Consider the following 41,201-nt stretch of genomic DNA (forward strand, 5'->3'; position numbering starts at 1 on the left):
GGGGGGCGGCTTTGCGTCTCCGCCGCCCCCCCCCGCGCGGCGCGCGCGGGGCGGGGGGGCCGCATCCACACGCCCGCCGCGGGGGCGGTGGGGGGTCCGGCCGTTCCCGCGCTTGGCCTCGGCCCGCCGGTCTGGGTCCATGGCGACGTCGCCTCGGGCAATCTGCTCGTCGAAGATGGCAAACTCTACGCGGTCGTCGATTTCGGTAGTTCGGCTATCGGCGATCCTGCCTGTGATCTGGTGATCGCGTGGACGGAATTTTACGGCGAGAGCCGTCAGGCGTTCCGCGACGCCATTGCCCTTGACGAGCACAGCTGGGCGCGCGCACGGGGCTGGGCGTTGTGGAAGGCGCTGATCGTCGCTTCGGGACATGACGGCAACCAGCGCGAGGCGGAAAAATCGTGGCGGGTCATCGATGAGGTGCTGGCGGATCACACAAACAGTCAAAGCGGGAAGGCTAATTCAGTCTGAACGCGTCCCGCTCTAGTAACGAAAGCATTACTGCCCGCCCATCTCCTTCCTGAACGTATCGAAATCGACCTGCATGCCGTTGAAGATGGTGCTCCAATGGCGGGTCAGCGCTGAAACGGCGACCGCCTCCTGGATCTCCTCGTCGGTGGCGCCGGCGCGCTTGGCGTCCTGCGTGTCCGACCAGATGCAGTAGTTGCACGGGATTTGCGCCGCCACCGCCAGCGAGATCAGCGACTTGACCTTCGGCGGCAGCGCCGTCTTGTCGCTGAGCTGGATGGCCTTGACCTCGGCCCATGCACCGGGCAGACCGGCTTTCGGGAACTGCTTTACGAAACCGGGCACCCCGCCCATGGTCGACTGGATGTCCTTGACGGTCGCGTCATACTCATCGGCATAAGAAGGAGCTGCAGCCAGGGTCAGCACACAGGTGGCGGCGAGCAGGCAGGCGCGGCGGATGGAAGAATGCGTTGATGAAAGAGTACGATAGCAGACATGACATTCTCCTCTGGCGTTTGTTTGCCTTACGGTGTAAGGTAACGTCAAAAATGAACCTTACAGTGTAAGTTGTCAAGCGGCACCATGGACACATCGATCAAAAAAAAGCGACTGCGCGGCCGGCTGTCTCGCGAGATGATCGAGGATGCGGCTTTGAAGGTTATCGAGAGCGAGGGCCTCGCCGGGTTTTCGATGCGCAAGCTGGCGGCAGAACTCGGCTGCGAGGCGATGAGCATCTATCACCACTTTCCTTCGGTGGCGCATCTCTTCGAAGCCTTGGTGGATCGGCTGATCGGCTCCCTCGAAATGCCCGACGCGGACCTCCCTTGGCGACAAAGGTTACGCATTGCCGTGCAGGATTTCCGCCGCGTCGCGCGTGAGCACCCGGCCTTTGCCACGTTCCTTGTAACCTACCGGATGAATTCGCCGACCTGTCTCACTTGGCTGAACGGCATCCTTGGCGTGTTCGAGGCCGGCGGCTTCGGACCGGAACTGGGTGCGCGGCTGTTCCGCACCACCGGCTATTATCTGATGGGTGCCATCCTCGACGAGACTGCCGGCTATGCAAAGGGGCCTTCGGCCGTGACCATCGTCAGCGACGAGCAACTGGCGCAGGATTTTCCAAAAGTAGCTGCGGCCGGGCGTTATTTCGGCACCGCCGAATTCGACCGGACGTTTGATCTCGGCCTTGACATGCTCCTGGACGAAATGGAGAACGCCCGCGACTGCGCCAGCGCGCCGAACACCGGGTCTTGACGTTATGCGCTCCCTGTTCGCCCTGATACTGCTCATCGGTACCGGCATCGGCGTCGTCTATCCCTGGGCGATGACCAATTTCTCCGGCCGTGAGATCGGCACCTGGCGGGTTTACGACCAGGGCCGGTTCAAGCCGGTGACCGTGCCCCTGAGCGCACGCGACGGGCCGCTACGCGTGCTGGTCGACCTTACGGCGAGAGCCGAGCGCATCGTCTCGCAGCAGCGCACTGTGTTGACCCTCACTGCCGCCACCGGCGGCAGGACGGTGCTCGCCTCGACGCTGCAGTTCAATCACTCCGACAATCCACGCCAGGTCAGCCCGCAACTGCCGGACAGGATCTTTCGCGACGAGGCCGGCCTGATCCCGACCGTTACCCCTGGTTCCTACATCTTCACCGTCGGTCCGGGCGACGCCGAAGGCATTCCGATGCGGGCCGTCGATCTCGTCCTGCGCTCGGGTGCCGGCGAGGTCGACCGCCGGGCGCGCCCGGTCGGTTTTTCCCTGATGGCGGCCGGCCTGGTCGGGCTGGTGCTGGCATTCCGTTTCGGCGGCCGCCGGCCGGAAAATCCAAACTCGCAGCCGCCACCGCCGCGCTGGGGCAGGGGCTCCAATTGAACTATCGCCACGCCTACCACGCCGGGAACTTCGCCGACGTCGTCAAGCATGTCGTGCTCAGCCGGCTGATCGAATATCTGAAGCAGAAGGACAAGGCGTTTCGGGTCATCGACACCCATGCCGGCATCGCCCGCTACGATCTGTCCTCGACCGAAGCGCAAAAGACCGGCGAATGGCAAGGCGGCATCGGCCGGCTGGTCGACGCCGCACTCGATGCGCCGGCGGCAGTACTGCTGGCGCCGTATCTTGAAGCCGTCCATTCGCTCAATCCGGAGGGCGGCGTGAAAAAATACCCGGGTTCACCGCTGATCGCCCGGCACCTGATGCGCAAGCAGGACCGGCTGTCGGCAGTCGAACTGCACCCTAAGGATGCCGCCAGGCTGAAGGCGCTGTTCGACGGCGACTTCCAGACCCGGGTGATCGAGCTCGACGGCTGGCTGGCCCTCGGCGCGCATCTGCCGCCAAAGGAAAAGCGCGGCCTCGTGCTCATCGATCCGCCTTTCGAGGAAGAGGGCGAGTTCGACCGCCTCGTCGACGGACTGCAAAGGGCCCACCGACGCTGGCCCGGTGGCATTTACGCGCTGTGGTATCCGCTCAAGGACCGCAAGGCGGTCGCCGCCTTCCGCGCGGCGCTGAAGCAGACAGGCATTCCGAAGCTGCTCGACATCGGCTTTGAGATCAGGCCGGCCTCGGCCGAGCCAAGCCTCGACGGCTGCGGCATGGTGGTGGTCAATCCGCCCTTCACGCTGGAAGGCGAGTTACGGACGCTGCTGCCGGCGCTGCACCGGCTGCTTGCACTTGAGCAGCCGTCGCATTGGACGCTGGACTGGCTGGCGGGAGAGTAGTTTGAGGCGCGGCCCTGCCGTTCCGTCAGCGCAACCATCGTCACCACAACCACGGTCGCTACAACCGCTTGACCGCGCGTCAGCGAATCCGCACAGTGCACGCAGTCGACCTTGAGAGGCTGCCATGACTCGCTTCGCCCAATCCGCCCTTGCCGCACTGCTCGCCTTTTGCACGCCGCTGGCCGCGCCTCTTGGCGTCACCCAGGCAGTCCAGGCGGCCGACCTTGCAATCTATACCGACGAGGATAGCGGCGTCTGCGGCGAGGCCTGGGTGCTGAACAAGATCACCGACCGCTTCTCCTATCAGGTGCATCACGTGCCGCATCTGCCGGATGTGCAGATCGTCGACTTCCAGCGCATCCACCAGCATCGCTATCTGCCGGCCGACGACACCTGGCCGATCGGCCGCCGTTATTGCGGCGCCACCGTCAGCCTCTCCGACGGCGGCGCTCGCACCATCTGGTACCTGATCGAGGAAGGCCAGGGTTTTGCCTCGATCGGCGACAATGTCGAATTCTGCGTCTCGGGCTTCGACCGCTGGATGGTCTACAACGGCCGCTGCCGCGTCCTGCGCTGACCAGCGCCTTCCGATCCCGACGGATTGTTGCGTCACTTAGGTGGTCGAGAAAAGGAACACCTGACGGCCATCAGGATCACGGACGATCACACGTCTGCCCATAGCTGTCGCCTTGACGTCCGCAATGATTCCAAAGCCGTTGGCCTTGGCGGCAGAAGCAGCTTCATCTGCGTTGGCGACTTCGAAGCCGATCATCGTTCCCGCTCCTTCCGGCGTCGTTGCTTCTGCCGGATAGAGTTCGATCGCAAGCCCTTCACCTTGGAACGAGAAATGTATCGGACCGGAGCCATGCTGCTCTTGCCTGAAGACAATTCCGAAATTCGCGTAGAAAGCCGCGGCTGATCTGGGATCAGCCGAAAACCATGTGACAAATGTCAAGCTCGGCAAGGAGGACATTCATACCTCTCTGGTGTTGAGGGTCCAAGGTCGGACGAGGTTGCGAAAATCGTAGACTTCCATGCATGTCAACGCCAACCGACCACATCGATCACTTTGCGGGGAAACAGCACTACATGGATTCGCTTGTTTATACTGTTGCTCTCGGCGCGGTCGTTGCAGGCTTCGTCCAGGGGCTTTCCGGGTTCGCTTTCAGCCTGGTTGCCATGTCGATTTGGGTTTGGACCGTGGAGCCCCAGCTTGCTGCTGCCATGGCGGTCTTTGGGGCGCTCACCGGTCAGATCATCGCTGCCGTCACCGTCCGCCGGGGTTTTGATCTCAGGCTTCTGCTGCCCTTCCTGATCGGCGGGACCATAGGGATTCCGGTCGGTGTCGCCATCCTGCCCTTGCTGGATGTGCAGTTGTTCAAGCTGGTCTTCGGCGCGCTGCTGGTCGTTTGGTGTCCCTTGATGCTCTTTGCGCGTCGCCTCCCTCCCATCACGGTCGGGGGTCCTGTTGCAGACGGTGCAATAGGTCTGGTCGGCGGCATCATGGGTGGACTTGGCGGCTTCACCGGCCCGGTTCCAACGCTGTGGTGCGTGCTGCGCCAATGGGAAAAGGACAGGCAGCGTATTGTCATCCAGAATTTCAACCTTGTGACCCTCTCCATGACGATGGCCGCCTATCTTGCGGCCGGAAAGATCAAGCTCGAAATGCTGCCGATGTTTGCCGTCGTCGCGCCGGCGATGTTGATACCGACACTCCTTGGCGCGAGACTCTACATCGGCGTTAGCGAGGCGACTTTTCGAAAGATCGTCCTCACACTCTTGGCCGCATCAGGTGCGGCATTGTTGGCATCGTCCTTGCCGCACCTCATAAGCCGGGTTTGAACGACACACAGAAATCCCGACTTCCGCCGTGCCATGCGCTATCGACCGATGCGGCCTGCTCCCGATAGGTAGGCGCAGATCAGGTCGACGAGTTGCTTTTGCAGCTCCGGCGCGGCGAGCATGTTCCGGCGTGCCGCATTGTGGATCACACCTTCGATCGCTGACGACAGCACGCGCGCCACGGTCTGCATGTCGGCGCCTTTCCTTGGCTTGCGATAAGTGGCGACAGCAGTCGCATAGTGATTGAGGTATTGCGCCTGGAACGAAGCATGGGCGGCCCTGGAGCCGCGATCGCCCGGCGCCTCGTCGAGCAGCACCTGATGTAGTGTCGGGTGAATGCTGTGCGCGGCGATCATGCCGCGCACCAGCTCCTGCGCGAATTTCCTGAGCGGCTTTTGGTCTTCCGCCGAATCGCGAATGACCGACAGCACATGATCGAAGTGACGGCGCCGGACGGCAGCGAGCAGGGAAAGCTTGTCGGGAAAATACTGATAGAGCGTGCCGATGCTTACACCTGCTGTCTCGGCAACCTTGTTGGTGGTGAAGCCGGCCCACCCCAGCCCGCTCAGAACATGAGCCGCCGCCTCGATGATCGCCTCGACGGTTGCCCTCGAACGCGCCTGGCGCGGCTGTTTGCGCATGCGCGGATGCGGTTTTGCAATGCGAGTAGACACGTTCGCCCATTCTCCTGAAAATATAAACAACATACTCGCATTTCCGGAAAAGGACACCGACCATGAATGCGCTCGCTCTGCTTCGCAGCCTGTTTGCCTATCAGGCCTGGGCCAATGACGAACTGCTGGAAAAGCTGGCGAGTCTCGCCCCGCATGTTCACGGCAAGGAACGGCAGGCCGTGATACGGCTCGTCGATCACAGCCATGTGGTGTCGCGGATATTCTCGGCGCACCTGGTTGACGCAAGCCATGGCTACTCCGCCGACACCGCCGAGGACACGCCGGCATTCGACGAACTTCGCGCCGCGGTCGCAGCGACCGATCGCTGGTATCTCGATTATCTCGAAACCGTTTCCTCGCGGCAGCTGTCCGAGCCCGTCGCATTCGTGTTCACCGACGGGGATAAGGCATTGATGTCGCGACAGGAAATGCTGACCCACGTTGTACTGCACGGCGGCTATCATCGCGGTGAAGCGGGGCGCATCCTGGCGCAGATTTCCGTCATGCCGCCATGGGATACCTTCGCCGTCCATCTCCACAGGGCCGAGCCTTCGCGCCGGCTGCAGATGAGCCGTGAGCCGCTCGGCGCCTGAACGGCCAAGCGCTTTCGATCACGGTCGGCTCGACTGGATCTATCGAGCGATATCCTGTCATTCAGAAATGCGAGCTGTCTGCTTACTTTCATCGCGTCGTGCAAGTAGTGCAGCGGCGTGCTCGTCGCGTTGCTTCCTACTTACCTGTAGTTTATCGTTTCGGACAAGACGAGGCGGGCGGCCGCCTTCGCTCTTGACAATGTTCGCGCCGAGCGTCGGACGTTGAAGCGCAAAGCGGGTCGAAAAGGTCCTGAGCTTGACGAGAAGACCGGTCGAGATAGAGCGACCAGAATTTCTGTCGCAGAACTTCGCTGCGGGACACAAAGATTCGCAGCCGATTTTTGCGCGGGTAAAATGGTCGCGCGCTCGCCGTAACCGAAACTTAAGCTACAAAAATCATTCTAATGCTTCGCTGGCTAGCAAGCCGCGAGTCAGATATGCAATGCGCGCCGGGTCAATAACGGCCGTCGGCACAACGGAAGGGGCATGATATGGCTAAGCAGTCATCCAAAGCGCCGGCATCCAAGGCACCGGCAAAGTCACCGGCAAAGAAAGCACCGGCAAAAGCAGCCGCGGCAAAGGCCGCAACTGCTGTGAAGAAAGCAGCACCCGCGGTCAAAGCGAAGGCCGCTGCGCCTAAGGCAAAAGCAGCGCCGGCCAAAAAGCCGGCCGCCAAGGCCGCGGCAAAACCAGCCGTGAAGAAAGCAGCACCGGCCAAGGCAAAAGCAGCACCGGCCAAGGCCAAGGCTGCACCGGCAAAGAAGGCGGCACCGGCCAAGAAGCCGGCTGCAAAGGCCGCGGCGAAGCCCGCTGCGAAGAAGGCAGCACCGGCAAAGGCCGCCGCTGCGAAATCTTCTGCAGCAGTGAAGAAAGCAGCGCCCGCGGCCAAGCCGAAGGCAGCGCCCGCAAAGGCGAAGGCCAAGAAGTAGTCGCAGTCCTGCTGTCGCAGGGGACAGTACTCAAGACAGCCAGGGCGGGATGCCGGACAGGCGCCTCGCTTCTTGGTTGACAGTCGGGCAGGACCAGAAAGAGGCGGGAGGAAGACGTCTTTTCGCAGCTCCCAGGACTTCGCCATGCGGCGAAGTCCGGTGGGATATTCGTGGCTGCCAAAACCAACCTTCGGTGCAAGGCCGAGTTGGTAGTTGCTCGGATCTGGATTGTCCGACCTGCTCGCGTCTGCCGCCGCACCTCCGGCTCATCGCATCCGAACGCGAGACTATGGCTGCACGCTGGCGGCGCGGTTTTCCGCCTCTGGCCGTTGATGAATCCTGCATGATCGGTCAACAGTGCCACGCACGAGCCCCCGTCGGAATCGATTTTCGGTAAGGGTCATGCGCGAAGTCACAATGCTACCGCGTCCTTTTGCGCGTCCAATAGGACCTATGGAGCTGTAGCCGGCAAACAGGAATCGACAATGCCCAGACTGCTCTACGCGTCTACTTCCCCCTACAGTTCCAAGGTGCGCATGGCAGCACTTCATGCCGGCATTGCGATCGATCTCGTGCCGATAAAGACCGAGGAAAGGCCGGCCGAACTGATCGGCGCCAATCCGCTCGGCAAGATCCCGGTGCTGGTGCTCGATGACGGCCGCTCGGTCCACGACAGCCGCGCCATCACCCAGCATCTCAACCGGATGTCGAAGAACGCATTGTTTCCGCGCAATCCCGACAAGCGCCTTGAGGCGGAGGTGCTGGAGGCATTGGCCGACGGCATCTGCGACTGCGCGCTGTCGATGGTCTATGAGCGGCGCACACGGCCGGAAGAGATGGTCTACCAGCCTTGGCTCGAGCGCCAGTGGACGAAGATTTCGGACGCGCTCGATCTGCTCAACGCGAACCCGCCGAAGCTGCCGAAGAAAATCACCCTCGGCCAGATCGCATTGCGCGCCTGCCTCGGCTATCTCTCGCTGCGCTTCGCTGGAAAATGGGAAAAGGGCCGCGGCCGGCTGACGCGCTGGGCGGCACGCTTCGACGAGAAATTCCCGGAGCTGAAGCCCGCCATCCCGGCTTGAGGACAAGCGGTCTCAACCGATGCCAACAAAAAAAGCCGGGCGCGAGGCCCGGCTTTTTCGTGTCGTGGCTTGGACGACTTAGAACTTCATACCGACGCCGAAGGTGACGCGATTGTCGGTCGACTTGACCTTGCCGATACCGTCGAAGTCCTTCCTGCCGAAGTCCGTGTAACGATACTCGACACGGCCGAACACATTGTCGGTGATCTTGATGTCGGTACCCACGCCGGCTGTCCAGCCAAACTGCGTGTTGGTGTCGCTTACGCCGGCAGCTTCAATCTTCTGGTTCTTCAGCGCGCCACCGGCGGTGCCGTAGAGCAGGATGTCCGGGGTGACAGCGTAGCCGAGGCGGGCACGCAGCGAGCCCTCGAAGCCACCCTTGGCCTCGATACCGGCATCGTCGCCCTTGACGCCGTTGTAGCCGATATCGGCTTCGGCACCGTAGACGAAGTTCTCCTGCTGCCAGTTATAGCCGCCGAAGACGCCGCCGACAAAACCTTTGGTGTCGACGTCGACGCCAATGTCTTTGGCTTTGGCATGGCCAGCGAAGCCGTAGCCGACGCTCACACCGGCATAGGGACCGGCCCAGGATGCGACCGGAAGTTCTGCGATCGGCGCAGGTGCCGGCGGCTCTTCCTGAACCACGTCCGCGGCATAGGCGGTTCCGCCGAGGGCGAACAGCCCAAACGCCACCGCGAGCGGTCGCGCAAATTTAAGATTGGCTTGCATTGTTCTTTACTCCTTAAGCCACAGGACACAGGCTTGTTTTTTCATGAGCGCCCTCAACCCGTCCGGGGGGTGAAACGGATCCGGCGTTCAACGGTTCCAAATGTCGTGTCGAAATGCGGCTGAAGCGAACCTGAACTTGGGTCATTACCTGGCACGAATGAGGCAGAACCTTGACGTTGCATCTTCGCAACAGCGAATGTCAGCAGGTTCGCCGTGCTGCACTGCACACGGCTTGGTGTAAGGGCTCCAGCGCCCTATATTGCGGGCGGGCTGGCCCGAATTCCGGTCGAGCCAAAACGCCCACCGGCCACTTTGCCACAATCCTGCCCCAGGTGGAAATGGGATTTAACGCTTGGCGGGCCATAATTTGCCGGCGCGATCCCGGCAGGTCGGAATCGGCATCGGATTAAGGATTGACAGATGGGCAAGGTCGCCGCGACGGCACTGGTGACGGGCGGGGCGAAGCGGATCGGCAGGGCGATCGTCGAGGACCTTGCCGCGCATGGTTTTGCCGTCGCCATTCACTGCAATCGCTCGCTGGCCGAGGCGGAGGCACTGGCGGCCGAAATCAACAGTGGTCATTTTGGTCGACATGGCCGGGCCGCAGTGGTTGCTGCCGACCTGACCGAGATGGACGCCGTCGGCGACCTAGTCGGTCGCGCGGCGGCGGCGCTCGGGCCGGTGTCGCTGCTGGTCAACAACGCCTCGCTGTTCGAGCACGACAGCGTTGAGGATTTCGACTGGCCGGCCTGGGATCGCCATTTCGCCATGCATGTCAAGGCGCCGGCGCTGTTGGCACAGACTTTCGCCCGGGCCTTGCCGCAGAACAGTGAGGGGCTGATCGTCAACATGATCGATCAGCGCGTCTGGCGACCGACGCCGCGTTATTTCTCCTATGCGCTGTCGAAGTCGACCTTGTGGGCGGCGACCGAGATGATGGCGCAGGCGCTGGGTCCCCGCATCCGTGTCAACGCCATTGGTCCTGGCCCGACCTTGAAGAACACGCGCCAGCACGACAGCGATTTCGATGCCCAGATTGCCGGGCTGATCCTGAAACGCGGCCCGGAATTGCCGGAATTCGGTGCCACTATCCGTTATCTCTGGGCGGCACGCTCGGTCACCGGCCAGATGATCGCGCTTGACGGCGGCCAGCATCTTGCATGGCAGACGCCCGATGTGACAGGCATGACGGAATGAGCCCTATGGACCAGAAACAAAAAACGCGCGGTGGCGCCGACGACCTGCCGCCCGAAATCGACCTTGAGGACGAGGCGGCCGAGGAGGTCGTCGAGCCTGCAGCCAGCGGTCCGGACGTTACCTTCACCGCCATCGACTGGACCCCGCATGCCGGCGACGCCGACGGCATGGTCGGCGCCGAGGTGATCCAGACGCTGGTAAAGCGGCTGCCCAATGCGCCCGGCGTCTACCGCATGATGAATGCCGCCGGCGACGTGCTCTATGTCGGCAAGGCACGCAGCCTGAAGAAGCGGGTCACCAGCTATGCGCAAGGCCGGTTCCACACCAGCCGTATCGGCCGCATGGTGCGCGAGACATCGACCATGGAGTTCGTCGTCACCCGCACCGAGATCGAAGCGCTGCTGCTTGAAGCCAACCTCATCAAGCGCTTGCGGCCACGCTTCAACGTGCTGATGCGCGACGACAAGTCGTTCCCCTATATCCTGTTGACCGGCGACCATGTCTCGCCCGGTATTTACAAGCACCGCGGCGCGCGCTCGCGCAAGGGCGACTATTTCGGCCCCTTCGCCTCGGCCGGCGCAGTTGGCCGTACCATCAACTCGCTGCAGCGCGCCTTCCTGCTCAGGAGCTGCACCGACTCCTTCTACGAGAACCGCACCCGGCCTTGCCTTTTGTTCCAGATCAAGCGCTGCGCCGGCCCGTGCACCGGCGAAATCTCGCACGGCGACTATGCAAGGCTTGTCGCCGAGGCGAAGGATTTTCTCTCCGGCCGCAGCCAGAAGGTGAAGACGGAGATCTCCGCCGCCATGCAGCAGGCTTCGGAGAACCTCGATTTCGAACGCGCCGCCATCTATCGCGATCGGCTGGCGGCGCTGTCGCATGTGCAGAGCCATCAAGGCATCAATCCGCAGACCGTCGACGAGGCAGATGTCTTCGCCATCCATCAGGAGGGCGGCCAGGTCTGCATCCAGGTGTTCTTCTTCCGCACCGGCCAGAACTGGGGCAACCGCGCCTATTTTCCCAAGGCCGATCCGGCGCTCGAAGCCGGCGAGGTGCTGGGATCGTTCCTGGCGCAGTTCTACGACGACAAGCCGACGCCACGCACCATCCTGTTGTCGCATGGCGTCGAGGACCAGGAATTGCTGGCGGAGGCCCTCTCCACCCGCGCCGGCCGCAAGGTGTCGATCTCCGTGCCGCAGCGAGGCGAGAAGAAGGACCTGACCGACAACGCGCTGCAGAACGCGCGCGAGGCGCTCGGCCGGCGGCTCGCCGAAACCTCGACCCAGGCGCGGCTGCTCACTGGCTTTGCCGAGACCTTCGGCCTGGAAAAACCGCCGGTGCGCATCGAGGTCTATGACAACTCGCACATCATGGGCACCAACGCCGTCGGCGCCATGGTCGTCGCCGGGCCGGAAGGTTTTGTGAAGAACCAGTATCGAAAGTTCAACATCCGCTCGACCGAGATCACGCCGGGCGACGATTTCGGCATGATGCGCGAGGTGATGCAGCGGCGCTTCTCGCGGCTATTGAAGGAACATGGCGACGCCCCGCTTGCCAAGGGCGCGGACGAGGCGGGCCCTACCGGACCGGGCGACGATATCGAGGACGCCGGCGGCTTCCCGGCCTGGCCCGACGTCATCCTCATCGACGGCGGCCAAGGGCAGATGACGGCGGTGCGCAAGATCCTCGCCGATCTCGGCATCGAGGACCGCGTCGTGGCCATCGGCATCGCCAAGGGTCAGGACCGCGATGCAGGCCGCGAACGCTTCTTCGTCAAGGGCAAGGCCCCATTCTCGCTGCCCGTACGCGATCCGGTCCTCTATTTCGTCCAGCGGCTGCGCGACGAGGTCCATCGTTTCGCCATCGGTTCGCACCGCGCCCGCCGCAAGAAGGAGATGGTCAAGAGCCCGCTCGACGAGATCAGCGGCATCGGACCCGGCCGCAAGCGCGCGCTGCTGATGCATTTCGGCACGGCCAAGGCCGTCAGCCGTGCCGCCGTCGAGGACCTGGTCAAGGTCGACGGCATTTCCGAGCAGGTGGCGAAATTGGTCTACAATCATTTTCACGAGAGCTAAGACGTATTGCCGACATTTCGGCTGGCTAATCGATTCTGGCCTGTTGACCCCCCACATTCGCTTCTGATTTGACTAAGCAGGCAGAAAGAGTTCCCAAAACATGGCTCAGCGCGCGTTCAACTTGCCCAACATGCTCACTTACGCCCGCATCTTGGCGGTGCCGCTGGTGGTGCTGTGCTTCTTCCTGGAAGGCCATCTGAAATCGAGCGACTTCGCGCGCTGGTCGGCGCTCATCATTTTCCTGCTCGCCTCGATCACCGATTACTTCGACGGCTATCTGGCGCGCGCCTGGCAGCAGACCTCCAACATCGGCAAGATGCTCGACCCGATCGCCGACAAGCTGCTGGTCGCCACTTGCCTGCTGCTGCTTGCCGCCGACACCGACCGCCATGCCGGCATCGCCGGCTGGTCGCTATGGGCGGCGATCATCATCCTGTGCCGCGAGATCCTGGTCTCGGGCCTGCGCGAATATCTGGCGGCCTTGAAGGTCTCGGTGCCGGTGACGCAGCTCGCCAAATGGAAGACCACCATCCAGATGATCGCCATCGCCTTCCTGCTTGCAGGTCCCGCCGGCGACAAGATCTTCCCGCTGACCACCCAGACCGGGCTGGTGCTGCTGTGGATCGCGGCCCTGGTGACGCTCTACACCGGCTACGACTATTTCCGCGCCGGCCTCAAGCACATCATGGATGAATAAAATGTCGACGAAGCTCATCTATTTCGCCTGGGTGCGCGAGCGGATCGGCAGACCGGAGGAAGAGGTCGAACTGCCGGCCGGCATCGAAACGGTCGCCGACCTGTTGCGCTGGCTGAAATCGCGAGGCGAGGAGTACGAGAACGCGCTGCAATATCCTGACGTGATCCGCGTCGCCATCAACCAGGAACATGTCGAGCACCGCGAGAAGATTGCCGGCGCGCGCGAGATCGCGCTGTTCCCGCCGATGACCGGTGGCTGAACCATGTCCGCGGTGGTGCCGGTCGTGCGCATCCAGGCGGAGGATTTCGACGTCGCCGCCGAGATCGCCAGGCTGACCAGGGGTCGCAACGACATCGGCGCTGTGGTGACCTTCTCCGGCCTTTGCCGCGACGAGCAAGGCAGGCTCTCCGCGCTCGAGCTCGAACATTATCCCGGCATGGCGGAAGCCGAGATATCCCGCATCGCCGGGGAGGCAATCGAGCGCTGGCCGCTGCAGGGGCTCACCGTCATCCATCGCCACGGCAAGATCGCGCCCGGCGAAAACATCGTGCTGGTGGTGGCCGCTTCCGCCCACCGGCAGGCGGCGTTCGAGGCCGCGAATTTCCTGATGGACTATTTGAAATCACGCGCGCCGTTCTGGAAAAAGGAACACCATAGCGACGGTTCCGAGGGCGGCTGGGTCGACGCCAGGGAGGCCGACGACAAGGCGGCGAGCCGCTGGAAGCAGCCGCCGTCCAAATAAATCCCTGGACAGCCATGCCCATACCCCGCCGGCCATTCATTGACCGCAATCCTGCGAGATCTTTGGCCGGAAGGGGAGCAGGATCATGCTGGACAGGATTGCCGAGTTCTTCATCTTCGGGCTCGTGCCGCTGGCCGTCGGCATCCTGGCCGTTCCGGATCATTCCGCGGCTGCCGAAAAGACCCTCAAGGGCGAGGTGATGTATCGCGAGCGCATCGCGCTGCCGCCCAATGCCGTGCTTTCCGTGCAGCTTGCCGACGTGTCGCTGGCCGACGCGCCGGCCGCAATCATCGGCGAGCGCAAGGTGGTGCCGGCCGGCCAGGTGCCGATCAAGTTCGAGATCAGCTTCGACCCGCGGGTGATCCGGCCTGATATGACCTACGCGCTGCAGGCGCGCATCACTGTCGACGACCGGCTGCTGTTCGTCACAGATGCGCGCCACCAGGTCGACCCGCTCAGCGACGCGCCACAGACCATCATGCTGAAAATGGCGGCGCCGGCCGACGAGCCGGCGGCAGCCTCTGTGTTCGGCCAAAGTTGGCTGGTCGAATATATCGACGGCATCGGCGTGATTGCCGAGCCGCGGGCGACATTCCGCATCAGCGAAGCCGGCAAGGCCGGCGGCAGCGGCCCTTGCAACGTCTATTTCGCCACCGCCAGGATAAACGGCTCGACGATCGCTATCAGCGACATCGGCTCGACTTTCAAGGCCTGCGCGCCTCAGGTCATGACCGAGGAAAAGGCGCTGTTCGAGGCGCTGGCCAAAGCAGCATCCTACCATGTCGACGCCGGCAAGCTTGTCATCGCCGACAGAGACGGCCGCGACATCCTGCGCTTCAACGCCGCGAGCTAGCGCCTAGTCCGCGCCGATTGGCCCGCGCGGCAGCCGCATGCCGATCACGATGTGTTTCAGCGGGAATAGGCCGGGCAGGGGGCGCGTTAGTTCTTCATAAATGGCGGGTAAGGCAAAAGGGACGTTTGTCCCTTCGTTGAAGCCGCCAGAATGGCTGCGGCTCGTTCTGGCCTTAACTCAAAGGAGTCCAGACATGAAAACGCACACGCTTATCCTTGCCGCCACCGGTGCATCGCTCCTTGCCTTTACCGGCCTTGCCAAGGCGGACGACCATCTCGTCAATGCTCTTGACCACGGTCTCAAAGCGGACAGCCAACCGTTCCAGACCAACAAGGCCGGCCATAGCGGCGATCTCGCACCGGGGCAGGGCAGCCCGTTTTCAGGTGAAGAGACCAAGACCCCGTCCACCGACACGGAAGCGGCGAACGAACATGCGAACGTGAAGGAACGCGAGGCGAAATAGACTGGCAGAACCCGCCGCTAGGGGGCGGCGGGCGACATGTATCGGGCGACGATGCCGCATCTCATGCGATGTTTCTCAATTCGTCGCGAGTTTGAATACCGCGCCATAGTGATAGGGCGGCACATCAACCAGCTCGGCGAGCTTGAACCCGCTCGCTTCCACCGACGCGGTGGTCTGTTCGGGTGACAGCCTCAGCTCGGTCTTTGGCCCGCGCGGCTCGCCCAGGACCGTGGTCTGCTCGCGCGGATACTGGTGCCAGTTGACGATGGCAAAACGACCGGCAGGGCCAAGCGTCGCGCGCACGGCGCGGGCAAGCCGCGGCCGATCCGGAACGCCGTGGAAAGCGTTGGCGATAAAGACGAAGTCGACGGTTTGAGGCACCAGCCCGGCAAGTTCATAGGCGTCGCCCGCCAAAAACTCGCAATTGCTCGCGCCTCCTTCGGCCAGCCGCCGCCTGGCGACTTCGAGCAGATCGGCATCAATGTCGATAGCGATTACATGACGGGCGACCCTGGCGATTGGCAGCGTGAACCAGCCGTCGCCGCAGCAGAGATCGACCACGTCCGTGCCGGGCTTCATGCCGACTGCCGCCAGGACACTGGCAGGCTCGGGCCACAGCGCTTCCCACCAGCCGCTGGTTGGCATTTCGGTGCCTTGGAAGAAACCGGGAATGGTGCTGGTCATGGCCTGGTCGGCTCCATTGTCGGGACCGCGTTTGATCCGCCCCTCCGAGCTTAACGCACCCGTGACCCGTCGAGGAGCCTGAAGCTGAAAATGTCCGCTACTGCATGTCGCGCAAAAGCGTGCAGCGGTTTTGCGATAACGACATGCATCAAGACAAGAAACCTGAAGCGCGTCGCATGAGGCCGGTCGAACGCGACGCGCTTTAGCAAAAAAGGCCGGCATTGCGCCGGCCTCTTTGATGGGATTCGGAATGCCGGCTCAGCCGACGATCTCGGTGTCCGAGAACCAGTATTTGATCTCCTGCGCGGCGGTTTCCGGCGCATCGGAACCATGCACGGAATTCTCGCCGATCGACAGCGCGTGCAGCTTGCGGATGGTGCCTTCGGCTGCGCTTGCCGGATTGGTGGCGCCCATCACTTCGCGGTTCTTGGCAATGGCGTTCTCGCCTTCCAGTACCTGCACGACTGTCGGGCCCGACGACATGGACTCGACCAGCTCGCCGAAGAACGGACGCTCCTTGTGGACGGCATAGAAACCTTCCGCCTCGCGGCGGCTCATCCACACCCGGCGCGAAGCGACGACGCGCAGACCGGCATCTTCCAGTATCTTGGTGATAGCGCCGGTGAGATTGCGACGGGTCGCGTCCGGCTTGATCATGGAAAAGGTGCGTTCGAGCGCCATGGGATCGTCCTTGTGATGGAGAGTGGAATTGAGGGTGGCGGGCTCTATACAAGCCGCCCGCCGCCTTGCCAAGGGGAGGCCGGCGCGGCGCGCATTTCTGCGCTGGGGCGGCGGACTTTCAAGTCGAACCATGCCGCCGCTCCATCTTTTTGCTGAGCATCGGATTTTCCAGAAACCGGTACTCACTTTGGGTCCGATCGACTGGCCGCCCTATAGCGCGTCGTCGCCAGCCTGAGACTGCGTCGTCATAACTGCATCTCGATCGTCAGGTTGGCCGTGTCGCCAGCCCCGAGGCCTTCGCGAACCCGCACCGCGGTCTTGATCGGCAAGAGCAGGCTGCCGGATTTCTTGTCGGGAAACAGCGATGTCCGCCATCTGGTCTGGCCGACGACGGCTTCCACGCCAAGCGAGCCCCAGGGCCTTGCCATCCCCACCGTCGCCGTCTTGATCCGGGCTCCAAGCTCCGGCGGCAGCGTCACGAAATGCCAGCCGCCCTTGCCTGGATAGACCCAGATCTCGGCCTGCATGTCGCAGCGAAACATTCAATGCCCTTCCTCAGATCAAGGCCGTCGCGACTGGCCTTGCCACGGTCTCTTGTTGGCGATGCTGACGATCGGCGAAATCATCCAGAATATCCATTCTGCCCTGCAAGGGAGGAGCGCAAAGAGGATGGCAGCGCCGCCATTCCACTACCGCCTTGTCACGATAGACGGCCGCCGCGTTTCCCAGCCTTCCCGCTCCAGTTCCGGCACGCTGTGGTTCTCGCTGGGGTAGCCGATGCAGAAGTAACCGATCAGTGTCCACTCCGGCGGCACGTCCAGGATCGTCGCCATCTCGGCCGGATCGAGGATCGAGACCCAGCCCATGCCTATTCCTTCGGCGCGCGCCGCCAGCCACATCGTGTGGACCGCCATGACAGCCGAATAGTCTATGGTGGCTGGCATGGTCTGGCGGCCGAGCCCATGCCCTTGCTCGGTTGCGCGGTCGGCGAAAACCGCAAGCTGGCAGGGCGCCTCATTCAGGCCGGCAAGCTTCAGGCGCGAATACAGGGCGGCGCGTTCACCGCAAAAGGTTTGGAGTGCCTCCGCGTTGCAGCGCTCGAAGCAGGCCCTGACGGCGGCGCGGCATGCTTCGCTCTCGGCGACGACGAAGCGCCAGGGCTGGCTCAGCCCGACGGACGGTGCGGCGCTGGCAAGCTCGAGCAGCCGCTCCAGCGCTCCATCGGGGAGCGGCGTTGGCTTGAACCGCCTGACGTCCCGCCGCCACAGGAAAAGGTTGGCGAGCGCAGCGCGAAAATCGGCCGGGAAATCTGGGTTTGCGGTCATGGCGCGCTGCCTTTGTTGTGATTGCCCGGTTCGCCGGATGTTCGTCTTGTTTGCTTCGATCCAGGCGCTGATGAGGCGCTTCGAGCGACAATTCGTCTACCCGCATTGTCGCATTTCGCCGGCTGGCAACTTTCAGCTAAGGCCGGACGATGTCCCTGCCGGCAACGCCGTGGACCTCGATCGGCAAAACAAAACCCGCCTCGGCAGGCCGGGCGGGGCGTCGGTGCGAATCATCACCATATCGAGTTTAGTAGCATAGCTGCCGGCACAAAGCAAGAACAAAATGTGGCGCCTCCGATAAAAACTGCCGATTTCAACTCTCGAGCGGGGCGATCGCTGCCGCCGCGACGTTGCGGCCGAGGCCGCCATGCAGATCGAGGCATCGTTCGAACCATTGCGCCACGACGGTGTCGTCGAGCAGCCGGTAGGGCGTGGCGATGCGCGCCCATTGCAGCGCGCCGAAGACGATGTAGTCGGCAAACAGCGGCGACCGGCCTCCGATGAAGGGCTGATAGCCAAGCATCGAGCGCAGCGGCTCCAGCGAGGCGCGGAAGCTGGCGAGCCCGGCGTCGCGGGTGGCGTAAACCGCCTCCAGGGGCTTGCCGAAGCGCTGCTCGCGATTCTGCCGGAAATAGGCGGCGTTCGCCTCGTCCTGCATGGCGTGCAGGTCCAGTATCGCCGCGGTGGTGACGTAGGGATGGATGGTCAGCTGCGACCAGCGTTCGATGAAGCGCGCCGTCGCCTTGCCGCCGTCGCCGGAAAACAATGTCGGCCGCTCGGGATAGGCCTCCTCGAGATAGAGCGCGATGGCGAAGGAATCGGCGACTACCGTCTCACCGTCGCGGATCACCGGAACGAGCTTCGAGACGCCGCCTTCCACCTTCGGCACTTCGAGGAAACGGGTCGGCACGCTGGTGATGTCGAGCCCTTTGTGAGCCAGTTGCCATCGCCGCCTTCCAGCAATGTGGGCTGAATGGGCGGGCGGCGTCGCGTCCGACAAGGTCGTAGAGCAGAATGGTCATTGGCGGCAGCGTCCTTGCAGTCTAACTATGGCCGAAACAGACCCGCGCAGGGGGTCTCGCAGGTCGAGAGAAGAATGAAACAGCATTTCAGGATGTTTGCGGCCTACAATCAATGGGCCAACGGCCGCATCTACGATGCCGCCGCCGATCTTGACGAGGAAGAGTTCGACCGCAATGTCGGCGTCTTCTTCGGTTCGATGATGGGAACGCTCAACCACCTCCTGGCAGCCGACCGTATCTGGATGAAACGCTTCACCGGCGAGGGCGACGCGCCGGCAAGGCTCGACACGATCCTGCACCGCGCCTTGCCAGGCTTGCGGCTGGCGCGCGAGGCCGAGGACAAACGGATCATCGACTGGGTCGACGGCCTGAGCGACAAGGCGCTGTCGGGCCGCTTCTCCTACATGACCGTCTCGGATATGCGCACCGTCTCGCAGCGGCTGGCGCCGGCGCTCGACCACTTCTTCAACCACCAGACCCACCACCGCGGCCAGGCGCATGCGATCCTGACCATTCTGGGCAAGCCAAGCCTCGGACTGGACCTGACGATGTTCCAGCGCAGCGAGGAGGGCAGGGCTTTCGCCTGAACCTGGGGCGGCTGGTGAAGCGGACGGTGGATAGAGGACGATCTGCCGAGATTGCAAAACGCGCCAAAACATTTTATGGAGCGGACGGTCGTGAGGGCGGCCGCTTCAGCAGCATTCAGCAGCAACAGCGAGAATTGGCACGCATGCCCAATGAACCCTTGCGCCTCGTGGCGTTCTTCGCCGTGGTCCTGGCGCTTCTCAACTCCGGTTATTATTTCCACCAGGGCGACATCGTCGCGACCATCTATTTCATGATCGGCGCCATTCTTGTGACTGCGGTGACCCGGATGAGCATCAGAAGGCAGCTGATTTAGGATCCGCCGGGCCAGCACTGGTGACCGGAATCCGGCCGGCCATGATGACGAAGAGTCTTGTCAGGCGGCGTAGCCGCCGAGGCCCCGGGCGACCGGCTTGACCGAGACTGCCGGCTGGGCGGCCGGCCAGAGGATGCCTGCCGTCACGGCGAAGGTGATCAGGGCGTCACGTGCCGCTTCGGCCGAGATATCGCCGGCACGTGCCGCCTCGCAGGCCTTTACCGCGGCGCCATAGCTCAGCCGGCGGCGCGAAGGCGGGAACTCGGTCAGGAATTCGTGCATCTCGGAGAACGAAGCGATCGTACGCTTGTAGCCGGCGCCAACAGTTAGAGCGACCGGGGTGGAAAACGTCCTGTCGTGCATTCTGGCCTCTCGAATGGGCGGAGGTCACGGCGGACGCCGTTCTCCGGTCTGGGGGTCGGGCAGAAACGCGGATCACGGCGCGAGGTTCCATGTTGCCGGGATTGTTTTTTCGCCGGCTCTGGGAGCGGTCGCCGGGCGAGCAGCGCCGACGTCGAGGCGGGTGCCTATTTCCACATGCCGCGCATGCGGGCGCCGAGGTCGACACGCACCTGCGGCTGGCGGCGCGGATCGTCTCTGGCCTGGACGCTGGACCATGCCACCTGCTCGAAGGCGCCGAGGATAGAGCGCGGGATGAAGCGCGTGCGCGAGGCATAGACATGGCGGTCGCCGCGCGCCGCCTGGCCGTGGACGAAAAAGCGATACGGCATGACCAGGTGCAGGCTGTCCTTGGCCCGCGTCATCGCTACGTAGAGCAGCCGCCGCTCCTCGTCGACGTCCTCCTTGCTGCCGACGCCGAGATCGATCGGGATGCAGCCGTCGACGGAGTTGAGCACGAAGACGTTCTTCCACTCCTGGCCCTTGGCCGAATGGATCGTCGACAGGATCAGATAATCCTCGTCGCGGTGCGGCGGGCCGGCCTCGTCGCTGGTCGCGTCCGGCGGATCGAGTGTCAGCTCGGTGAGGAAGCGCTCGCGCGACGCATAGCCGGAAGCGATCTGCTCGAGCTGCAGGAGATCGGCCCGGCGCGTCGTTGCATCCTCGTGGATACGTTCCAGATGCGGCTCGTACCAGAGCCTGACCTGTTCGATGTCGGTCGGCCATTTTTGCGCGCCGGCGCGCAGGCCGCTATAGAGCGCGACAAAGCCCGGCCAGTCGTCGGCGGCACGCTGCGGCGGCCGATAGCGGGCAAGCCCCATCGTCTCGTCAAGCGAATTTGCCATGGTCTCGACGATCGCATTGGCGGCCGAAGGGCCGATGCCCGGCAGAAGTTGCAGCACGCGAAAGCCGGCGACGCGGTCGCGCGGGTTTTCGGCAAAGCGCAGTACGGCCAGCAAGTCCTTGACGTGAGCTGCATCGAGAAATTTCAGCCCGCCGAACTTGACGAAGGGGATGTTGCGGCGCGTCAGCTCGATCTCCAGCGGGCCGCTATGGTGGGAGGCGCGAAACAGCACCGCCTGTGATTTGAGAACGGTGCCGGCTTCGCGTTCGGTCAGTATCGCCTGGCAGACGTAGCTCGCCTGCTCGGTCTCGTCGCGCACGCTGATCAGCTTCGGCTTTTCCGCAGATTTGCGCTCGGTCCAGAGATTTTTGGTGAAACGTTCCGAAGCTTCGCCGATCACCGCATTGGCGGCCGCCAGGATGGTCTCGGTCGAGCGGTAGTTGCGCTCCAGCATGACGACCTCCGCCGGCTGCGCGAACTGCTTCGGAAAATCCAGGATATTGCGCACTTCCGCGGCGCGGAACGAATAGATCGACTGCGCGTCGTCGCCGACCACCGTCAGCCCCGATCCGTCGGGCTTGAGCGCCGTCAGGATCGATGCCTGCAGCCGGTTGGTGTCCTGGTACTCGTCGACCAGCACATGGTCGAAACGTGCACCCAGATGCGCGGCGATTTCCGGCTCGCCGGCCATCTGCGCCCAGTAGAGCAGCAGGTCGTCGTAGTCGAGCACGTTCTGCGCCTGCTTGGCCTCGACATATCGGGCGAACAATTGTTTCAGCTGTTCGGCCCAGCCGGCGCACCACGGAAACACCGAACCCAGCACCTCGCCGAGCGGCGCCTGTGCGTTGACGGCGCGCGAATAGATCGCAAGGCAGGTGCCCTTGGTCGGGAAGCGGGCTTCGGTCTTCGAAAACCCAAGCTCGTGGCGGGCGAGGTTCATCAGGTCGGCGGAATCCTCGCGATCGTGGATGGTGAAGGCCGGATCGAGACCGATCTCCAGCGCATAATCGCGCAGCAGCCTGGCGCCGATGCCGTGGAACGTACCGGCCCAGCTCAGCGCATCGGTAATCACCGAGGCATCGCGCCCCAGCACCTCGCCGGCGATGCGCTCGACCCGCTTGGCCATTTCCGCTGCGGCACGGCGCGAAAATGTCATCAAAAGGATGCGGCGCGGATCGGCACCCCTGACGATCAGATGCGCGACCCGGTGCGCCAGCGTGTTGGTCTTGCCGGAGCCGGCGCCGGCAATGACCAGCAACGGTCCGGCGATCTTGCCGTCGCCATGTTCGACGGCAAGCCGCTGCTCGGCGTTGAGCTTCGACAGATAGGCCGGCTGGAAGGACGAATCACGGGCGGCGAGGTTCATCGCCCATCAAGCATCGTTTCTGCTTTGTTCGCAACGGTTTGCGGAGCCGGAATAGGGCCCGTGAGCGAAGAAGCCTTGCGGGCAGGCCTGTCGACTAACGCTCGGGCTCGACGCCCATCCTTGCCGATTGCCGCCGTAGCGCCTCGCGATCGTCCTGTGGCGGTGGCAACAGCAGCGGATCGAAATCGTCGGGCACCTCGTCGATCACTTTCTTGGCGACGCGATAGGCGACATAGACGATTGCCCCGGCGATGAGCAGACGGATCATGCCTTCCTCCATTGATTGTGGAGCAACCGGAGACGCGGCATTTTGTTCCCAGGCCCCTTGGCGAATGCAGGAACGACACCGGCCGCGCAACCAAATCGCCGACGCCTCGTTGTCGGGCGAGAGGAGACTGCGATGAAAAAGCGCTCAATCCTGCTGCTTATGGCAGCTCTGACTGTTGCGGGTTGCGACAACAATATCCAGCCGACCAAGGCCCCTGGCGACACGGTCGATCAAAACCCGCAGGTCGACAAGAATCCGGTGCCGAAGTCGACGACCGGCGGCGATCAGCCCGGCACGCCGCCGAAACAATGACCGCCTCAAATGGCGTCGGCGCCGGTCAAGGAAGGTGGCCGGCGCCGCTTGGGAGGAAGCTGATGGCGCCGGCCAGGCGGAGATCAGGCCCGCCGCACATCCAAGGATAGCCGAGTCTTTCCGCAGCGTCATGGTCGATAGCGTACAGACGGCACGCCCCTGTGGACAAACCTGCCGGCCACAGCAGCATTTGTTCATCACATAGTTCGTTCTTCCCAAGGAACAAACCGGGCTCCTGCGTGTTTGGATGTCGATCGGACGCTCCCAAGGCCGCCGTTCACGAAAGAGCCCGCTCTCCTTGTCCCCCCTCAGGATAGCGGGTTCTTTTTGCGTTTTGCGGGAAGTCGCGGCGCGGCGGGCTGACTTGCTTGCCGGTTTTCGCGCCTTATGCGGCGAACCGGGGCTCAAGCCCTTGCGAAGCATGGTTGTCCCGTGCAAAAGCCCGGCCATGCTGATCATCAACGACCTTTCGCTCCGCATGGCCGGACGCCTGCTTCTCGACCATGCCTCACTGACCTTGCCGGCCGGCAGCAAGGCTGGCCTTGTCGGCCGCAACGGCACCGGCAAGACGACCTTGTTCAAGGCGATCACCGGCGATCTCGCCTCCGAAACCGGCTCGATCAGCCTGCCCAAGAACACGCGCATCGGTCAGGTGGCGCAGGAAGCGCCGGGCACCGAGGAGCCGCTGATCGAGATCGTGCTCAAGGCCGATCTTGAACGGAGTGCGCTGCTCGAAGAGGAAAAGACGGCGACCGATCCGCACCGCATCGCCGACATCCACATGCGGCTGGCCGATATCGATGCGCACTCGGCCGAGTCACGCGCGGCCACCATTCTCGCCGGCCTCGGCTTCGACGACGCCGCACAACGGCGCCCGGCCTCGTCCTTCTCCGGCGGCTGGCGCATGCGCGTCGCGCTGGCCGCCGTGTTGTTTGCCGAGCCCGATCTGCTGCTGCTCGACGAGCCGACCAATTATCTCGATCTCGAAGGCACGCTGTGGCTGGAAAACTACGTGTCGAAATACCCGCACACCGTGCTGCTGATTTCGCACGATCGCGACCTGCTCAACCGCGCCGTCAACTCGATCGTCCATCTCGACCAGAAGAAGCTGACCTTCTGGCGCGGCGGCTACGACCAGTTCGAGCGTCAATACACCGAGCAGCGCGAATTGCAGGAGAAGGGCCGCGTCAAGCAGGAAGCCGCGCGCAAGCACATGGAATCCTTCGTCGAGCGCTTCCGCGCCAAGGCGTCGAAGGCGAGGCAGGCGCAGTCGCGCATCAAGGCATTGGAGAAGATGAAGCCGATCGCCGCGATCGTGAACGACGCGGTGCGGCCGTTCTCCTTTCCGGAGCCGGTGAAGTCGGTGGCCTCGCCGATCATTGCGCTGAACAATGTCAACGTCGGCTACACCGAGGGCGAGCCGATCCTGAAGAAGATGACGCTGCGCATCGATGCCGACGATCGCATCGCGCTGCTCGGCGCCAACGGCAACGGCAAGTCGACCTTCGCCAAGCTTTTGGCCAGCCGGCTGAAGCCGGAGACCGGCAGCATGACGGTGGCGCCCGGGCTGAAGGTAGCAATCTTCGCCCAGCACCAGCTCGACGACCTCAGGCCCGACGAAAACGCCTATGAGCATGTCCGCCGGCTGATGCCGGATGCGCCGGAATCCAAGGTGCGCGGCCGCGTCGCCCAGTTCGGGCTGACCACCGAAAAGATGAACACCGCCGCCAAGGATCTGTCCGGCGGCGAGAAGGCCCGGCTCCTGATGGGCCTGTCGGCGTTCGAGGGGCCGAACCTGTTCATTCTCGACGAGCCGACCAACCATCTTGATATCGACAGCCGTGAATCGCTGATCCATGCGCTGAACGATTTTCCCGGCGCGGTGATCCTGATCTCGCACGACCGCCATCTGCTCGAAGCGACCGCCGACCGGCTGTGGCTGGTCAAGGACGGCGCGGTTAATCCGTATGACGGCGATCTCGAGGATTACAAGACGCTGGTCACCGGCGTCTCCGGCGACCGCCGCGGCAAGCGCGAGGCGGACAAAGCGTCGAAGGCCGACCGCCGCCGCGATGCAGCCGCGCGCCGCGCCGCCTTCGAGCCGCTGGCCAAGGAAATCCGCGCCACCGAAGCGCTGATGGACCGCCTCCGCAAGCGCATCGACCTGATCGAGGACGAGCTCGCCAATCCGGCCGTCTACGAAAAGGACCCCTCGACCGCGACAAGGCTGGCCAAGGAGCGCTCACAACTCGCGCAACAGCTGGCCGGCCACGAGGAAAAATGGCTGTCGATGTCGGCGGAGTACGAGGAAGGCACGGCGGAGTAGGGGCAGCGTAATCTCCCCGCTCGTGGGTTCCCGCCAGCCTGACAGCCATTTGGAGCCGCCGGTCGTTGGAGTTTGATCAAGAGCGAGTCACACCGACGACGTAGCGATCCTTCACGCCCCCCTCTGTCCTGCCGGACATCTCCCCCACTTGGGGGGAGATTGGCTCGTCATCTGGCCCTACACCTGGTTGTCCAAAGCAGCTAGTTTGACCCCATGAATCAGCATGCCAAGCTCAAAATCGGCCATTCGGCCTGTCCGCATGATTGTCCGTCGACCTGCGCGCTCGAGGTCGAGCTGCCCGACGCCAGGCGCATCGGCCGCGTCCATGGCGCCAAGGCCAACAGCTATACGGCCGGCGTCATCTGCGCCAAGGTCGCCCGTTACGCCGATCGCGTCCATCATCCCGACCGCCTGCTGAAGCCGCTGGTGCGGGCCGGCGCCAAGGGCGACGGCGCCTGGAAGGAAGCGAGCTGGGAGGCGGCGCTCGATCTGGTCGCTGAAAAATTCATCGCGGCGGAGGCAAAATACGGCTCGGAGACGGTCTGGCCCTATTACTATGCCGGCACGATGGGGCTGGTGCAGCGCGACGGCATCGAGCGGCTCAGGCACGCCAAAAAATACTCCGGCTTCTTCGGTTCGATCTGCACCAATCTGGCCTGGACCGGCTGGATGATGGGCGCCGGCGCGCTGCGCGGCCCCGACCCGCGCGAAATGGCAAAGTCCGACTGCGTGGTGATCTGGGGCACCAACGCCGTGGTCACGCAGGTCAACGTCATGACCCACGCCATCAAGGCGCGCAAGGAACGCGGCGCCAAGATCGTCGTCATCGACGTCTACGAAAATGCAACGATGAAGCAGGCCGATCTCGGCCTGGTGCTGAAGCCCGGCACCGACGGCGCGCTGGCCTGCGCGGTCATGCATGTGCTGTTCCGTGACGGCATGGCCGACCGCGCCTATCTGGAAAAATACACCGACGATCCGCACGGTCTGGAAGCGCATCTTAAGACGCGGACGCCGCAATGGGCCGCTGACATCACCGGGCTTTCCGTCGACGAAATCGAGACCTTCGCCCGGCTCGTCGGCACGACGAAGAAGACCTATTTCCGCCTCGGCTACGGTTTTTCGCGGCAGCGCAACGGTTCGGTCAACATGCATGCCGCAGCCTCGATCGCGGCGGTCACCGGCTGCTGGCAGTATGAGGGAGGCGGCGCCTTCCATACCAATTCGGGCATCTTCAAGCTCAACCAGGAACTGCTCGAAGGCACACGGATGCGCGACCCCGCGATCCGTCATCTCGATCATTCGCGCATCGGCCCGGTGCTGACCGGGGCTGAGGATGCGCTCTATGGCGGCCCGCCGGTGACGGCGCTGCTGATCCAGAACACCAATCCGGTGAATGTCGCGCCGGAGCAGCGGCTGGTGAAGCAAGGTTTTCTGCGCGACGATCTGTTTTCCTGCGTGCACGAGCAGTTCATGACCGACACCGCCAAGCTCGCCGATGTGGTGCTGCCGGCGACGATGTTTCTCGAGCATGACGACGTCTACAAGGGTGGCGGCAACCAGCACATCACACTCGGGCCGAAGCTGATCGACCCGCCGGAAGGCCCGCGCACCAACCATTTCGTCATCGAGGAGCTCGGCAAGAGGCTCGGTGTCGCCGACCGTCCGGGCTTCGGCATGACCGAGCAGCAGCATATCGATATCATCCTGGGCAAGCGCGGGCTGGGCAGCTTTTCGAGCCTGAAAGAGCAGAAATGGGTCGATTTGCAGCCGGATTTCGAGGCGGCGCATTTCCTCGACGGCTTCGGCCATGCCGACAAGAAGTTCCATTTTCGCGCCGACTGGACGGGCCAGGCGTCGCCCAACCGGCCACCGAAAAGCATGGGCCTGTTCGGGCCGGTGGCGCGCCTGCCGGAATTCCCCGACCATGTCGACCTGATCGAGGTGGCGGACGCGGCGCACCCGTTCCGGCTGACCACCTCGCCGGCGCGCAATTTCCTCAATTCGACCTTTGCCGAAACGCCGGTGTCGCAGGCAAAAGAGCGCCGGCCGGAGCTGCTCGTGCATCCCGATGATGCGGCGGCACTCGGCGTCGCCGACGGTGGCCGTATCGAGGTCGGCAACCAGCGTGGCGAAGTGGTGCTGCACGCAAAACTGTTCGACGGCATCAAGCGCGGCGTCGTCGTCGCCGAAGGCATCTGGCCGAACAGCGCCCATGAGCGCGGCGAGGGCATCAACGTGCTGACCGGCGCCGATGCGCCGGCGCCCTATAGCGGCGCCGCCTTCCACGACAACAAGGTCTGGCTGCGCCCGGCGGATTGAGCGTCGGAACGATATCTCCATCCGGCCGTTTTCGCGTGGCGGGTGGAGGCATTGTCATGGCAGAAGTGTTGCCGGCGCCGGAACCCATCGGAAGGACACTGTCGTCCGGCGAACTCGTAACCACGATGTCCCACTTTCATCGCGCCGAGATTGCGCGCATGGCTGGGTGGCGTGACCGCCTGGACCGGACGAGCAACTGGGCGATAACCGTTGTCGCAGCCATGCTGTCCGTTTCGCTTTCGACAGCCAGCGCTCACCATGGCGTGTTGCTGTTTGCCATGCTGCTTGTTCTGCTGCTGCTGTGGATAGAGGCCCGCCGATATCGCTTCTTCGACTTCTATCGGGCTCGCGTGCGCCAGTTCGAACGGCACTATTTCGCGCAGATATTCTCGCCGCAGCCGGACTTCGCGTCCGATTGGCTGTTGATCGTCGGCGAGAGCCTGCGCGCGCCGAAATTCCTGATTTCGCAACGCGTGGCTTTGGCGCGCCGCCTGCGTCGCAATTACATTTACATGCTGCTGATTCTGCTGCTGGCCTGGATCCTCAAACTGTCGACCCCCAGTCTTCTGGCCGAAGGCGTCCGCATCGGCTTCGTCGGGTCGATGCGTGAGGCCGTCACCAGTGCTGCGCTGGGTCCCGTTCCTGGTGGCGCCATCGTCGTGCTGGTCGCCGTCCTCTATGCAGGCCTGCTGGTGACAGCCTTTCTGACAGAGAGCGACGACGGCGAACTCTCCTTCGGTGACGTTCACGTCTAGCAACGCAACGCCCTGTCGCGCGTTGTTGGACACGTGCATTTGGGCGATGGGGGTTTCATGGCTTGGCAGGCTCCGACACGTTCCAGCCTGGCGCTGCTGGTTTGCGCTTTCGTCCCCGCAGGCGCGGCCCGGGCAGCGGAGACGCTCGTTGCCGGGACCCGGGCCTCCGGCATGGGTGGTTCGGGCGAAGGCGCTTTCGTCGCCGAGATCGTGCTTCTGCTGCTTGTTGGGCGCGGCCTGGGCGAAGTGCTGCAGCGTTATGGCCAGCCGGCAATCATGGGCCAACTGATCGGCGGCATCCTGCTCGGTCCTTCGCTGTTCGGCTGGCTGTGGCCGTCGGCCCAGCACCTGATCTTTCCCAGTGATCCTGCGCAAAAGGGCATGATCGACGCCGTCTCGCAGCTCGGCATCCTGATGCTGCTTTTGCTGACCGGCATGGAGACGGACCTGCGGCTGGTGCGCCGGGTTGGCGCGGCCTGTTTTTCCATTTCGGCGACCGGCATCGTGGTGCCCTTCATCTGCGGTTTCGCGCTTGCGCAATTCCTGCCGGACGCACTGCTGGCTGACCCGACGCAGCGCACCGTCGCCGGGCTGTTCCTGGGCACCGCGCTGTCGATCTCGTCGGTCAAGATCGTCGCCATGGTGGTGCGCGAGATGAACTTCATGCGCCGCAACCTCGGACAGGTGATTATTTCCTCGGCAATCATCGAGGACACGATCGGCTGGCTGGTCATCGCCGTAACCTTCGGCATCGCCACCAATGGCAGGCTGCAGCTCGTACCGCTGGTGACCACCATCGCCGCGGTGGCACTGTTCATGGTGTTCTCCTTCACCATTGGCCGCCGTCTTGTCTTCACCTTGATCCGCTGGACCAACGATCAATTCCGCAGCGAGTTTGCGGTGATCACCATGATCCTCATCATCATGGGCGTGATGGCGCTGATCACCAACATGATAGGCGTCCATACCGTGCTGGGGGCGTTCGTCGCCGGCATCCTGGTCGGGGAATCGCCCATCCTCTCCAGCCATATCGAAGGCCAGCTTCGCGGCGTCATCACCGCGCTGTTCATGCCGATCTTCTTCGGCATGGCGGGGCTTTCCGCCGATCTCACCGTGCTCGCCAATCCAACCCTTGCCATGCTGACGGGCGCTCTCGTGGTCATCGCCAGCATCGGCAAGTTTGGCGGCGCGTTCATCGGCGCCAAGCTCGCCGGCATGTCGTTCAAGGAAGCAATCGCCGTCGGCAGTGCCATGAACGCGCGCGGCTCGACCGAGGTGATCGTCGCCAGCATCGGCCTGTCGATGAACATCCTGTCGCACAATCTCTTCACCATGATCGTCACCATGGCCGTGATCACCACCTTGGCCATGCCGCCCATGCTGCGCTGGGCGCTCGGCCGGCTGCCGGTTGGGCACGACGAGCAGCAGCGTGTCGAGCGCGAGGCGTTGGACGAATACGGCTTCATTTCCAGGCTGGAGCGGCTGCTGGTGCTGGTCGACGACAGCAGGATCGGCAAGTTCACTGCATATCTCGCCGGACTGGTCGGCGGAGGCAGCGGCATGCCCACCACCTTGCTTCAGCCGAAGGACGGCCGAATTGACAGGCCAACCGACAGCAAAGGACAGGAGCGCACCCTGAAGGAAATCAAGAAGGGTGCAAAAAAAAGCGCCCGGGCGGTGAAACGGATTGAAGATACGCTTGTCGGCAAAGTCCACCTGGCGGCCCGCACCGAATTGGAAGCCACCGGTGAGACGATCGCCGAAGAGGCCCGCAAGGGATACGGCCTGCTGCTGGTCGGGCTTGACAATGTGCTGACCGCCGATGGCGCCTTCGCGCCGGCCCTCAACGACATCGCCGGAGGATTTGACGGCCCGCTTTGCCTGGTCCTGAACGGCGGCAATGCTGGCGAAAAGATGCCGACGCTGAAGGCCGGCACCAGCATTCTCGTCCCCGTCAACGGTACCCAGGTGGCGCGTCGCGCCGCCGACTTGGCGCTGGCGCTGGCCCGTCCAAACCGGGCGCGGATCAAGGTTCTCTACGTCTCGCAAAAGGCAGCCAAGGGCCGCAGGTCGACATCGGTGTCGCATAGCCGCGAAGAGGCCGTCCTGAAAGACATCGCTGATCTGGCGGGCCGCTATGGCCTGCATATCGACACAGCGTTCCATACTCGCGTCACACCCGACAAGGCGATCACTCGGGAGGCGGCCAAAGGCGCGGCGATCGTCGTGATGGGCGTCACCCAACGTCCGGGCGAGGACCTGTTCTTCGGTGAAACCGCCGGCGCTGTTTTAGCCGCCTGCAACTGCCCCGTCGTGCTTCTGGCCAGCGTGCGGCCCAAGCACGACGCCGCTGGCGCTGAGCTGGCAGCGTGAATTTCACGGCGCCCGTCGGCAGGAATGTCGATCGAGCCTCCGAAAGCGCTGATCAGCCAAACGTAAAAGAACTCGAACCGAACGGTTCGGTTCTGTTGACAGAGAGTACAGGAAAGGGTGAACGCCGGCTCAAAGAATGTTCGCGCGGCAAATCACCACTGACCGCATAACTAGTTGAAAAGAAAGAAGAACATTGTGGCGAAAGGAGCTGCATGTCGAATTTCAAGCGGCCAATTTGGCGCACCCGTACAAAATTTTCGTGATTGGAAACGACAGACTTGCCGACCCATCTCGGGGTGGTCCGAGCGACGCGAATTCCTCCCGAGGCACGCCACTTGACGGACAGACCAAAGAACTACCGGAGTACCCGAAATGACCAAGCTCGCTCTTACCGCCGCCGCCGCCATCCTCGTTGCCACCGGCACTGCTTTTGCCGGCAGCGACCATTATGGCTCGGACAATTTCAACCAGCCGGCCGCTGCTGCTGCTGCCAACGTCGACAACACCTTCACCGGTTCGATCCGCAAGCCAGTTACTTCCGAGCATACCGGTGCCAAGATAATCTCCGAGTCGGTGGCGCCTGAATCCGGCCAAGGCATCTGGGGCCGCTGATTATCACGGCCCGCAACACAAAGAGCGGCGGGCTTGGCCCGCTACTCTTGCTTTCGCGTATCAACGGGCGTGTGCGCCGAATAGCATCTTGCGCCAATCGAATACTTTGATTTGCAGGTTTCATCTGTAGCCACAATCTCGGTTGCTGAAATCGTCCAGCAACGTGCACATCGGAAAAAGCCGGGTGCGTATTCGTCGGCGCGGACAGCGCTCTCATCTCGAATGCGTCGAAAGCAACGACAACTCACGAATGACCAGTACACTTGGAGTACCTGAAATGACCAAGATTGCTCTTACCGTCGCCACCATCGTCCTCGTCGCCACGGGCAGCGCCTTTGCAGGCAGTGATCACTATGGTTCGGACGGCGTCAACCAGCCGGCCGCGCCTGTTGGCGACGCGCCTGTCGGCACCATCGACAGCGGGTTTACCGGTTCCATCCGCAAGCCGCTGACGGCCGAGCACAACGCCGTCGACACCGAGGCGACGACCCGGTTCGGCACGGATCAACCCATAGTGCCCCAATCTGGCCGGGGTAATTGGGGCCGTTAGTTCCTTAACCGGGAGCACAAAGAGCGGCGGGCCTGGCCCGCCGCTCTTGTTTGGGCAAAGCCCGGTCGGTCGAAAGGATCGGCGATCCCCGGGCCTGTTGGTAAATCCCTAACGCAGATCCTTCGGCCAAATGCAGTGCGTCAGCCGGGCGCTGCCGAAGGTGAGACCGGCCCAATCGCCATCGACGTCGAACCGAGCCAGGGCCGCGGTGGGGTATTTTTCCGCCAGTTTTTTCAGCGCCGCTTCATCAGATCCAGCCCCGGCAAGACCGCGCGCGAACTCCTCCAACCCGGGATTGTGGCCAAGCACCAGCAGCGTTCCGGTCCCCGCCTTCACTTGCCGCACCTTGGCGAGGATGTCCGCCGCCGCTGCCTCGTAAAGCGCCTGGGCAAATTTGGCCTGCACCTTCGCCGGCAATTCCGCTGAGACCAGCCGCCACGTGTCGCGGGTGCGCAGCGCCGGCGACACCAGCGCCAGCTCCGGCAGCCAGCCGCGCCGGGCCAGTTCGCGCCCGACCAGTGGTGCTGCCTTCAGCCCGCGCGCGGACAGCGGCCGGTCGAAGTCGATGAGGTCGGGATCGTCCCAACTCGACTTGGCGTGACGCAGGAGCAGCAGTTGCTTCATGGATTCAAAATAAGGCCGAAGCGTCGCGTGCGCCATGCACGACGCGGACGATCTCGACCCGCTGTTCGGCCAGCTGATAAAGCACGAGATAATTGCCGATCGTCAACGCACGCACGTCGGCAGCGATGTCGGGCCTCTCGGAACCGGATTCCGGGAATGTGCCCAATTGCACGATGCGCTCGGCAATAGCATTCAAAAAGCGGTCCGCGGCAAGCGGGTTGTCCCTTGCAATGCCAAACCAAATATCGATCAGGTCGTCTTCTGCCGCCGGGCTGCGGACAATGCGGATGTCAGCCATTCCGCCGGTTTTTGCTGGTGTTGCCCAACCGGCTGCGGGCTTTCTGTTTTATGTTCTCGATGTCGAACGGCGCAAACGGACCGCTCTCCAGCCCTTCCGTCCAGGCTTTCCGCAACCGCTCCGCTTCGGCCTCGCGCAAGGGCTGGCGAAGCCGCCATTCGCGCAGTGCCTCGCGGATCACTTCACTTGCCGAACCGTACTGCCCGCTGGCCACCGCGCCTTTGACCATGTCCAGCAGTTCCGGGGAAAGCGCTACGCTGACTTTTTCGACTGTCGCCATCAAGCCGTCTCCTCACGAAAACGGTAGCAAAATTTGCTACCAAATTCAAGAACTGACCCTTACGGCGTGATCCGCGCCAGGTGCTCGAGATCGGTCTCTTCGCGCATCGGGTCGGGCGCGATCACCACCGACGTGGCGTTGTCGGCATCGTCGGCGAAGCGCGAAAACACCGTGCGGCCGCCTTCCATTCGCGCCTTACCTTCGGCGACAAGGCCCAACGCCAGCGGATAAAGTTGGTGCTCGGCCTTGAGCACGCGCGCGGCCAGCGTGTCCTCATTGTCGCCGACCATCACCGGCACGGCGGCCTGGGCGATGATCGGCCCGTCATCCATGTCGAGCGTGACGAAATGCACCGTGCAGCCATGGATGCGCATGCCTGCGCGGAGGGCCCGCGCATGCGTATCCAGCCCCTTGAAGGCAGGCAGCAGGGCAGGGTGGATATTGATCATGCGGCCCTGCCACTTCTCTACGAAGCGCGCGCCGAGGATGCGCATATAGCCGGCCAGCGCGACGATCTCGGCGCCGAACGACAAGAGGGCCGCATCGATCGCCTCGTCATGCGCTTGCTTGCTGGCATAGTCGGAGCGCGAAATCACTCTGGTGGCGATGCCGCGCGCCGCGGCGATGCCAAGGCCGGCGGCATTGGCGCGGTCGGACATGACGCCGACGATCTCGGCCGGATAGGCCGGGTTGCTCGCCGCCGCAACCAGCGCCGTCATGTTGGAGCCGCGCCCCGAGATCAGTACGACCGTCCGTTTCCTGGTCATAGGCCAATCGAGCCCCGATAGATGACGCCGGCATCGCGGCGCGGCACGATCTGGCCGATCGGCGTCACCGTCTCGCCGGCCTCCTGCAGAACGGCAGCGACCTGCGCCGCCTGGCCGGAGGCGACGACCAGGATCATGCCGATGCCGCAATTGAAGGTCCGCATCATCTCTTCCGGCGCGACGCCGCCGGTCTTGGCCAGCCATGAGAACACTGGCGGCACCTCGATGGCGCCGAGATCGAGCTCGGCCGAAAAATCCTTGGGCAGAACGCGCGGAATATTTTCGGGAAAGCCGCCGCCGGTGATATGGGCCAGCGCCTTGATGCCATGTGTGTTGCGGATCGCCTTGAGGATCGACTTGACGTAGATGCGCGTCGGCTCGAGCAGCGCCTCGGCCAGCGTCGCCTCGTCATTGAACGGCGCCGGATCGCCCCAGCCAAGGCCGCTTACCGCGACGATGCGGCGGACCAGCGAAAAGCCGTTCGAATGCAGGCCCGACGACGCGAGGCCGAGCAGCACATCGCCTTCGACGATGTCGTCGGTCGGCAACAGCTGGCCGCGTTCGGCGGCACCGACGGCAAAGCCGGCAAGGTCATAATCCTTGTCGTGATACATGCCGGGCATTTCCGCCGTCTCGCCGCCGATCAGCGCGCAACCGGCCTGCCGGCAGCCCTCGGCGATGCCGCCGACGATCGAAGCACCCTGGTCGGGATCGAGCTTGCCGGTGGCGAAATAGTCGAGGAAGAACAGCGGCTCGGCGCCTTGCACGACGATGTCGTTGACGCACATGGCGACGAGGTCGATGCCGATCGTATCGTGCTTGCCGGCATCGATGGCGATCTTCAGCTTGGTGCCGACGCCGTCATTGGCGGCCACCAGCACCGGATCGGTGAAGCCGGCGGCCTTGAGGTCGAACAGGCCGCCGAAGCCGCCGATCTCGCCATCGGCGCCCGGCCGGCGGGTGGCGCGCACCAGCGGCTTGATCTTCTCGACCATGAGGTTGCCGGCATCGATGTCGACGCCCGCTTCGGCATAGGTGAGCCCGTTCTTGCGCTTGCTCATTTCCGGCGCCTGCTCATCTGTTGCGCTTGCCTGTCGCTGGTTTCATTCGCTTGCGGGCTCTTCGCATGAACGGTTTTGCCCCGCAAGGCAAGCGCGTGATGATGGTGTTTCAGTTGGATAACGGCGGAACCGGGCGTGATACACTCCAACAGTAAAAAGAAATCCCTGCCAGAATTGCGGCGAGGCCTCCGACGGTGGCAAGAGACCTGATCTCACCGTCGAAGGGCAGGGTCCCATACGAGAAGCCGGCGGCGACCAAAGCCGCCGCGGCAGTCCACAGACCTGGATTTGCAGCGACTGACCTTGAGAAAACGAACGCGACGACAGCGGCGGTCAGCCAGAGGGGCCAAGAGACGACCACGCCTACGGCCAGATAAAGAGCGAAGGTCGAAAGAAGATCCTGCGCTGCCACGTTGCGGTGCGAGGCTCCGAAAAATGCGAAGACCAAAAGACTTTCCGTCAGTCCGGCCAGATAACAAAGCGTTACTCGCCAAGCGATTGTGATTCTCTGCGCCATCGTCATTCAGCAGTGGGGAAATAGGCTGTCGCTTCACGGGCTCTTCGGATGAACGGCCGCACCTCGCAAGGATGACGGCGGGATCAGACGGTCTTGGCTCGACAAAGGAGTGGACAGTCGCCCAAGCTGCCCCCCCTTATGGACGCCCCTCTCGTTCCGCCAGAACCACGTCGACGCGGTCGAGTTGTGCCTTGGCGTAGCCGCTCAGCGCTATTCCGCCATTGTTCGTTCGAATCCAGTGCACAGCCTGCTTCACCCGCTCGTAGTGCCCAAGTTCGATTTCGCAGGCAATCAGCGCGAGGATTCGAACTGCGAAGGGCTGTGTGAATTCGTAAGGTTTGTCGAGCAACTCGCTATGTCCGGCGACGTAACTGGCGAGGTCCGGGTTCTGAGCCCTGATCCGTCGCGCCAGCTCGACATATTTCCCCAGCAACCTATCTATGCTCGTCTGGTCAAGGTGCTCAAAGTAACGAGCATAAGCTTTCAGCTCATTGTTAAATATCGTTTCAGGATGAAACTGCGACAGTCCGGGCCAGATCCATTTTTTGCCGTACAGCCTTTCAAGCAACGGCCTGACGGTAAGAAAGTCCAGGTAAACGAGCATGTTCAAATGAACATCGCCATGGCTTGCAGTAAAGGCCTCTTCGAGAATCAGGCTGATATCGTCGCTCCGGTCGACTTCGAAGACGCCTTTCCGGATGCGGCGAAAGCCATGTCCGGTCATGAACGTATCGAGATACTTACGCGCTTCGCCAACGGCCAAAGACAAGGTTCCACTCCCTCTTTGTTGCGCATCGTGCCTTGCTAGCGGCCTATTAGTCCATCCACTGCGCGCCTTGTTTCCTAACGGCCAAAGGATAGCGCGCTTCGGGCTCGCTTCCATTTGGTTAGTTCAACGCTGGCTATTCTTCACGCCCCCTCTGCGTTGATTGCAAATTGCGCGGCGAAAGCCCGGATATAAGCCGGCCGAGCTTCCCCGCGCGCTACATAGGCAGCCAAGTTTTGATATTCGTCCAAAATGCCTGACATTCTTAGTCGCAGCAGCACCGATACCATCAATAAATCGCCTGCGCTGAACGTATCATCGAGCCAGTCGGCGACGCCCAAGTGGGCCGAGAGTTTGTCCAGCCGAGCGCGAACACGGTCCTTTACCAACGGCAAGCGCTCCTCGCTCCAAGGCTTGTCACGTTCGAATATTCTTGCCGTCGTTAATTCGAGGATCGGCGGCTCGACGGTGTTAAGTGCGGCAAACATCCACGTGATCGCACGCGCGCGGGCATTGCGATCCTTCGGCAGCAATCCCGCATGCTGCTCAGCAAGATGAAAGACGATCGAGCCGGTCTCGAACAGCGAGAGAGAACCTTCCTCATAGGTGGGGATCTGGCCGAAGGGATGGATGGCCAGATGTTCAGGCGCCTTCATCTCTGCGAAGGAAACAAGACGAACCTCATACGGCTGCCCCACTTCTTCGAGCGCCCAGCGAACGCGCGTATCACGCGCCAGTCCCTTGCCGCCATCGGGCGATCGTTCAAATGCTGTGATAGTGATTGTCATCGCGTCCGTTTCCTTGCCTGGGCGAATTCTTCGGCTTCCTATCGTGAGACGAATGAGTTTCCCCGAAATCGACATTGGTCTTGAACTATTTCATTGCTGGCGCCCTCGTGGGGAGATTGGCAGCTTCGGTGTCGCTTCTCACTTGCCGTAACCCTCCATCTCCATCATGTATCGACAAACAAGAGCGACGGGATATGCGTTTGACCATCCCCAACATGATCACGATCATGCGCTTCGTGCTGGTGCCGGCCGTGGTGCTGGCCATGCTGCAGGAACGCTGGGACTGGGCGTTTGCCGGCTTCCTCATTGCCGGCATTTCCGACGGCGTCGACGGCTTCATCGCCCGCCATTTCAATCAGTTTTCCAGGCTCGGCGCCTATCTCGATCCGATGGCCGACAAGCTGCTGCTGGTCTCGGTTTTCGTGGTCCTGGGCTTCAGCGGCGAACTGCCGCTGTGGTTGGTCGTTACCATGGTGTCGCGCGACGCACTGATCGTCTGCGCCGTGCTTTTATCCACCGTCATGGCGCATCCGGTCGAGATGAAGCCGCTCCTGGTGTCGAAGGCCAACACCGCGATCCAGATCGTGCTGGCGGCAGTGGTGTTGGGCGAACTCGCCTTCGACATCCGTCTCGATCCGCTGAGGCCGGCCCTCATATTGCTGTCCGGGGTCTTGACCGTGGCTTCGGCCGCGGCCTATCTCGTGGCTTGGCTGAGGCATATGAGCGGCTATGGCGAAGGCTCCACACCCGGCACCTGAACACGGGGCACCTGACCACCGGGCACCTGACGAACGGTCCATCGACGCCGAGGCCGAAGCCGCGGCAGCGGAGGCTGCGGCATCGGCGTCGTTTCGCCGCCAGATCCGCTTCTGGCTGGTCAGCGCCATCATCCTCGCCGTCTTCCTTTATGTCTTCAGCGGCATCCTTCTGCCCTTCGTTGCCGGCATGGTGCTCGCCTATTTCCTCGATCCTGTGGCCGACCGGCTGGAGCGCCTCGGCCTGTCCAGGCTGATGGCGACGGTGGTCATCCTGATCGCCTTTATCGTCGTCCTGGTGCTGGCCGTCGTCATCCTGGTTCCGGTGCTCGCCTCGCAGATGGCTGATTTCGCCAGCAAGCTGCCGGACTATCTGACCCGGCTGCAGAGCCTGATCACCAGCTTCGACCCGAAATGGCTGGAAGAAAAATTCGGCGTCGACGCCAACGGTCTGCGTGAAGGCTTGAACTCGCTGCTGACCTCCGGCTTCGGCCTCCTGACCACCGTCTTCACCTCGATCTGGAGCTCCGGCGTGGCGCTGGTCTCGGTGGTCAGCCTGTTCGTGGTGACGCCGGTCGTCGCCTTCTACATGCTGCTCGACTGGGACCGCATGGTGGCAATCGTCGACAGCTGGGTGCCGCGCGACTATGTCAAGACCGTCAGGGCGATCGCCAGGGACATCAATACGGCAACCGCCGGCTTCGTGCGCGGACAGGGCACGCTGTGCCTGGTGCTGGGCGCCATGTATGCCACCGGCCTGACGTTGACGGGCCTGAATTTCGGCATCCTCATCGGCCTGTTTGCCGGGCTGATCTCGTTCATCCCCTATGTCGGCTCGCTGACCGGCCTGGTGCTGGCCGTCGGCGTCGCCTTCGTCCAGTTCTGGCCGGACTGGACCATGATCGCGGCGGTGGCCGGCGTGTTCTTCGTCGGGCAGTTCATCGAGGGCAATATCCTGCAGCCGCGGTTGGTCGGCAAAAGCGTCGGTCTGCATCCGGTGTGGCTGATGTTTGCGCTGTTTGCCTTCGGCGCGCTGTTCGGCTTCGTCGGCCTGCTGATTGCCGTGCCGGCTTCCGCCGCCGTTGCCGTTCTGGTGCGTTTCGCCATCGCCCGCTATCTCGAATCGCCGCTCTACAAGGGCCATGCCGACGAGCCGGTGCCGCCGCTGCAGGTGCGGCGCCGCGGGGGCGCGCGCGGTTGAGCCAGATGCCGGACAAGATCGATCCGCCGCGTCAATTGCCGCTCGATCTAGGCCACGGCACCGGCTATTCGCGCGACGAGCTCGTCGTCTCCAGCACCAACAGCCAGGCGGCGGCGCTTGTCGACCGCTGGCCGGACTGGCCGTCGCCGGTTGTCGTGCTGGCCGGGCCGGCCGGCTCGGGAAAAACCCATCTGGCCTCGATTTGGCGGACCCGCGCCGACGCCGTGAAAGTGGAGGCCGGCCGCATCGGCGACTGCATCGAAAACCTCGGTGCGCATCCGGCCCTGATCGACGATATCGATGCCGAACCGATCGATGAGCACGGCCTCTTCCACCTGATCAACGCGGTGCGCGGCGCCGGCTCGAGCTTGCTGTTGACGGCGCGGCGCTTCCCGTCCGCCTGGGGCGTCAGGCTGCCCGACCTGGCGTCGCGGCTGAAGGCGGCGGCTACCGTCGAGATCCACGAACCCGACGATCTTCTGCTGGCCGGCGTCATCACAAAGCTGTTCGCCGACCGCCAGGTCGAGGTCGAGCCGCATGTCGTGCAATATCTGGTGCGCCGCATCGAGCGCTCGCTGGCCACTGCCATGCGGGTGGTCGAACGGCTCGACCGCACCGCGCTCGAGCGCAAGACGCCGATCACCCGCGCCCTGGCAGCCGAGACGGTCAGCGCCATGGACGAAGGGCAGGGCGAGTTCGAGATTTGACGATTCCAGTTCCGCCACTGTCCCATTTCGGGAACAAAAGCTGGCATCTGTCTTGCAGCAAAGAGCTTGCCGGCTAATCCCGGTCCTGATTGCGTATCAAATCAGGTAGTAGGCTCGCCGGGAGATGGGTGGTTGGGGTTCTCTTCCCGGCGAGCTTGCCATATGCGGCGATCCGACCAGTCGCCTTGAAGTGTGATTTTCTCGCCAGCTGATAGCGATATTCTCAACGCTGTCGGTCTTGCCTGGAAATAATATCGGCGACGTATTTTGATCGAGAGCCGTCCCACCCGCAGGCCGTGCATCGGCCGCTTTCGAAATTATGTTCGCAGTTTGGATATCCATAGAGCAGAGATGCGCATTCGGCACATAGACTGGCCATTGCGCTGCTGTCGGAAAAATATGTGCTGCCGCACTCATCGCAGGTCGCGATTGGTCGGTCCGTCATTGCTCTAGCCTCGCTACCGTTTCAGACCGATCGTCTCCCCCTAGCGCCGCTTGTTCCACGCCAAAGCGCCGGCGGTAATCGCCAGGCACGAGGCCGGTTATCCTGGCGAATACCTTGCGGAAGGAGCCGGGATCGTCATAGCCGACCTCCCAGGCGATGGTCGATCGCTCGTATCGTGGTTTCCAGCATCTCGCGCGCCTTGCCGACCCGCAGGTGCTGACAATATTCGGTCGGCTTGAGGCCGGTGGCGCTGCGGAAGCGCCGCAAAAAAGTCCGCTCCTCCAGCCCGGCGTGATCGGCCATGGCGCCAAGCGTCACATCGCGCGCGCCGTTCGCCTGCAGCCAGTGCTGCACCTTGAGAATCGCTTCGTCGCCGTGGGTCAGCCGCGGCGCAAACGGACTGTAAAAACGTTGCTCGCGGCCCGGCGGGTCGACCAGCATGAAACGCGCCGTGTCCATCATAACGGCTGACCCGAGCACCCTGTCCACCAGCTTCAGGCCGAGATCGGTCCAGGCCATGTAGCCGCCCGCGGTGATGATGTCGCCATCGTCGATGACCAGCCTGTCGGCGTCGAGCAGGATGTCGGGAAAGCGCAGCGCCAGCGCGTCGCGATAAGCCCAGTGCGTCGTCGCCGCACGGCCGGACAACAGGCCGGTTTCGGCAAGCACGAAGGCGCCGGCGCAGACCGAACCGAGCGTCGCGCCTGCCGCATGACGGTCCCTGAGCCAGCCGCCATAGGGCGCGGCCGCCTCGCGAGGGATCGGCTGCAACAGGGTCGGCGGCAGGATGATCATGGCCGGTCCATTGCCCCGGGTTGGACCGCTGTCCCCGGGCTCGCTGTCGAAAACGCGGATGACGGCGCCCTCCTGCAGCCGCCAATGACTGACGCGAAGCCTCGCCGCCTCCGGCGACCGCTCGACAGCCAGCCGGTTTGCCAGCATGAAAAGATCGGTCAGGCCGAGCACGGCTGCTTCCTGCACGCCGGGATACAAGACAAGGCCGATTTCGATCAGATCACGCGCAGCCGTCATTTGTCAGTTTTGCCACGTTGAATGTCCGTTTTGCCAATGCTCACCCTGACCGCACTGTTATAATTTGTCCAGCTGATGGAGTGCGCCCCTCGGACCGGACGGGATGAACAAGCAGAATTGACTTGGAAGCCGGGCTTTCGAAGGATGGAAGCCCATGGTGA

The 41,201-nt window shown here is 63.0% G+C and carries 47 protein-coding genes and 2 pseudogenes; 27 read left to right on the plus strand and 22 right to left on the minus strand.

The annotated features are described in order from the left end of the window. Positions 1 to 471 (plus strand): phosphotransferase (locus tag NKI58_RS30715; protein WP_352854186.1); only part of this gene is annotated, 471 nt, incomplete at its 5' end. A gap of 27 nt (positions 472 to 498) precedes the next feature. Here the strand turns inward: NKI58_RS30715 and NKI58_RS30720 are convergent. Continuing rightward, on the minus strand, positions 499 to 894 hold the full coding sequence (locus tag NKI58_RS30720; protein WP_245274737.1) for a carboxymuconolactone decarboxylase family protein: 396 nt from the start codon (positions 892 to 894) through the stop codon (positions 499 to 501). A 156-nt stretch (positions 895 to 1,050) separates the two neighbouring features. Here NKI58_RS30720 and NKI58_RS30725 point away from each other — a divergent pair, with 156 nt between their 5' ends. The 4 genes from NKI58_RS30725 (at position 1,051) to NKI58_RS30740 (ending at position 3,760) form a co-directional block, all read left to right on the plus strand. After that, positions 1,051 to 1,722, plus strand: coding sequence for a TetR/AcrR family transcriptional regulator (locus NKI58_RS30725; protein ID WP_352785950.1), 672 nt, complete (start codon positions 1,051 to 1,053; stop codon positions 1,720 to 1,722). A 4-nt stretch (positions 1,723 to 1,726) separates the two neighbouring features. Further along, positions 1,727 to 2,338, plus strand: coding sequence for a hypothetical protein (locus NKI58_RS30730; RefSeq protein ID WP_023677686.1), 612 nt, complete (start codon positions 1,727 to 1,729; stop codon positions 2,336 to 2,338). Continuing rightward, entirely contained in the window at positions 2,335 to 3,183 is an 849-nt protein-coding gene (locus NKI58_RS30735) for a 23S rRNA (adenine(2030)-N(6))-methyltransferase RlmJ (protein WP_352785953.1), read from the plus strand. Before NKI58_RS30730 ends, NKI58_RS30735 begins: the two co-directional genes overlap by 4 nt. Positions 3,184 to 3,307: 124 nt before the next feature. Continuing rightward, the gene (locus NKI58_RS30740; protein WP_023677684.1) at positions 3,308 to 3,760 is read left to right on the plus strand and encodes a hypothetical protein; all 453 of its coding nucleotides are present in this window, start codon (positions 3,308 to 3,310) and stop codon (positions 3,758 to 3,760) included. Positions 3,761 to 3,796: 36 nt separating this feature from the next. On the opposite strand, the gene NKI58_RS30745 is transcribed toward NKI58_RS30740, so the two are convergent. After that, positions 3,797 to 4,156, minus strand: a complete 360-nt coding sequence (locus NKI58_RS30745) for a VOC family protein (RefSeq protein ID WP_352785955.1) — start codon at positions 4,154 to 4,156, stop codon at positions 3,797 to 3,799. A 116-nt stretch (positions 4,157 to 4,272) separates the two neighbouring features. Here NKI58_RS30745 and NKI58_RS30750 point away from each other — a divergent pair, with 116 nt between their 5' ends. Then, positions 4,273 to 5,025 (plus strand): sulfite exporter TauE/SafE family protein, encoded by a 753-nt coding sequence (locus NKI58_RS30750; RefSeq protein ID WP_352622388.1) that lies wholly within the window; start codon positions 4,273 to 4,275, stop codon positions 5,023 to 5,025. Between the two features lie 38 nt (positions 5,026 to 5,063). On the opposite strand, the gene NKI58_RS30755 is transcribed toward NKI58_RS30750, so the two are convergent. Further along, positions 5,064 to 5,699 carry a TetR/AcrR family transcriptional regulator gene (locus NKI58_RS30755; RefSeq protein WP_502896910.1) on the minus strand — a complete coding sequence of 212 codons (636 nt, stop codon included), beginning with the start codon at positions 5,697 to 5,699 and terminating at the stop codon, positions 5,064 to 5,066. 62 nt (positions 5,700 to 5,761) lie between these two features. On the opposite strand from NKI58_RS30755, the gene NKI58_RS30760 reads away from it, so the two are divergent. Continuing rightward, complete coding sequence (locus tag NKI58_RS30760; RefSeq protein WP_352825560.1) at positions 5,762 to 6,292, plus strand: DinB family protein; 531 nt, start codon at positions 5,762 to 5,764, stop codon at positions 6,290 to 6,292. A gap of 454 nt (positions 6,293 to 6,746) precedes the next feature. Here NKI58_RS30760 and NKI58_RS30765 read toward each other — a convergent pair whose 3' ends face one another. Continuing rightward, on the minus strand, positions 6,747 to 7,367 hold the full coding sequence (locus NKI58_RS30765; protein ID WP_352854188.1) for a hypothetical protein: 621 nt from the start codon (positions 7,365 to 7,367) through the stop codon (positions 6,747 to 6,749). A 339-nt stretch (positions 7,368 to 7,706) separates the two neighbouring features. Between NKI58_RS30765 and NKI58_RS30770 the strand changes: the two genes are divergently transcribed. After that, the gene (locus NKI58_RS30770; protein WP_352616663.1) at positions 7,707 to 8,303 is read left to right on the plus strand and encodes a glutathione S-transferase family protein; all 597 of its coding nucleotides are present in this window, start codon (positions 7,707 to 7,709) and stop codon (positions 8,301 to 8,303) included. 78 nt (positions 8,304 to 8,381) lie between these two features. Here NKI58_RS30770 and NKI58_RS30775 read toward each other — a convergent pair whose 3' ends face one another. Then, positions 8,382 to 9,032 (minus strand): outer membrane protein, encoded by a 651-nt coding sequence (locus tag NKI58_RS30775; RefSeq protein WP_292662341.1) that lies wholly within the window; start codon positions 9,030 to 9,032, stop codon positions 8,382 to 8,384. A 420-nt stretch (positions 9,033 to 9,452) separates the two neighbouring features. Here NKI58_RS30775 and NKI58_RS30780 point away from each other — a divergent pair, with 420 nt between their 5' ends. The 7 genes from NKI58_RS30780 to NKI58_RS30810 all read left to right on the plus strand — a co-directional run bounded on the left by NKI58_RS30780 (position 9,453) and on the right by NKI58_RS30810 (position 15,059). Then, entirely contained in the window at positions 9,453 to 10,229 is a 777-nt protein-coding gene (locus NKI58_RS30780) for an SDR family oxidoreductase (protein WP_352785964.1), read from the plus strand. Further along, positions 10,226 to 12,304 carry an excinuclease ABC subunit UvrC gene (gene uvrC, locus NKI58_RS30785; protein ID WP_352785967.1) on the plus strand — a complete coding sequence of 693 codons (2,079 nt, stop codon included), beginning with the start codon at positions 10,226 to 10,228 and terminating at the stop codon, positions 12,302 to 12,304. The genes NKI58_RS30780 and uvrC overlap by 4 nt, the downstream gene beginning before the upstream one ends. 100 nt (positions 12,305 to 12,404) lie before the next feature. Beyond that, positions 12,405 to 13,001, plus strand: coding sequence for a CDP-diacylglycerol--glycerol-3-phosphate 3-phosphatidyltransferase (gene pgsA / locus NKI58_RS30790; RefSeq protein WP_352481786.1), 597 nt, complete (start codon positions 12,405 to 12,407; stop codon positions 12,999 to 13,001). A 1-nt stretch (position 13,002) separates the two neighbouring features. Next, complete coding sequence (gene moaD, locus NKI58_RS30795; protein ID WP_023677674.1) at positions 13,003 to 13,260, plus strand: molybdopterin converting factor subunit 1; 258 nt, start codon at positions 13,003 to 13,005, stop codon at positions 13,258 to 13,260. A 3-nt stretch (positions 13,261 to 13,263) separates the two neighbouring features. Continuing rightward, positions 13,264 to 13,743 (plus strand): molybdenum cofactor biosynthesis protein MoaE, encoded by a 480-nt coding sequence (locus NKI58_RS30800; RefSeq protein ID WP_352785970.1) that lies wholly within the window; start codon positions 13,264 to 13,266, stop codon positions 13,741 to 13,743. Between the two features lie 85 nt (positions 13,744 to 13,828). After that, positions 13,829 to 14,596, plus strand: a complete 768-nt coding sequence (locus NKI58_RS30805; RefSeq protein ID WP_352785973.1) for a YbaY family lipoprotein — start codon at positions 13,829 to 13,831, stop codon at positions 14,594 to 14,596. A 193-nt stretch (positions 14,597 to 14,789) separates the two neighbouring features. Then, positions 14,790 to 15,059, plus strand: coding sequence for a hypothetical protein (locus NKI58_RS30810; protein ID WP_023677671.1), 270 nt, complete (start codon positions 14,790 to 14,792; stop codon positions 15,057 to 15,059). A 75-nt stretch (positions 15,060 to 15,134) separates the two neighbouring features. Here the strand turns inward: NKI58_RS30810 and NKI58_RS30815 are convergent, their stop codons facing one another. The 5 genes and pseudogenes from NKI58_RS30815 to NKI58_RS30835 all read right to left on the minus strand — a co-directional run bounded on the left by NKI58_RS30815 (position 15,135) and on the right by NKI58_RS30835 (position 18,771). Continuing rightward, entirely contained in the window at positions 15,135 to 15,965 is an 831-nt protein-coding gene (locus NKI58_RS30815) for a class I SAM-dependent methyltransferase (RefSeq protein WP_352785977.1), read from the minus strand. A 36-nt stretch (positions 15,966 to 16,001) separates the two neighbouring features. Beyond that, positions 16,002 to 16,424: a nucleoside-diphosphate kinase gene (gene ndk, locus NKI58_RS30820; protein ID WP_023677669.1), complete on the minus strand. Its 423-nt coding sequence runs from the start codon at positions 16,422 to 16,424 to the stop codon at positions 16,002 to 16,004. A gap of 245 nt (positions 16,425 to 16,669) precedes the next feature. Next, positions 16,670 to 16,966: a DUF1905 domain-containing protein gene (locus tag NKI58_RS30825; RefSeq protein WP_352785980.1), complete on the minus strand. Its 297-nt coding sequence runs from the start codon at positions 16,964 to 16,966 to the stop codon at positions 16,670 to 16,672. Between the two features lie 147 nt (positions 16,967 to 17,113). After that, positions 17,114 to 17,749, minus strand: a complete 636-nt coding sequence (gene bluB / locus NKI58_RS30830; RefSeq protein WP_352785983.1) for a 5,6-dimethylbenzimidazole synthase — start codon at positions 17,747 to 17,749, stop codon at positions 17,114 to 17,116. Between the two features lie 313 nt (positions 17,750 to 18,062). Then, a pseudogene (locus NKI58_RS30835) lies at positions 18,063 to 18,771 on the minus strand (glutathione S-transferase family protein). A gap of 74 nt (positions 18,772 to 18,845) precedes the next feature. Between NKI58_RS30835 and NKI58_RS30840 the strand changes: the two are divergent. Both NKI58_RS30840 and NKI58_RS30845 read left to right on the plus strand, forming a co-directional pair. Further along, positions 18,846 to 19,358, plus strand: coding sequence for a DinB family protein (locus NKI58_RS30840; protein ID WP_254820279.1), 513 nt, complete (start codon positions 18,846 to 18,848; stop codon positions 19,356 to 19,358). A 14-nt stretch (positions 19,359 to 19,372) separates the two neighbouring features. Continuing rightward, on the plus strand, positions 19,373 to 19,672 hold the full coding sequence (locus NKI58_RS30845) for a hypothetical protein (RefSeq protein ID WP_352452962.1): 300 nt from the start codon (positions 19,373 to 19,375) through the stop codon (positions 19,670 to 19,672). Positions 19,673 to 19,732: 60 nt separating this feature from the next. Here the strand turns inward: NKI58_RS30845 and NKI58_RS30850 are convergent, their stop codons facing one another. The 3 genes from NKI58_RS30850 to NKI58_RS30860 all read right to left on the minus strand — a co-directional run bounded on the left by NKI58_RS30850 (position 19,733) and on the right by NKI58_RS30860 (position 22,549). After that, positions 19,733 to 20,035 carry a DUF982 domain-containing protein gene (locus NKI58_RS30850; protein ID WP_023677662.1) on the minus strand — a complete coding sequence of 101 codons (303 nt, stop codon included), beginning with the start codon at positions 20,033 to 20,035 and terminating at the stop codon, positions 19,733 to 19,735. 164 nt (positions 20,036 to 20,199) lie between these two features. Further along, complete coding sequence (locus tag NKI58_RS30855; protein WP_352785988.1) at positions 20,200 to 22,281, minus strand: ATP-dependent helicase; 2,082 nt, start codon at positions 22,279 to 22,281, stop codon at positions 20,200 to 20,202. A gap of 94 nt (positions 22,282 to 22,375) precedes the next feature. Further along, positions 22,376 to 22,549 (minus strand): hypothetical protein, encoded by a 174-nt coding sequence (locus tag NKI58_RS30860; RefSeq protein ID WP_023677660.1) that lies wholly within the window; start codon positions 22,547 to 22,549, stop codon positions 22,376 to 22,378. A gap of 132 nt (positions 22,550 to 22,681) precedes the next feature. Between NKI58_RS30860 and NKI58_RS30865 the strand changes: the two genes are divergently transcribed. The 7 genes from NKI58_RS30865 (at position 22,682) to NKI58_RS30895 (ending at position 31,799) form a co-directional block, all read left to right on the plus strand. Then, complete coding sequence (locus NKI58_RS30865) at positions 22,682 to 22,861, plus strand: hypothetical protein (RefSeq protein ID WP_023677659.1); 180 nt, start codon at positions 22,682 to 22,684, stop codon at positions 22,859 to 22,861. A gap of 448 nt (positions 22,862 to 23,309) precedes the next feature. Then, complete coding sequence (locus NKI58_RS30870) at positions 23,310 to 25,187, plus strand: ABC-F family ATP-binding cassette domain-containing protein (protein WP_352783915.1); 1,878 nt, start codon at positions 23,310 to 23,312, stop codon at positions 25,185 to 25,187. Between the two features lie 213 nt (positions 25,188 to 25,400). Continuing rightward, positions 25,401 to 27,509 carry a molybdopterin-containing oxidoreductase family protein gene (locus NKI58_RS30875; RefSeq protein WP_352854191.1) on the plus strand — a complete coding sequence of 703 codons (2,109 nt, stop codon included), beginning with the start codon at positions 25,401 to 25,403 and terminating at the stop codon, positions 27,507 to 27,509. A 56-nt stretch (positions 27,510 to 27,565) separates the two neighbouring features. Continuing rightward, positions 27,566 to 28,264 carry a DUF2270 domain-containing protein gene (locus NKI58_RS30880; protein WP_352785994.1) on the plus strand — a complete coding sequence of 233 codons (699 nt, stop codon included), beginning with the start codon at positions 27,566 to 27,568 and terminating at the stop codon, positions 28,262 to 28,264. Between the two features lie 171 nt (positions 28,265 to 28,435). Beyond that, positions 28,436 to 30,637 (plus strand): cation:proton antiporter domain-containing protein, encoded by a 2,202-nt coding sequence (locus NKI58_RS30885; RefSeq protein WP_502896913.1) that lies wholly within the window; start codon positions 28,436 to 28,438, stop codon positions 30,635 to 30,637. 372 nt (positions 30,638 to 31,009) lie between these two features. Beyond that, positions 31,010 to 31,249, plus strand: a complete 240-nt coding sequence (locus NKI58_RS30890; protein ID WP_352786000.1) for a DUF680 domain-containing protein — start codon at positions 31,010 to 31,012, stop codon at positions 31,247 to 31,249. 277 nt (positions 31,250 to 31,526) lie between these two features. Beyond that, positions 31,527 to 31,799, plus strand: a complete 273-nt coding sequence (locus NKI58_RS30895) for a DUF680 domain-containing protein (RefSeq protein WP_352786003.1) — start codon at positions 31,527 to 31,529, stop codon at positions 31,797 to 31,799. A 108-nt stretch (positions 31,800 to 31,907) separates the two neighbouring features. Here NKI58_RS30895 and NKI58_RS30900 read toward each other — a convergent pair whose 3' ends face one another. From NKI58_RS30900 to NKI58_RS30935, 8 genes are all read right to left on the minus strand, one after another. Further along, entirely contained in the window at positions 31,908 to 32,423 is a 516-nt protein-coding gene (locus tag NKI58_RS30900; protein ID WP_352783901.1) for a SixA phosphatase family protein, read from the minus strand. A 4-nt stretch (positions 32,424 to 32,427) separates the two neighbouring features. Then, positions 32,428 to 32,721, minus strand: a complete 294-nt coding sequence (locus NKI58_RS30905; protein WP_352616718.1) for a type II toxin-antitoxin system RelE/ParE family toxin — start codon at positions 32,719 to 32,721, stop codon at positions 32,428 to 32,430. Further along, positions 32,714 to 33,001, minus strand: a complete 288-nt coding sequence (locus tag NKI58_RS30910; RefSeq protein ID WP_352616721.1) for a type II toxin-antitoxin system ParD family antitoxin — start codon at positions 32,999 to 33,001, stop codon at positions 32,714 to 32,716. Before NKI58_RS30910 ends, NKI58_RS30905 begins: the two co-directional genes overlap by 8 nt. A gap of 59 nt (positions 33,002 to 33,060) precedes the next feature. Then, the gene (purN, locus tag NKI58_RS30915; RefSeq protein ID WP_352854193.1) at positions 33,061 to 33,768 is read right to left on the minus strand and encodes a phosphoribosylglycinamide formyltransferase; all 708 of its coding nucleotides are present in this window, start codon (positions 33,766 to 33,768) and stop codon (positions 33,061 to 33,063) included. Continuing rightward, entirely contained in the window at positions 33,765 to 34,829 is a 1,065-nt protein-coding gene (purM, locus tag NKI58_RS30920) for a phosphoribosylformylglycinamidine cyclo-ligase (RefSeq protein ID WP_023677649.1), read from the minus strand. The genes purN and purM overlap by 4 nt, the downstream gene beginning before the upstream one ends. 109 nt (positions 34,830 to 34,938) lie before the next feature. Further along, positions 34,939 to 35,346 carry a hypothetical protein gene (locus NKI58_RS30925; RefSeq protein WP_352786010.1) on the minus strand — a complete coding sequence of 136 codons (408 nt, stop codon included), beginning with the start codon at positions 35,344 to 35,346 and terminating at the stop codon, positions 34,939 to 34,941. Between the two features lie 136 nt (positions 35,347 to 35,482). Further along, the gene (locus tag NKI58_RS30930; protein ID WP_352786013.1) at positions 35,483 to 36,115 is read right to left on the minus strand and encodes a hypothetical protein; all 633 of its coding nucleotides are present in this window, start codon (positions 36,113 to 36,115) and stop codon (positions 35,483 to 35,485) included. A gap of 140 nt (positions 36,116 to 36,255) precedes the next feature. After that, entirely contained in the window at positions 36,256 to 36,900 is a 645-nt protein-coding gene (locus NKI58_RS30935) for a glutathione S-transferase family protein (RefSeq protein ID WP_352786016.1), read from the minus strand. A gap of 200 nt (positions 36,901 to 37,100) precedes the next feature. Between NKI58_RS30935 and NKI58_RS30940 the strand changes: the two genes are divergently transcribed. Genes NKI58_RS30940 through hdaA form a run of 3 tightly spaced genes read left to right on the plus strand, consistent with a single transcriptional unit; the run spans position 37,101 to position 39,563 of the window. After that, a complete protein-coding gene (locus NKI58_RS30940; RefSeq protein ID WP_023677645.1) occupies positions 37,101 to 37,658 on the plus strand; it encodes a CDP-alcohol phosphatidyltransferase family protein in 558 nt (185 codons plus the stop codon). Next, a complete protein-coding gene (locus NKI58_RS30945) occupies positions 37,630 to 38,856 on the plus strand; it encodes an AI-2E family transporter (RefSeq protein ID WP_352786019.1) in 1,227 nt (408 codons plus the stop codon). Before NKI58_RS30940 ends, NKI58_RS30945 begins: the two co-directional genes overlap by 29 nt. Before the next feature lie 5 nt (positions 38,857 to 38,861). After that, entirely contained in the window at positions 38,862 to 39,563 is a 702-nt protein-coding gene (hdaA, locus tag NKI58_RS30950) for a DnaA regulatory inactivator HdaA (RefSeq protein ID WP_352569823.1), read from the plus strand. A 441-nt stretch (positions 39,564 to 40,004) separates the two neighbouring features. Here the strand turns inward: hdaA and NKI58_RS30955 are convergent. Next, positions 40,005 to 41,040, minus strand: a pseudogene (locus NKI58_RS30955) (GlxA family transcriptional regulator). Positions 41,041 to 41,201: the final 161 nt, after the last annotated feature.

Origin of the sequence: Mesorhizobium sp. M0522, assembly GCF_040321085.1 — a bacterium.
In the GTDB taxonomy this organism is placed as follows: Bacteria; Pseudomonadota; Alphaproteobacteria; order Rhizobiales; family Rhizobiaceae; genus Mesorhizobium.

What these genes read in the sequence shown, in the direction of transcription:
- NKI58_RS30725 (WP_352785950.1), top strand. Translation starts at nt 1,051, where the DNA reads ATGGACACATCGATCAAAAAAAAGCGACTGCGCGGCCGGCTGTCTCGC.
- NKI58_RS30730 (WP_023677686.1), top strand. Translation starts at nt 1,727, where the DNA reads ATGCGCTCCCTGTTCGCCCTGATACTGCTCATCGGTACCGGCATCGGC.
- NKI58_RS30740 (WP_023677684.1), top strand. Translation starts at nt 3,308, where the DNA reads ATGACTCGCTTCGCCCAATCCGCCCTTGCCGCACTGCTCGCCTTTTGC.
- NKI58_RS30745 (WP_352785955.1), bottom strand. Translation starts at nt 4,156, where the DNA reads ATGTCCTCCTTGCCGAGCTTGACATTTGTCACATGGTTTTCGGCTGAT.
- NKI58_RS30750 (WP_352622388.1), top strand. Translation starts at nt 4,273, where the DNA reads ATGGATTCGCTTGTTTATACTGTTGCTCTCGGCGCGGTCGTTGCAGGC.
- NKI58_RS30760 (WP_352825560.1), top strand. Translation starts at nt 5,762, where the DNA reads ATGAATGCGCTCGCTCTGCTTCGCAGCCTGTTTGCCTATCAGGCCTGG.
- NKI58_RS30765 (WP_352854188.1), bottom strand. Translation starts at nt 7,367, where the DNA reads ATGGCGAAGTCCTGGGAGCTGCGAAAAGACGTCTTCCTCCCGCCTCTT.
- NKI58_RS30770 (WP_352616663.1), top strand. Translation starts at nt 7,707, where the DNA reads ATGCCCAGACTGCTCTACGCGTCTACTTCCCCCTACAGTTCCAAGGTG.
- NKI58_RS30775 (WP_292662341.1), bottom strand. Translation starts at nt 9,032, where the DNA reads ATGCAAGCCAATCTTAAATTTGCGCGACCGCTCGCGGTGGCGTTTGGG.
- NKI58_RS30780 (WP_352785964.1), top strand. Translation starts at nt 9,453, where the DNA reads ATGGGCAAGGTCGCCGCGACGGCACTGGTGACGGGCGGGGCGAAGCGG.
- uvrC (WP_352785967.1), top strand. Translation starts at nt 10,226, where the DNA reads ATGAGCCCTATGGACCAGAAACAAAAAACGCGCGGTGGCGCCGACGAC.
- pgsA (WP_352481786.1), top strand. Translation starts at nt 12,405, where the DNA reads ATGGCTCAGCGCGCGTTCAACTTGCCCAACATGCTCACTTACGCCCGC.
- moaD (WP_023677674.1), top strand. Translation starts at nt 13,003, where the DNA reads ATGTCGACGAAGCTCATCTATTTCGCCTGGGTGCGCGAGCGGATCGGC.
- NKI58_RS30800 (WP_352785970.1), top strand. Translation starts at nt 13,264, where the DNA reads ATGTCCGCGGTGGTGCCGGTCGTGCGCATCCAGGCGGAGGATTTCGAC.
- NKI58_RS30805 (WP_352785973.1), top strand. Translation starts at nt 13,829, where the DNA reads ATGCTGGACAGGATTGCCGAGTTCTTCATCTTCGGGCTCGTGCCGCTG.
- NKI58_RS30810 (WP_023677671.1), top strand. Translation starts at nt 14,790, where the DNA reads ATGAAAACGCACACGCTTATCCTTGCCGCCACCGGTGCATCGCTCCTT.
- NKI58_RS30815 (WP_352785977.1), bottom strand. Translation starts at nt 15,965, where the DNA reads ATGCCGGCCTTTTTTGCTAAAGCGCGTCGCGTTCGACCGGCCTCATGC.
- ndk (WP_023677669.1), bottom strand. Translation starts at nt 16,424, where the DNA reads ATGGCGCTCGAACGCACCTTTTCCATGATCAAGCCGGACGCGACCCGT.
- NKI58_RS30825 (WP_352785980.1), bottom strand. Translation starts at nt 16,966, where the DNA reads ATGTTTCGCTGCGACATGCAGGCCGAGATCTGGGTCTATCCAGGCAAG.
- bluB (WP_352785983.1), bottom strand. Translation starts at nt 17,749, where the DNA reads ATGACCGCAAACCCAGATTTCCCGGCCGATTTTCGCGCTGCGCTCGCC.
- NKI58_RS30840 (WP_254820279.1), top strand. Translation starts at nt 18,846, where the DNA reads ATGAAACAGCATTTCAGGATGTTTGCGGCCTACAATCAATGGGCCAAC.
- NKI58_RS30850 (WP_023677662.1), bottom strand. Translation starts at nt 20,035, where the DNA reads ATGCACGACAGGACGTTTTCCACCCCGGTCGCTCTAACTGTTGGCGCC.
- NKI58_RS30855 (WP_352785988.1), bottom strand. Translation starts at nt 22,281, where the DNA reads ATGAACCTCGCCGCCCGTGATTCGTCCTTCCAGCCGGCCTATCTGTCG.
- NKI58_RS30860 (WP_023677660.1), bottom strand. Translation starts at nt 22,549, where the DNA reads ATGATCCGTCTGCTCATCGCCGGGGCAATCGTCTATGTCGCCTATCGC.
- NKI58_RS30865 (WP_023677659.1), top strand. Translation starts at nt 22,682, where the DNA reads ATGAAAAAGCGCTCAATCCTGCTGCTTATGGCAGCTCTGACTGTTGCG.
- NKI58_RS30870 (WP_352783915.1), top strand. Translation starts at nt 23,310, where the DNA reads ATGCTGATCATCAACGACCTTTCGCTCCGCATGGCCGGACGCCTGCTT.
- NKI58_RS30875 (WP_352854191.1), top strand. Translation starts at nt 25,401, where the DNA reads ATGAATCAGCATGCCAAGCTCAAAATCGGCCATTCGGCCTGTCCGCAT.
- NKI58_RS30880 (WP_352785994.1), top strand. Translation starts at nt 27,566, where the DNA reads ATGGCAGAAGTGTTGCCGGCGCCGGAACCCATCGGAAGGACACTGTCG.
- NKI58_RS30885 (WP_502896913.1), top strand. Translation starts at nt 28,436, where the DNA reads ATGGGTGGTTCGGGCGAAGGCGCTTTCGTCGCCGAGATCGTGCTTCTG.
- NKI58_RS30890 (WP_352786000.1), top strand. Translation starts at nt 31,010, where the DNA reads ATGACCAAGCTCGCTCTTACCGCCGCCGCCGCCATCCTCGTTGCCACC.
- NKI58_RS30895 (WP_352786003.1), top strand. Translation starts at nt 31,527, where the DNA reads ATGACCAAGATTGCTCTTACCGTCGCCACCATCGTCCTCGTCGCCACG.
- NKI58_RS30900 (WP_352783901.1), bottom strand. Translation starts at nt 32,423, where the DNA reads ATGAAGCAACTGCTGCTCCTGCGTCACGCCAAGTCGAGTTGGGACGAT.
- NKI58_RS30905 (WP_352616718.1), bottom strand. Translation starts at nt 32,721, where the DNA reads ATGGCTGACATCCGCATTGTCCGCAGCCCGGCGGCAGAAGACGACCTG.
- NKI58_RS30910 (WP_352616721.1), bottom strand. Translation starts at nt 33,001, where the DNA reads ATGGCGACAGTCGAAAAAGTCAGCGTAGCGCTTTCCCCGGAACTGCTG.
- purN (WP_352854193.1), bottom strand. Translation starts at nt 33,768, where the DNA reads ATGACCAGGAAACGGACGGTCGTACTGATCTCGGGGCGCGGCTCCAAC.
- purM (WP_023677649.1), bottom strand. Translation starts at nt 34,829, where the DNA reads ATGAGCAAGCGCAAGAACGGGCTCACCTATGCCGAAGCGGGCGTCGAC.
- NKI58_RS30925 (WP_352786010.1), bottom strand. Translation starts at nt 35,346, where the DNA reads ATGGCGCAGAGAATCACAATCGCTTGGCGAGTAACGCTTTGTTATCTG.
- NKI58_RS30935 (WP_352786016.1), bottom strand. Translation starts at nt 36,900, where the DNA reads ATGACAATCACTATCACAGCATTTGAACGATCGCCCGATGGCGGCAAG.
- NKI58_RS30945 (WP_352786019.1), top strand. Translation starts at nt 37,630, where the DNA reads ATGGCGAAGGCTCCACACCCGGCACCTGAACACGGGGCACCTGACCAC.
- hdaA (WP_352569823.1), top strand. Translation starts at nt 38,862, where the DNA reads ATGCCGGACAAGATCGATCCGCCGCGTCAATTGCCGCTCGATCTAGGC.